Origin of the sequence: Enterobacter cloacae complex sp. 2015409 (genome assembly GCF_041365315.1) — a bacterium.
Lineage (GTDB): Bacteria > Pseudomonadota > Gammaproteobacteria > Enterobacterales > Enterobacteriaceae > Enterobacter > Enterobacter pseudoroggenkampii.
Genome location: NZ_JBFTVM010000005.1, coordinates 113,079 through 170,749 on the forward strand (window position 1 = coordinate 113,079; position 57,671 = coordinate 170,749).

The 57,671-nt window shown below is 56.8% G+C and carries 48 protein-coding genes (3 of these 48 running past the window's edge); 21 read left to right on the forward strand and 27 right to left on the reverse strand.

What is annotated here, in order from left to right; genetic code table 11:
• Positions 1-12, forward strand: partial view of a 4'-phosphopantetheinyl transferase AcpT gene (gene acpT / locus ACDO57_RS19930; RefSeq protein WP_148769386.1) — the 3' portion only. The gene continues 606 nt to the left of window position 1, outside the view; the window shows 12 of its 618 coding nt (coding positions 607-618); the start codon falls outside the window, past its left edge; its stop codon occupies positions 10-12.
• On the opposite strand, the gene arnF is transcribed toward acpT, so the two are convergent.
• The 8 genes from arnF to ACDO57_RS19970 form a co-directional block, all read right to left on the reverse strand.
• Positions 1-349, reverse strand: the 5' portion of a protein-coding gene (arnF, locus tag ACDO57_RS19935) for a 4-amino-4-deoxy-L-arabinose-phosphoundecaprenol flippase subunit ArnF (protein ID WP_061716350.1). The gene continues 41 nt to the left of window position 1, outside the view; only the first 349 of its 390 coding nucleotides appear in the window; its start codon is at positions 347-349; its stop codon lies off the left edge, out of view. The two genes, acpT and arnF, sit on opposite strands and share 53 nt — an antisense overlap.
• Positions 346-681, reverse strand: a complete 336-nt coding sequence (gene arnE, locus ACDO57_RS19940; protein ID WP_032645411.1) for a 4-amino-4-deoxy-L-arabinose-phosphoundecaprenol flippase subunit ArnE — start codon at positions 679-681, stop codon at positions 346-348. Before arnE ends, arnF begins: the two co-directional genes overlap by 4 nt.
• On the reverse strand, positions 681-2,336 hold the full coding sequence (gene arnT, locus ACDO57_RS19945) for a lipid IV(A) 4-amino-4-deoxy-L-arabinosyltransferase (RefSeq protein ID WP_090420550.1): 1,656 nt from the start codon (positions 2,334-2,336) through the stop codon (positions 681-683). Before arnT ends, arnE begins: the two co-directional genes overlap by 1 nt.
• A complete protein-coding gene (arnD, locus tag ACDO57_RS19950; protein ID WP_024908858.1) occupies positions 2,333-3,235 on the reverse strand; it encodes a 4-deoxy-4-formamido-L-arabinose-phosphoundecaprenol deformylase in 903 nt (300 codons plus the stop codon). Before arnD ends, arnT begins: the two co-directional genes overlap by 4 nt.
• Positions 3,232-5,214: a bifunctional UDP-4-amino-4-deoxy-L-arabinose formyltransferase/UDP-glucuronic acid oxidase ArnA gene (gene arnA / locus ACDO57_RS19955; RefSeq protein ID WP_090420547.1), complete on the reverse strand. Its 1,983-nt coding sequence runs from the start codon at positions 5,212-5,214 to the stop codon at positions 3,232-3,234. Before arnA ends, arnD begins: the two co-directional genes overlap by 4 nt.
• Positions 5,211-6,194 carry an undecaprenyl-phosphate 4-deoxy-4-formamido-L-arabinose transferase gene (arnC, locus tag ACDO57_RS19960; RefSeq protein ID WP_023333737.1) on the reverse strand — a complete coding sequence of 328 codons (984 nt, stop codon included), beginning with the start codon at positions 6,192-6,194 and terminating at the stop codon, positions 5,211-5,213. Before arnC ends, arnA begins: the two co-directional genes overlap by 4 nt.
• Before the next feature lies 1 nt (position 6,195).
• Complete coding sequence (gene arnB, locus ACDO57_RS19965; RefSeq protein ID WP_061716347.1) at positions 6,196-7,335, reverse strand: UDP-4-amino-4-deoxy-L-arabinose aminotransferase; 1,140 nt, start codon at positions 7,333-7,335, stop codon at positions 6,196-6,198.
• 452 nt (positions 7,336-7,787) lie between these two features.
• A complete protein-coding gene (locus tag ACDO57_RS19970; protein ID WP_024908855.1) occupies positions 7,788-8,294 on the reverse strand; it encodes a phenolic acid decarboxylase in 507 nt (168 codons plus the stop codon).
• A 99-nt stretch (positions 8,295-8,393) separates the two neighbouring features.
• On the opposite strand from ACDO57_RS19970, the gene ACDO57_RS19975 reads away from it, so the two are divergent.
• The 3 genes from ACDO57_RS19975 (at position 8,394) to ACDO57_RS19985 (ending at position 11,289) form a co-directional block, all read left to right on the forward strand.
• Complete coding sequence (locus tag ACDO57_RS19975) at positions 8,394-9,275, forward strand: LysR family transcriptional regulator (protein WP_208763323.1); 882 nt, start codon at positions 8,394-8,396, stop codon at positions 9,273-9,275.
• Between the two features lie 32 nt (positions 9,276-9,307).
• Complete coding sequence (locus tag ACDO57_RS19980; protein ID WP_024908853.1) at positions 9,308-10,102, forward strand: SDR family NAD(P)-dependent oxidoreductase; 795 nt, start codon at positions 9,308-9,310, stop codon at positions 10,100-10,102.
• A 524-nt stretch (positions 10,103-10,626) separates the two neighbouring features.
• Positions 10,627-11,289 carry an HAD family hydrolase gene (locus ACDO57_RS19985; protein ID WP_024908852.1) on the forward strand — a complete coding sequence of 221 codons (663 nt, stop codon included), beginning with the start codon at positions 10,627-10,629 and terminating at the stop codon, positions 11,287-11,289.
• Between the two features lie 60 nt (positions 11,290-11,349).
• On the opposite strand, the gene ACDO57_RS19990 is transcribed toward ACDO57_RS19985, so the two are convergent.
• Entirely contained in the window at positions 11,350-12,375 is a 1,026-nt protein-coding gene (locus ACDO57_RS19990) for a TerC/Alx family metal homeostasis membrane protein (RefSeq protein ID WP_024908851.1), read from the reverse strand.
• A 166-nt stretch (positions 12,376-12,541) separates the two neighbouring features.
• Positions 12,542-12,940 carry a potassium channel family protein gene (locus tag ACDO57_RS19995; protein ID WP_024908850.1) on the reverse strand — a complete coding sequence of 133 codons (399 nt, stop codon included), beginning with the start codon at positions 12,938-12,940 and terminating at the stop codon, positions 12,542-12,544.
• A gap of 314 nt (positions 12,941-13,254) precedes the next feature.
• Between ACDO57_RS19995 and ACDO57_RS20000 the strand changes: the two genes are divergently transcribed.
• Positions 13,255-14,589, forward strand: a complete 1,335-nt coding sequence (locus ACDO57_RS20000) for an MFS transporter (protein WP_370884486.1) — start codon at positions 13,255-13,257, stop codon at positions 14,587-14,589.
• Between the two features lie 37 nt (positions 14,590-14,626).
• On the opposite strand, the gene ACDO57_RS20005 is transcribed toward ACDO57_RS20000, so the two are convergent.
• The gene (locus tag ACDO57_RS20005; RefSeq protein WP_133295478.1) at positions 14,627-15,364 is read right to left on the reverse strand and encodes an IclR family transcriptional regulator; all 738 of its coding nucleotides are present in this window, start codon (positions 15,362-15,364) and stop codon (positions 14,627-14,629) included.
• Between the two features lie 169 nt (positions 15,365-15,533).
• Here ACDO57_RS20005 and ACDO57_RS20010 point away from each other — a divergent pair, with 169 nt between their 5' ends.
• Together ACDO57_RS20010 and ACDO57_RS20015 are read left to right on the forward strand one after the other, a co-directional pair.
• Entirely contained in the window at positions 15,534-16,226 is a 693-nt protein-coding gene (locus ACDO57_RS20010; RefSeq protein WP_370884487.1) for an RraA family protein, read from the forward strand.
• Positions 16,226-17,164, forward strand: a complete 939-nt coding sequence (locus ACDO57_RS20015; protein ID WP_370884504.1) for an NAD(P)-dependent oxidoreductase — start codon at positions 16,226-16,228, stop codon at positions 17,162-17,164. The genes ACDO57_RS20010 and ACDO57_RS20015 overlap by 1 nt, the downstream gene beginning before the upstream one ends.
• A 32-nt stretch (positions 17,165-17,196) precedes the next feature.
• On the opposite strand, the gene ACDO57_RS20020 is transcribed toward ACDO57_RS20015, so the two are convergent.
• Positions 17,197-18,393, reverse strand: coding sequence for an NAD(P)/FAD-dependent oxidoreductase (locus ACDO57_RS20020; protein WP_370884488.1), 1,197 nt, complete (start codon positions 18,391-18,393; stop codon positions 17,197-17,199).
• Between the two features lie 228 nt (positions 18,394-18,621).
• On the opposite strand from ACDO57_RS20020, the gene pitA reads away from it, so the two are divergent.
• From pitA to ACDO57_RS20035, 3 genes are all read left to right on the forward strand, one after another.
• Positions 18,622-20,121, forward strand: a complete 1,500-nt coding sequence (pitA, locus tag ACDO57_RS20025) for an inorganic phosphate transporter PitA (protein ID WP_048991535.1) — start codon at positions 18,622-18,624, stop codon at positions 20,119-20,121.
• Positions 20,122-20,295: 174 nt separating this feature from the next.
• Entirely contained in the window at positions 20,296-20,685 is a 390-nt protein-coding gene (locus tag ACDO57_RS20030) for a polymorphic toxin type 44 domain-containing protein (RefSeq protein WP_201268158.1), read from the forward strand.
• Positions 20,663-21,070 carry a hypothetical protein gene (locus ACDO57_RS20035; RefSeq protein WP_370884489.1) on the forward strand — a complete coding sequence of 136 codons (408 nt, stop codon included), beginning with the start codon at positions 20,663-20,665 and terminating at the stop codon, positions 21,068-21,070. Before ACDO57_RS20030 ends, ACDO57_RS20035 begins: the two co-directional genes overlap by 23 nt.
• A 43-nt stretch (positions 21,071-21,113) precedes the next feature.
• Here the strand turns inward: ACDO57_RS20035 and uspB are convergent, their stop codons facing one another.
• Positions 21,114-21,449 (reverse strand): universal stress protein UspB, encoded by a 336-nt coding sequence (uspB, locus tag ACDO57_RS20040; protein ID WP_003861224.1) that lies wholly within the window; start codon positions 21,447-21,449, stop codon positions 21,114-21,116.
• A gap of 283 nt (positions 21,450-21,732) precedes the next feature.
• Between uspB and uspA the strand changes: the two genes are divergently transcribed.
• The gene (uspA, locus tag ACDO57_RS20045; RefSeq protein ID WP_003861223.1) at positions 21,733-22,170 is read left to right on the forward strand and encodes a universal stress protein UspA; all 438 of its coding nucleotides are present in this window, start codon (positions 21,733-21,735) and stop codon (positions 22,168-22,170) included.
• A gap of 97 nt (positions 22,171-22,267) precedes the next feature.
• Here the strand turns inward: uspA and rsmJ are convergent, their stop codons facing one another.
• Positions 22,268-23,020: a 16S rRNA (guanine(1516)-N(2))-methyltransferase RsmJ gene (rsmJ, locus tag ACDO57_RS20050; protein ID WP_024908847.1), complete on the reverse strand. Its 753-nt coding sequence runs from the start codon at positions 23,018-23,020 to the stop codon at positions 22,268-22,270.
• A 7-nt stretch (positions 23,021-23,027) separates the two neighbouring features.
• On the reverse strand, positions 23,028-25,070 hold the full coding sequence (gene prlC, locus ACDO57_RS20055; protein WP_157189835.1) for an oligopeptidase A: 2,043 nt from the start codon (positions 25,068-25,070) through the stop codon (positions 23,028-23,030).
• A gap of 207 nt (positions 25,071-25,277) precedes the next feature.
• Between prlC and ACDO57_RS20060 the strand changes: the two genes are divergently transcribed.
• The 4 genes from ACDO57_RS20060 (at position 25,278) to ACDO57_RS20075 (ending at position 30,710) form a co-directional block, all read left to right on the forward strand.
• Entirely contained in the window at positions 25,278-26,120 is an 843-nt protein-coding gene (locus ACDO57_RS20060) for a 23S rRNA (adenine(2030)-N(6))-methyltransferase RlmJ (protein ID WP_023333753.1), read from the forward strand.
• 71 nt (positions 26,121-26,191) lie between these two features.
• Positions 26,192-27,544 (forward strand): glutathione-disulfide reductase, encoded by a 1,353-nt coding sequence (gene gorA, locus ACDO57_RS20065; RefSeq protein ID WP_024908845.1) that lies wholly within the window; start codon positions 26,192-26,194, stop codon positions 27,542-27,544.
• Between the two features lie 135 nt (positions 27,545-27,679).
• Entirely contained in the window at positions 27,680-28,861 is a 1,182-nt protein-coding gene (locus ACDO57_RS20070) for a glycoside hydrolase family 5 protein (protein WP_370884490.1), read from the forward strand.
• A gap of 199 nt (positions 28,862-29,060) precedes the next feature.
• The gene (locus ACDO57_RS20075; RefSeq protein WP_048991530.1) at positions 29,061-30,710 is read left to right on the forward strand and encodes an alpha,alpha-trehalase; all 1,650 of its coding nucleotides are present in this window, start codon (positions 29,061-29,063) and stop codon (positions 30,708-30,710) included.
• A 66-nt stretch (positions 30,711-30,776) separates the two neighbouring features.
• On the opposite strand, the gene ACDO57_RS20080 is transcribed toward ACDO57_RS20075, so the two are convergent.
• A complete protein-coding gene (locus ACDO57_RS20080) occupies positions 30,777-32,366 on the reverse strand; it encodes an STY4199 family HEPN domain-containing protein (RefSeq protein WP_061716337.1) in 1,590 nt (529 codons plus the stop codon).
• Positions 32,367-32,515: 149 nt separating this feature from the next.
• Here ACDO57_RS20080 and ACDO57_RS20085 point away from each other — a divergent pair, with 149 nt between their 5' ends.
• Both ACDO57_RS20085 and ACDO57_RS20090 read left to right on the forward strand, forming a co-directional pair.
• The gene (locus ACDO57_RS20085) at positions 32,516-33,055 is read left to right on the forward strand and encodes a GNAT family N-acetyltransferase (protein ID WP_370884491.1); all 540 of its coding nucleotides are present in this window, start codon (positions 32,516-32,518) and stop codon (positions 33,053-33,055) included.
• A 71-nt stretch (positions 33,056-33,126) separates the two neighbouring features.
• A complete protein-coding gene (locus ACDO57_RS20090) occupies positions 33,127-33,465 on the forward strand; it encodes a lysozyme (protein WP_370884492.1) in 339 nt (112 codons plus the stop codon).
• Here ACDO57_RS20090 and ACDO57_RS20095 read toward each other — a convergent pair.
• Positions 33,444-34,043 carry a DNA-binding response regulator gene (locus ACDO57_RS20095; protein ID WP_370884493.1) on the reverse strand — a complete coding sequence of 200 codons (600 nt, stop codon included), beginning with the start codon at positions 34,041-34,043 and terminating at the stop codon, positions 33,444-33,446. The genes ACDO57_RS20090 and ACDO57_RS20095 overlap by 22 nt on opposite strands.
• A 156-nt stretch (positions 34,044-34,199) precedes the next feature.
• On the reverse strand, positions 34,200-34,958 hold the full coding sequence (locus tag ACDO57_RS20100; protein WP_370884505.1) for an SDR family NAD(P)-dependent oxidoreductase: 759 nt from the start codon (positions 34,956-34,958) through the stop codon (positions 34,200-34,202).
• 119 nt (positions 34,959-35,077) lie between these two features.
• Between ACDO57_RS20100 and ACDO57_RS20105 the strand changes: the two genes are divergently transcribed.
• The 3 genes from ACDO57_RS20105 to ACDO57_RS20115 all read left to right on the forward strand — a co-directional run bounded on the left by ACDO57_RS20105 (position 35,078) and on the right by ACDO57_RS20115 (position 38,636).
• A complete protein-coding gene (locus tag ACDO57_RS20105) occupies positions 35,078-35,977 on the forward strand; it encodes a LysR family transcriptional regulator (protein ID WP_048991720.1) in 900 nt (299 codons plus the stop codon).
• A 50-nt stretch (positions 35,978-36,027) separates the two neighbouring features.
• Entirely contained in the window at positions 36,028-37,053 is a 1,026-nt protein-coding gene (yhjD, locus tag ACDO57_RS20110; RefSeq protein ID WP_024908836.1) for an inner membrane protein YhjD, read from the forward strand.
• Positions 37,054-37,313: 260 nt separating this feature from the next.
• Positions 37,314-38,636, forward strand: a complete 1,323-nt coding sequence (locus ACDO57_RS20115) for an MFS transporter (protein WP_024908835.1) — start codon at positions 37,314-37,316, stop codon at positions 38,634-38,636.
• Between the two features lie 63 nt (positions 38,637-38,699).
• Here ACDO57_RS20115 and ACDO57_RS20120 read toward each other — a convergent pair whose 3' ends face one another.
• Both ACDO57_RS20120 and pdeH read right to left on the reverse strand, forming a co-directional pair.
• Positions 38,700-40,742: an AsmA family protein gene (locus ACDO57_RS20120; protein ID WP_370884494.1), complete on the reverse strand. Its 2,043-nt coding sequence runs from the start codon at positions 40,740-40,742 to the stop codon at positions 38,700-38,702.
• A gap of 65 nt (positions 40,743-40,807) precedes the next feature.
• Positions 40,808-41,581: a cyclic-guanylate-specific phosphodiesterase gene (gene pdeH / locus ACDO57_RS20125; RefSeq protein ID WP_024908833.1), complete on the reverse strand. Its 774-nt coding sequence runs from the start codon at positions 41,579-41,581 to the stop codon at positions 40,808-40,810.
• A 229-nt stretch (positions 41,582-41,810) separates the two neighbouring features.
• On the opposite strand from pdeH, the gene ACDO57_RS20130 reads away from it, so the two are divergent.
• Positions 41,811-42,740, forward strand: coding sequence for a sugar kinase (locus ACDO57_RS20130; RefSeq protein WP_048992962.1), 930 nt, complete (start codon positions 41,811-41,813; stop codon positions 42,738-42,740).
• Positions 42,741-42,801: 61 nt separating this feature from the next.
• On the opposite strand, the gene ACDO57_RS20135 is transcribed toward ACDO57_RS20130, so the two are convergent.
• The 7 genes from ACDO57_RS20135 to bcsA form a co-directional block, all read right to left on the reverse strand.
• Positions 42,802-44,295 (reverse strand): pitrilysin family protein, encoded by a 1,494-nt coding sequence (locus ACDO57_RS20135; protein ID WP_024908831.1) that lies wholly within the window; start codon positions 44,293-44,295, stop codon positions 42,802-42,804.
• Positions 44,296-44,521: 226 nt separating this feature from the next.
• Entirely contained in the window at positions 44,522-45,808 is a 1,287-nt protein-coding gene (locus ACDO57_RS20140; RefSeq protein WP_032662127.1) for a dicarboxylate/amino acid:cation symporter, read from the reverse strand.
• A gap of 159 nt (positions 45,809-45,967) precedes the next feature.
• Positions 45,968-47,974 (reverse strand): biofilm formation regulator HmsP, encoded by a 2,007-nt coding sequence (gene hmsP, locus ACDO57_RS20145; protein ID WP_370884495.1) that lies wholly within the window; start codon positions 47,972-47,974, stop codon positions 45,968-45,970.
• A 119-nt stretch (positions 47,975-48,093) separates the two neighbouring features.
• Entirely contained in the window at positions 48,094-51,576 is a 3,483-nt protein-coding gene (bcsC, locus tag ACDO57_RS20150; protein WP_370884496.1) for a cellulose synthase complex outer membrane protein BcsC, read from the reverse strand.
• A complete protein-coding gene (gene bcsZ / locus ACDO57_RS20155) occupies positions 51,558-52,664 on the reverse strand; it encodes a cellulose synthase complex periplasmic endoglucanase BcsZ (RefSeq protein ID WP_370884497.1) in 1,107 nt (368 codons plus the stop codon). The genes bcsC and bcsZ overlap by 19 nt, the downstream gene beginning before the upstream one ends.
• A gap of 6 nt (positions 52,665-52,670) precedes the next feature.
• Positions 52,671-55,091: a cellulose biosynthesis cyclic di-GMP-binding regulatory protein BcsB gene (gene bcsB / locus ACDO57_RS20160; RefSeq protein ID WP_370884498.1), complete on the reverse strand. Its 2,421-nt coding sequence runs from the start codon at positions 55,089-55,091 to the stop codon at positions 52,671-52,673.
• Positions 55,092-55,101: 10 nt separating this feature from the next.
• Positions 55,102-57,671 carry the 3' portion of a UDP-forming cellulose synthase catalytic subunit gene (gene bcsA / locus ACDO57_RS20165; RefSeq protein ID WP_032648216.1) on the reverse strand. The gene runs 46 nt beyond the window's last position, so 2,570 of the gene's 2,616 nt are visible here — the last part of the coding sequence; the start codon falls outside the window, past its right edge; it ends in the stop codon at positions 55,102-55,104.

Here is a 57,671-nt window from a genome sequence, read left to right on the forward strand (position 1 = left end):
CACCCAGAATAATAAACCCGACCCCCGCCAGCCCGTGCCAGGAGAAATGCTCCCCCCAACCCGGCAGCAGGATCGCGATGCCCCACACCAGAATATAACTGAGGCTCAGCAAGGCATAGGCTTTGCTGAGCGCCATACGATGCAGCGCCAGATACCAGCAGCCCATAGAGGCCACATACCCCATCAACCCCAGCAGCAGCGCGCCCGTGCCGGATGAGAAGTGCCACAGCGCGGAAATCAGCGCCAGAACATCGCTGACCGGTGGCAGTGCCAGCATGGCGTCTCGCAGCAACAGCTGCGCGGCGCTGACTAACAGCACGCTGCATAAGGCCCAAAACGCTCCTTTCACAGGCTCCCTCCCAGGATAACAATCCCAACGATGATCAACCCCACCCCCAGCCAGTGATGCAACGCGACGGTTTCACGCCAGAATACCTTCGCCGCCAGCGTCACCCAGACAAAATTGAGGCTCAGCATAGGGTAGGCAATGCCGACAGGCAGGCGTTGCAGCACCACCAGCCAGACCAGCATCCCGCTGCCCAGCGCCAGCAGGGCCAGGCCAAGCCACAGCGCAATATGCGCCCCACGCCGCCCGGCTTTCGCCGGACGGGTGGCTTGTTTCTGACACAGTTGTCCCGCGCAGCTGAGCAGGCTTGCCAGTATCAGCCAGATCCAGGTCATCACTTCGGCAGATACTGCAGGTAGGCCAGACGGCCCTGGATATACAGGCTATCCGGTTCTGGCAGATTAGCCCGCGAAAGGTCATCGCGTTTTGACAGCAGGATAACCAGCGATACGCGTCCCTGCTGACGGTGCTCTGCCAGCCACTGCGCGAAGTCATCTCTACCGACAAAACGATCTTTCACATCAGGATAATCCAGCCCGTAACGCAGCTCGCCGCTCTGACCAAACAGCGTGATGTCATTGCGCTTCAGCTCCCACGCCAGGCCAGCGGCCACGCCCACGTTATTGGCCAGAACAAATCGGCTGTCCTGAAGCGGCTCGCGCACGGTGTCGACCAGCGACTGCGGCTGTTTGGAATCCACCACCAGGTTAGGAATGGCAAAACCAATCAGCAGCGCCAGCCCCGCAGGGCACAGTGCCGCCAGCCACCAGCGCTGCTGACTCTGCCTGAACGTAAACCAGCCTACCGCGGCCCAGATAAGGAACGCGACCACCGCGCAGAAGACTTTATACAGTTCGACCGAGGTCCAGACCGGATGCTTAGACAGTCCCCACGGCGAGACCACTAGTGCCGCTATCACGCCGATAACGCCAAACGCCAGGTTAATCCCGCCGTTAATGCGCAACGCTCTGGCACCTTTCTCCGCCGCGAGGCAGGCATAGCGCGCCATCAGGATCGCCAGCGGGGCAAAGCACGGCAGGATGTAAGTCGGCAGCTTGCCTTTGGCAATGCTGAAGAACAGCAGCGGCATCACCACCCATCCCAGCAGATAGAACCCGCCACCCGCGTTTTGTCGGTCATTCCAGCCGAGACGAAACGCGCCGGGCAGCAGCGCCAGCCACGGCAGGCTACCCGCAATCAGGAACGGTATGTAGTACCAGAACGGGGCTTTGTGCTGCGCGTCGCTCTGGGCGAAACGCTGAATATGCTCAACCCAGAAGAAGTAACGCCAGAAGTCAGGCTCACGTTGCGCAATGGCCAGCCCCCATGGCAGAACAATCAGCACGCAGCTCAGGATCGCGAGCCAGCCAAAAATCAGCACCTCTTTCCAGCGCTTCTGGGCGATCACCCACGGCAGCACGCCAATCACCGGTACCGCCAGCGCCAGGAAGCCTTTGGTCATCACCCCCATCCCGCAGGCCAGCCCGAGCAGCACATAGCCACCCGCTTTTCCGGCAACGGTTTGCGCCTGTGAGGCCAGCCAGAAGCTGCACATCGCCGCCACCAGCCACAGGGTGATGACAGGATCCAGCACCGCATACGTGCCGATGCCATACACCAGGAACAGGGTCAGGAAGATCAGGCCAGAGAAAATGGCAGTCCGCTTATCTCGCCAGAGACGCCAGGCCATCCAGATGACCAGCAGCGCCGCTACCCCTGTAGAGAATATGGAACCGGCGCGCACGGCGAGGTTGGTGTGCCCGAACAGCATCTGCCCGATACTGTTGATCCAGTAGCCAGCGATCGGCTTTTCAAAGTAACGCAGCCCCAGAAAATGCGGGACAACCCAGTCTCCGGAGGCCAGCATTTCGCGGCTGATTTCCGCATAGCGCGTTTCATCAGGCTGCCACAGCAGGCGGACATCGACAGGAATGAGGTAGTAAACGATAAACAGTGCGAGAAGCGCTAAGCCATAACGGGCTGTTTTCATGGGACCGGACTCACGGTTTGTTGATAGCCAAGCCAGCCTTCCCGGCCAGCCAGTTCATTACGTACGACTTTGCCCACGGGCAGGGTGCTGAGGTCGTCTGGCAGCAGCTCGCTCAACGGGCAGAATTCGATGCCCTCCTGAGCGGCCATGGTCAGCAGTTCGTCGAAATCATGTTGATACGCAATCCCTTCCACTTCGGCATGGATGGTATACACCGGCGTACCGGCGTCACGATGAATGCGGTCCAGAATGTAGCGATTGAACTCATCCGCCTTTACCTCGCGTCCGACCACTTCATCCCAGGTGGGAAGTGTGACCGGAATTTGCACCGTACCGTAGCGATTTTCGCCTAACAGCGGCAAAAAGGGTCCGGTTCCGCGGCAATCGCTGTTGTAGCGAAACGCGAAGGCTTCTTTGGCTTTCACGACGCGCTGATCCGCACGCCATCCCGCCACGGCAGAGCAGCGCACGGGCTGACCGGTAATGGCCTCCAGCTCCAGCATCCCCCGCTCGACCTCACGGGACAGGCGCGGGATGTCCCAGACGCCAGCCCAGGCTTGCCAGGCATGGTGATCCCAGGCATGCAGGCCAATCTCATGATGCTGAGCCGCCTCGCGGATAATCGCTTCATTACCCGCGCCGATGCGTCTGCCGGGCCAGGCGGTGCCGGCCAGCAAAATATCCCAGCCGTAGAGGGATGCTGCGCGCGAGCGCAGCATTTTGAACAGAAATGCCGGTTTAACCAGACGCCATAAATGGCGTCCCATGTTGTCAGGCCCCACGCTGAAGAAAATGCTGGAACGCACACCGTGCTTGCTCAGCAGTTCCAGCAGTTTGGGTACGCCGTCACGCGTTCCCCTGAAGGTGTCGACATCAATGCGTAAACCGACTTTTTTCATGAGTCCTGTTCCGACAGCTCCACGGTGCGCAGGAAGAAATCGAGCGTCTCATCAATGGTCAGCTCCATCTTCACCGTCGGCGTCCAGTTCAGGCAGCGCTTCGCGTTGCGGATGCTTGGCTTACGGTGCTCAACGTCCTGATACCCTTTACCGTAGTAGCTGCTGCTTTCCACTTCGCGGAAACCGGCAAACGGCGGGAACTTATCGCGCAGCGGATGACGCTCGAAGCTGGCCAGCAGCATCTCGGCCAGCTCGCGAATGCTCGCTTCGTTGTCCGGGTTACCGATGTTAATGATCTCGCCGTTGCAGCGGTTATCTTTGTTCTCGATAATGCGGAACAGCGCTTCGATACCGTCGCTGATATCGGTAAAGCAGCGTTTCTGTTTCCCGCCTTCGATAAGCTTAATTGGCGAGCCTTCCACCAGGTTCAGGATCAGCTGGGTGATCGCACGGGAGCTGCCGATACGCGCCGCGTTCAGGTTATCCAGACGTGGCCCCATCCAGTTGAACGGACGGAACAGGGTAAAGCGCAGACCTTCTTTCTCACCGTAGGCCCAAATCACGCGGTCCAGCAGCTGTTTGGAGACGGAGTAGATCCAGCGCTGTTTGTTGATCGGCCCGACCACCAGGTTGGAGGTGTCTTCGTCGAAGTTCTTATCGGTACACATGCCGTACACTTCAGAGGTGGACGGGAAGATGATGCGCTTGTCGTATTTCACGCAGTCGCGGATGATCTTCAGGTTCTCTTCGAAGTCCAGCTCGAACACGCGAAGCGGGTTACGGGTGTACTCGATTGGCGTGGCAATGGCGACCAGCGGCAGCACCACGTCGCATTTTTTAATGTGATATTCGATCCACTCGGAATGGATGCTGATATCCCCTTCCACGAAGTGGAAACGCGGGTTGTCGAGGAAACGACTGATCGCATCAGAGCCGATATCCAGACCGTAGATTTCGTAGTTATCGTCTTTGAGCAGACGCTCGGTCAGGTGGTTACCGATAAAGCCGTTTACGCCGAGGATAAGCACGCGGGTACGGCGTTTGATGGCTACAACCGGTGCGCTGGTGATCAGCGCTCCGGTCACCAGGCCCAGAGACTGAGCCAGCTGTGTGCCCTGAACGTACAGGCCGTTGTCGGTTTGTCCGGTGACGATCTCCAGCGCCTGCTCGCCGCAGCTCACAATCAGCGGGGAGACAGAGACGACGGTGCCCGGTTTAGCGGCAGGAATATCGTCACGCACGCGGGATTTCCAGACGATAAATTTGCTAACGCCAGCAAAGCTGTACGCGCCCGGCCACGGGTCGGTCACGGCGCGCACCAGGTTGTGCAGCTGGCGGGCCGGTTTGTTCCAGTCCAGACGACCATCTTCCGGCGTACGGCGACCAAAGCTGGTTGCCTTGCTCTCATCCTGCGCGGTTTCGCTGAAGGTGCCGCTGAGGATGGCGGGAAGTGCATCACGCAGCAGCGTCTGTGCCGTCGCGTTCAGCTTGTGATGCAGCTGCAGCGCAGTTTCGTCCGCATCAATAGCGACCTTCTGCTGTGCCACGATAGCGCCCGCATCCGCACGGTGCACCATGCGGTGCAGCGTCACGCCCGTTTCCGTTTCACCGTTCACCAGCACCCAGTTCAGCGGGGCGCGGCCACGGTAGGCCGGCAGCAGAGAGCCGTGAAGATTAAAGGCACCTTTTGCAGCCAGGCCTAAGATCTCGTCGGAGAGCAGGTTGCGATAGTAGAACGAGAAGATCACGTCAGGCGCGAGCGCGCGGATGCGATCCACCCACAGCGGGTGATTTACGTCGTCCGGCGCATAAACCGGGATCCCACGCTCGGCGGCGATACGCGCCACGGAGCCGAAAAAGTTATTCTCTCCGGCGGTGTCCGGATGGGTAAAGATTGCCGCAATGTCATAGCCCGCTTCCAGCAGGGCCAGCGTGCCCGTGCACCCCATATCGTGATAGGCAAATACAACAGCTTTCATGGGTGAATTTCCTCTTGAGATGCTTTGTGTTCCTGACGGACAACACGTTGAATAAAGTAGCGCGGACGCGCGCGAACATCGTTATAGATACGGCCAATGTATTCACCGAGAAGGCCCATCCCGACAAACTGGGCGCCGATGAACATAAACAGCACGGCAAAGAGCATGAAGACCCCTTCCGCCGCCCACTGCGGGCCAAAGACCAGTCGCAGTACCACCAGCAGAACGGACAGCGCAAAACCGGCCACGGCGATGATGCTGCCGAACACGCTCAGCAGACGCAGCGGCGTGGTGGTCAGGCAGGTGATGAGGTCATACATCAGGTTGATGAGACGCATAAAGCTGTACTTCGATTCCCCGTGCTCGCGCTCGGCGTGCAGAACCGGGATTTCCGTTGCCTTGCGGGCAAAGGTGTTCGCCAGAATAGGAATGAAGGTGCTGCGCTCATGGCAATGCAGCATGGCGTCGACAATATGGCGGCGGTAGGCGCGCAGCATGCAGCCGTAGTCACCCATCGCTTTACCGGTGGTGCGCTGGATCAGGCGGTTAATGGTGCGTGACGCCAGCTTACGGAACAGGCTGTCCTGGCGGTTCTGACGTACCGTGCCAACCACGTCATAGCCTTCATCGGCTTTGGCAACCAGGCGCGGGATCTCTTCCGGCGGGTTTTGCAGGTCAGCGTCCAGGGTGATGATCAGATCGCCCGTGACGTGGCTAAACCCCGCCATAATCGCCGAATGCTGGCCGTAGTTGCGGTTGAGCAGCACGGCCACAATGTGGCTGCCTTCAGCCTGCGCGGCTTCGGTCAGCATCAGTGCGGAATTATCGCTACTGCCGTCATCCACCAGCAGAATTTCGTAAGCCTTGCCCATCGTGTCACAGGCGGCCGTTGTACGGCGGATCAGTTCGGGCAGGCTCTCCTGCTCGTTATAAACCGGGATGACCACGGAAACTTTTTGTACAGGCGGTGCACTGAACATATCAATGTCCTGCAAGCTGATGGAGTGCGGTAATGACACGGGTTGTGTCGTCATGAGTCATATCCGGGAAAAGAGGGAGGGAACAAATACGCGCGCTATTCCATTCAGAATTCGGGAGCGATACTTCAGGAAAACGCTCGCGGTAGTATTTTTGGGTGTGGGCCGCGCGGAAGTGGAGGCCGGTACCGATGCCTTTCTCTTTCAGCGCCGCCATCAGGTTGTCGCGTGAGATCCCACAGCGCGCTTCATCAACGCGAATAATAAACAGGTGCCAGGCGTGCACGTGCGGCCATGACGGAATGGTGAGCGGCTGGAACGGCGTATCGGCCAGCTCCCGCAGGTAGCGTTCAGCGATTTCCTGGCGGCGCCTGTTGGCCTCTTTCAGTTTACCTAACTGCACCAGCGCCAGCGCGGCATTAATGTCCGCCAGGTTGTATTTATAGCCCGGCGCGATCACTTCCGCCTGCGGCGCACGACCGTGCGTCTGGCGGTCATAGGCGTCTACGCCAAGGCCGTGGAATTTCAGACTGCGGATCCGCTGTGCCAGCTGGGCATTATCCGTGACGACTAAGCCGCCTTCCGCGCAGGTCATATTTTTAATGGCGTGGAAGGAAAAAATCGCCGTCCCTTTCCAGCCCACGTGACGGTTCTTGTAGTACGTTCCGGCGGCATGGGCCGCATCTTCAATAACCGGAATACCGTGACGTTCACCGATGGCATGGATAGCGTCGATTTCACACGGCGCGCCGGCATAATGAACGGGAATAATGGCTTTGGTACGCGGGGTAATGGCGGCTTCAACGGCTTCTGGCGTCACCATTAATGTATCTTTGTCCACATCAATCATGACCGGTGTGGCACCCAGCAACACGATCATATTCAGCGTGGAGACCCAGGTCTGGGAAGGGGTAATGACTTCATCGCCCGGGCCAATATCCAGCGCCATCAGCGTGACGTGCATACCCGCGGTGGCTGAACAGACGGCAATCGCATGCTGATTCCCGGTAAGTTGACAGAATGCCTCTTCAAGTTCCTGATTCTTAGGCCCCGTGGTGATCCAGCCCGACATCAAAACGTCCTGAAGCGCCGCAATTTCCTCAGCGCCCATCGACGGTCGCGAAAAAGGCAGAAAATCACTCATTATTAATTTCCTTGCTGTATTAAAGGCGTCATCTTTTACTGCGCTGTCGTAATGGGCAGCTCAATGGGATCATGCAAGATGGTTATTAAATAAAGACCAAATAAAATTAAGTCGCTATAACAGTTATGTCAACAAACCATCAACTGAAGCAAAAGTAGCGTCGTTTTCTTAGGAAAAAATTAAGACAGGCGAAGAGCGGAAGGGAAACAGCACATAAAATAGGATAGAAAATCGTTTTACAACAGCAGGATAGTGATTCTAACTATTTTTTTGTTTTTTTGCGGGTGGACTCACAGCGATTACTCTACTATTTCATTTCGTTTACATTAAAATTATAAGAAAAGTAAATGAATACTCAACCAAAATAAAAATCCCGGAGGTTTGGGTGGGAATTCCGTCATCCTCCGGGAACTTTCTATTAATATCAATTGTCGCGCATTCAACTGTCGCGCTTAGTTAAGATTAGCAGGAAAATCATTCGGCAATTCGCTGGCGGCGCAGGCGATAACGCTTTCATTATTTGCGCCGCAGTCGCGCACAAAGGTGATCGTGGCAAATTCATCAATCACTTCCGTTGGATACGCCGGGCCCGCATCGCGATAGCTGTTCATCAGCGGAATATGATCGTTCTGGAAGCAGACGGTTTTTTCCGGGTTGTTCATGACCCAGCGCGGGAAGAAGATGGTGCCGTGGAACAGTTTGTCGCCCAGGTTCACAATCAGGCTGACGTCGGTGCCGGTTGGCTCGGTCCAGGAAATTTTATAGATGCTCTCCCCTACCCGCACGATGTAAGCCTGCTGATCTTTCACCCAACGGTTTGCCACAAGACCGCTGTGAATACGGTAATCCAGGGTCGTCTCATTTTTGACGTAAATCTCGTAGTTCCAGCCGTTATCGTAGGTATAAACAAGGTGTTTGCCAACGAAGCCGCTTAAGTCGTGTTTGTCGAAGGTGTTCATAAGATGTCTCCTTTGTTTTGATGAGACGATCGTACCCCTTCAAAAAATGGATGAATAACGCTATGTTTTAATCAAATTCATCCAAATTTTAGATAAATTATGCATAAGACGACGCTGGAACAATGGTCCTTACTGGAACGAGTGGTGGAAGCGGGCAGCTTTGCCAAAGCCGCAGAAGAAACCCACCGCAGCCAGTCTTCGGTGAGCTATAACCTGTCGCTGCTGCAGGAGCGGCTCGGCGTGGCGCTGCTGGTCCCGGAGGGGCGACGGGCGGTGTTAACCCCGGCCGGTGAGCTTCTGCTCAACCAGGTTAAACCGCTGCTGAAAGCCTTTTCGTATGTTGAGACGCGCGCAGCGACCCTTCGCAACGGGATGCGCACGCGGTTGGATCTGGTGGTGGACTCCATTTTCCCGCGCCGCCGCCTGTTCGCTATCCTGCGTCAGTTCCAGCAGCAGTATCCGCAGACCCAGGTACGACTTACCGAAGTGCTGGAAAACACCCGCGCCGACGCCATTAACGACGAAGCCGATGTGATGATCTTAACCCGCCGCCAGGACATTACCGGGCTCGGCGAATGGCTGATGAATATCGACTTTGTTGCCGTGGCCCATCACCAGCATCCCCTCTTTCACCTCGACGCGCCGCTAAATGATGAGATGCTGCGCCCGTGGCCGCTTATCCAGATTGCGGACAGCCAGCCCGCCGCACGTGCTGCCAGTGAGTCGTGGACCTTCTCCACCATCGATGCCGCCATAGAGGCCGTCCTCTCTCAGGTCGGCTACGGCTGGCTGCCAGAGGAACGCATCCAGACCCAGCTGGATCAAGGCGTCCTGAAACGCCTGCCGCTGAGCCACGGTGCGCGCAGAGCAACGCCGCTTCACCTGATTGTAAAGCGCTCCCTCGCCCCGCTTGACGAGCAGGTGGAGACGCTGCTGCGCCTTTTTAGCCAGGAGCCGTCATCCTCACCTGCTACGCTTTAAGGTCCGAACGTTAAAACGATAAGGAGCTGATGATGAAAATCGACTTTACGGGGAAAGTGGCGCTGGTGACCGCCTCAACCGGCGGGATCGGGTTCGCCATTGCCAGAGGGCTGGCAGAAAGCGGGGCGGAAGTGATCGTCAATGGCCGCAGCACGGAATCGGTGAACAGAGGTATTCAACAGCTACAGCAGGTGGTGCCGGGCGTACAGGTGCGCGCCGCGATTGCCGATCTCAGCACGGCGGAAGGGGTCGAGTCGCTGCTGAAGGTGGCGAATAACGTCGATATCCTGGTCAACAACGCCGGGATTTACGGTCCTGAGGATTTCTATTCCACCGACGATGAAACCTGGGAGCGTTACTGGCAGACCAACGTGATGTCTGGCGTGCGTCTGTCCCGCGCCCTGCTGCCGGGCATGGTGCAGAAAGGCTGGGGACGCGTGGTGTTTATCTCCTCCGAGTCGGCCTGCAATATCCCGGCGGATATGATCCACTACGGCGTGACCAAAACGGCACAGCTCTCGCTGGCGCGCGGGCTGGCGAAGTTCGTGGCAGGGAGCGGCGTGACGGTCAACAGCGTACTGCCAGGCCCGACGATGTCTGACGGTTTCGCAGAGATGATGAAAGATGAAATCGAAAAAACCGGCAAATCGCTGGAGCAGCTGGCGAAAGAGTTTGTGATGGCCAACCGCCCCAGCTCGGTGATCCAGCGCGCGGCCACGGTTGAAGAGGTGGCCAATATGGTGATTTATGTCTGTTCGCCACAGGCCTCCGCCACCTCCGGCGCGGCGTTACGCGTCGATGGCGGCGTCGTGGATGACATTATTTAATGTTGTCAGGCATCACTTGCCGCAACACGTCGGGCGGAATGGAGCAATCTGCGCGCCGCAATGCGTGATTCCGCCCCGCGGTTACCGGGTGATTTCCCCTTTCTGGTATGGATCGAGAATACGCTAGCGCAGCGGATCCGTTGCCTGATGCTTCAGGGCAGATTTCGCTGGCGATACTGCCAGTTCATGGTTCATCGATAACATCGACGCGGGAAGTTGAAAACTGAATGCAGAAAACGATGCAAAACTTAAAGTAAGGATTGAAATAAACGATCTAAGAGTCATATCAAGAAAGACGTAGTGAGTGAGTTTTTCCTTACCTGTGGGACCCAATGGTTCCCCGAAATATCGTGCGATGTGGCGATAATATAGGCAGCTCTTTTTTTCACCAATCCTTATCGAGACCAAAAATGGACTCACTTTGAGATCGCAAGATGGAGAAAAAAATGGTGGTGGTATAAGGACTGTCCAGCTAAAGCAGGTAAACTGATCCGCAGAATGTGTATTTCAGCTAAGACGTATTTATGACCAATATGATTGCCGACGAGACGGTGGCGAAATCCAGCGTGCTCTCTGTCTTTGACTTTGATGGGACATTAACGCACCACGACAGCTTTATTCCTTTCCTGCGCTTTGCCTTCGGGAAACGTTACTTCGCGGGTCGTCTGGTGCGTATGGCGCTGCCCACGCTCCACTGCGTTCGTCGTAAGCTGACGCGCGATGAGCTAAAGGAAGTGCTGATCAAAACGTTCCTGACGGGCGTGGATGAACACTGGTTGCGCCAGCAGGCGGAAGCCTTTTGCGAAAAATACTGGAACAAGCTGATGCGTCCCGAAGGGGTTCTGGCGGTGGCGGCTGAGGTGAATTCCGGTGCGGAGGTGACCATCTGTTCCGCCTCTCCGGCGCTGGTGCTTCAGCCGTGGGCTGATAAACTGGGCATTAAGCTGATTGGCACGCAGCTGGAAGTGAAAGATGGCAAGCTGACAGGGCGCATCACGGGCCACAACTGCCGCTGCGCCCAGAAGGTGGCAAGGCTGGAAAAAGTGTATGGCGATCTGAACGCCTATCACCTGCGCGCCTGGGGAGACACCCGCGGCGACCACGAGCTGCTGGCGGCGGCGCAGGATCCGCACTGGCGGCACTTCCACCCGCCGCGCAAGCGCCGGAATTCACCGATTAAGGGTTAGGTGCGGTCTGGTGCCCTCACCCCGGCCCTCTCCCACGGGGAGAGGGAGAAAAGCGGTACATCAGGCCTCACGTTTTCCCGGGAACATCACGCTCGCAATAATCCCCAGCGCCAGCACGCCTAATACAACAAACAGGCTGGCCGTCGCGCCAATGCTGTAACCGTGATGCCAGAAGTGGTCGGTGGCATTTAACCCCAGCTTGAACGCCACGAAGAACAGCAGCAGCACCACGGCTTTCTCGAGGTGTACCAGGTACTGCTTCAGCGCTTCCAGCACGAAGTAGAGCGTACGCAGGCCAAGAATGGCGAACATCATGGCGCTGTAGATAATCAGCGGTTCGCGGCTCACGGCAATAATGGCCGGCACGGAGTCAAACGCGAACATCACGTCAGAGAGCTCAACGACGGCCACGCAAAGCAACAGCGGGGTCGCATAGCGCTTCGCCTTCTTCACGCGGCCGACCATCACGTCCTGGTTTTCCGGCTTCTCCAGCTCCGCATCCACCTCTTTCTGCGTCAGAATAAAGGCATTGCTGCTGATTTTCGGCCAGACCGGATAGAAGCGCTTCACCAGGCGATAGGCGAGATGACCCGAGTAATCTTCCACTTCGTCGCTCTCTTCATTACGTCTGAGCATCATCACCGCCGTCCAGCCAACGACCAGCGCGAAAATCACCTCAACGTACGGCCCCAGGCTTAACAGGCTGGTGCCGATAGCCACGAAAATACCGCGGAAGACAATCGCCCCCAGCACGCCCCAGTAGAGCACGCGGTGACGGTACTTATCCGGCACGCCGAACCAGGCGAAGATCGCCATCATCACAAACAGGTTATCGACGGAGAGCACCTCTTCCAGCGCATAGCCGGTGAGGAACAGGCTCGCCATCTCGGCGCCGTGGTGAACGTACAGGAATCCGGCGAAGGCCATCGCCATCATGACCCAGAAGATGGACCACATCGCCGCGCTTTTCAGCGAAACAGGTTTATCGTGACGGTGCATAAAGAGGTCGATAAACATCGCCCCAACGGCCATCACCACAAAGACAACAACGGTTTCCGTCGGGAAACCGAGATGAGCAGCAGACATACAAAACCCTTTTGGCAGACAAAACACAACACCATGCAAACTGGCGTAAACCAGGAACAGAAAAGGGCGGGCCGTTAATCAGCCTCTTCGCCCTCAAAATCGCAGCCATCTGGCCGCGCAAGGAGGGGTACTTTACCTTACCAGACGGGGATCGTGCATCTGCCGTTTAAGCGCTCATGCCGCGCAAACGCTGCAGCACCGCCACCAGAACCGCCACAGACCAGCCTACCATCAACGCGCCCACCAGCCCTTCCACCCCGCCGATGAGCCGCCAGTGCTGGGGCAACGTGACGTCGCCGTACCCTACCGTCGCATAGCTCACCAGCGAAAAGTAGAAGCTGGTATTCCAGTCATTAAACGCGTCGATGACAAAATAAAACGCAGCAAACAGCCCGGCTTCCAGGAGATGGGCGAAAATCATAGAGATCACGATACCGACATTGCGTAAAACAATGCGTACCGCAGAATCGACTTCTAACGTAATGAATTTTAAAACGCCAAACATCCACAGCGAATGAATCACCACGGTTAGGGTAAGCAAAATAATAATACTGAGTAGCTGCATGATGCGTGCTCGACCAAAAGGAATATGGCCCCACTAACGCGGCGGGGCATCTGGTCGAAGCTTAGTTGAACGGAGCAGAAAAGTTGGTGCAATAATTGCGTTGCGTGATTATTTCCCTACCAGCCCGTCCCGTTTGCGGTTGGTCAGCAGCTGTAAGCGATATCCAGAGCGCACTATCTGTGAGTCACCTCTTATTTACACCATTTAAACCTTCCATTAACTGGATAAAAAGAACGCGCCGTCGCTATAGTGGTTTTGTTTAATAAAACTAAGTTGTACCTAATAAAACAAAGAACACACCCTGCGAGGATACAATGACAGAACATTTACGTAACGGCGCGACCGCCACCGAGGATATAGAAAGAGAGACAATGCGGAAGGTGATCTGGCGTATTCTCCCGTTTCTGATTGTCAGTTACCTGGTCTCGATTATCGATCGCGGGAATATCGGCATGGCTTCGCTGCAGATGAATGAGGACCTTGGCCTCAGCAAAGCGGCGTTTGGCTTCGCCAGCAGCCTTTACTTCGTGGCCTATTTTTTGTTTGAGGTACCCAGCAACCTGGCCATGCAGAAAGTCGGCGCCCGGCTGTGGATCCCGCGCATTATGATCAGCTGGGGCATTGTCTCCATGGGCATGGCGCTGGTTCAAAATACCACCTCGCTCTATATCGTCCGCTTTCTCCTCGGGGCAGCGGAAGCAGGCTTCTTCCCCGGCGTTGTGCTGTATCTGACCTGGTGGATCCCTTCCCGCTACCGCGCGCGCATTATTGCGTCCTTTATGGTCGCCATCCCGCTCGCTAACTTCATCGGCTCCCCGCTTTCCGGGTTGATACTGTCGCTCGATGGCTGGCTGGGTCTTCGCGGCTGGCATCTGCTGTTCATTATTGAAGGCTTACCTGCGGTACTGCTGGGTATTGCGGCCTGGTTTATTCTCCGGGATCGCCCTCATCAGGCGAAATGGCTCAGTGATGAACAGAAAAAATGGCTGGGAACCACGCTTGAGACCGAGCGGAGCCAGCAAAAGAACATCGGACACCAGACGACGTGGCAGCTGCTGAAGCATCGCCAAATCTGGCTGATGGCGCTGATTTACGCGGGCGCATCCTCCGCGGGAACTACCATCAGCGTCTGGTCCCCTCAGCTGCTGAAATCCTTCCATCTCGATAATCTTGAGACAGGTCTGTTTAACGCCATCCCTTACGGTCTGGCATCGGTTCTGATGATTGTCTGGGGACGACACTCCGATCGCACCAACGAACGCCGCTGGCATACCGCGCTGACGCTGTTCATGATTGCCGCCGGCGTGTTTGCTGCCTTTGTAAACGTCTCGCTCTTTGCCACTATCGTGATCCTGAGCATTATCCTGACAGGCGCGTATTCTGCGAAAGGGCCTTTCTGGGCGCTGGCATCCGGCTGGATGAGCAGCTCCTCGGCGGCGGCAGGGCTGGCCGCGATTGGCGCCATCGCGAATCTGATTGGCGGGGTGGTCATGGTAAATGCCTACGGCATAATCAGCGAGCAGACGGGCAGCTACACGCTGGCGATGCTTCCGCTGGCCGTGCTTTGCCTGGCCGGGGGTATCGCGGTGCTCATTATGGGACGGCAGGCCCGCAACGCTCAGCTACACGAAAAACAGGTCACGCATTAGTGATGACAGAAGCGGGACACATGTCCCGCTTCTGCGTTTAAAGATTTTCTTCCGCCGCGTCGCTCGTTTCACCAAAGAACTGCTGACAGAAGGGCTTACTGGCTCCCATTTTCTGCGACAGACGGCTGGCCGCCGCCTTCATCAACGGGCCTATCTCCTTCTCACGGCGGTCTTCCGTCAGCCTTGAGATGGGGCCGGTCAGGGCTAACGCCGCAACCAGCTTGTCATGAACGCCGAAGACGGGCATCGCAAACGCCGCGGTGTGGGGATCGCGTGCGCCTGACGTGTAGAAAGGGAGGTCAGCGTCTCCCTCCGGCAGACTCTCATTGAGCCCCCAATGTCGCAAGACCTTACTGATGGCCGAATTATCGAGCGGGAACTGGCTGCCGGGAAGATTGCTGTGTCGCAGGCCGTGCGACGCTTCAGCGCGAAACAGGCAAAGGCGCTGCCCGCCCTCCAGCACATACCAGCTGGCACTCTCCTGAGACGCCAGGGAGAGCGCCTGAAGCTCTGGCTGAACCACCCGCGAAAGATGGAAAGATTGTTCATACAGCTTGCCGAGGTAAAGCAGACGTGGGCCAAGCGCATAATTGCCGTCTTCATGCCTGACGACGTAATTCATCCGTTCAAGAGAATTCATCAAGCGATAAACCGTGGTTTTGTGATAACCCGACAGCTGTGCCAGCGCGGTCAGCGTCAGGCTCTCATCTCCAGGACGGAAGCAATCCAGTAAAGCCAGCGCTTTTTCAACCGCTACAACGCCTTCATTCCCCATCATTATCTCCTTGTTAGCCCGGCAGTGAGTGTACCTCAAATTTTGTGAGTCACTTCGTGTTTACATCACAAACGCCACCTCGGGTCTGGCTAAAAGGAAAGCAACACCGCTATAGTTGTTTTGTACTGTACACCTGCATTGTACTGAGTAAAACAATATGGAGGCATTCATGTCCGTTTCTGAAAAAAATCCGATTAATCGCCAGTTCGAACGCGTTTCTGCCGAGGACGTTCACCGGGCTGCCGAGTATCAGGCAGCCATTCTGGCCGACGTGGCCGGTCGCCGCGGTACGCTTCATGGCCGCATCAAACCGCTGGCCCCACACATGTCCGTTGCGGGTCCGGCCATCACCGTGGAAGTCCGTCCGGGTGATAATCTGGCGATTCATGCCGCGATGGCGGTGGCGCAACCCGGCGATGTCCTGGTCGTCGATGGCAAAGGCGACCTGAGCTGCGCGCTGCTGGGCGAAATCATGGCCACTCAGGCTCAGGCGAGCGGCATTGCGGGCATCATTATTGACGGCGCTGTACGTGACGCCGATTCCCTGAGCAAAGGCCACTACCCTGTCTTTTCTGCCGGTCTGAATCCATGCGGTCCGACAAAGTTAATTTCTGGCCGGGTTAATCATCCCATTTCAGTCGCCGGGGCGACGGTTCAGGCCGGGGATCTGGTTGTCGCGGATATCGACGGCGTGGTCGTCATCCCGCGCGATGAGGTTCAGCAGGTCATCGCGCTGGCAAAAGAAAAGCTGGAGATGGAGACCCGGCGTCTTGCCGCCATCCGTGAAGGCGATTTGCGTCCACACTGGCTTGATGACGCACTTCGTAAGGCAGGTATGTTAGCTGACGGGGAGACGCTGTGATGGGGGGCAAAGACGTAATTCTGGTTACCGGAAGCGACCTGGCGGAGCAGGCCATGGTGATGTTGCAGGGCTTTGAAGTGGTGTTTGCAGGCCGCCAGCCCACAGAAGATGACCTGATCGCGCTGTGTGAACGACACAATCCCGTGGCGATTCTGGTTCGTTACGGCAGGATCACCGCGAAGGTCATGGATGCCGCCCCGGCTCTGCAGGTTATTTCCAAGCACGGAAGCGGGATCGATGTGATAGACCAGACGGCAGCGGCCGAGCGCAATATCGCCGTCCGCGCTGCGCCAGGCGCAAACGCAGCGGCAGTGGCTGAACATACCTGGGCGCTGATCCTCGCCTGCGCAAAGTCCGTGGTGCCTCTGGACAAGCGGCTACGGGACGGGCACTGGGATAAGGCAACGCATAAATCCATTGAGCTGGAGGGATTAACGCTGGGGCTAATCGGATTAGGCGCTATCGGCTCGCGCGTGGCAAATATTGGTCACGCCTTCGGCATGAAGGTGCTGGCTTACGATCCCTATGCGAAGTCCATGCCTGCCCTGTGCGAACGCGCAGAAACGCTGACCGGGCTTCTTTCCCGTTCCGATGTTATCTCTTTGCACTGTCCGCTAACCGATGAGAATCGGGGAATGATCAATAGCGAGACGCTCGCACACTGCAAGCGGAACGCCATTCTGGTCAATACGGCACGCGGTGGACTGATCCACAGTGAATCATTACTGGCGGCGCTCCGGGATGGCACGCTGCACAGCGCAGCGCTGGACAGCTTTCCCCACGAGCCGCTGACGGCGCCGCACCTCTGGCAATCCGTAGAAAACGTGGTCATTTCACCGCATATTGGCGGCGTTACCGCAGCGTCATATATCAGGATGGGGACCGTGGCCGCGAGCAATATTCTGGCCGTGACGGACGTCACCACCGTCAGCCCGTAAAGCCAACCGCGACGAGTGGCAGCGCGCTTATGTCACTTGTCTTCTGCCAGCGCCTGAGCACACGCCCAGGCACTTGCCCATGCCCACTGGAAGTTGTACCCGCCGAGCCAGCCGGTCACATCCATCACTTCGCCAATAAAATAGAGCCCCGGCACATTGCGCGCTTCCATGGTGCGGGAAGAGAGCTCATTCGTGTCGACCCCGCCCAGCGTCACTTCCGCCGTACGGTAGCCTTCCGTGCCGTTTGGCTGCACGCGCCAGTTTGTCAGGGTCTCTACCAGCATCTCCTGCTCGCGGCTGTTAAGCTGCTTGAGCGACACATCCGGGATCTGCCCCAGCACCTGCAAACACTCCACCAGACGCTTCGGCAGCTGCATTGCCAGCGTGTTTTTCAGGCTTTGATTCGGGTGCACGGTACGCTGCTCGTTAAGGAACGCGTCGAGATCGCAGTCCGGGAGCAGGTTAACCGTGACGAATTCCCCCGGCTGCCAGTAGCTGGAGATTTGCAGTACCGCCGGGCCGGAGAGGCCGCGATGGGTAAAGAGCAGATTTTCACGGAACACCGTCCCGTCTTCGGCGGTAATGACGGAGGGAACAGACACGCCAGACAGCGTCTGAAGCTGTTCGAGAAGCGGTTTATGCAGCGTGAACGGCACCAGCCCGGCGCGCGTAGGCAAGACTTTCAGGCCAAACTGTTCGGCAATCTTATAGCCAAACGGGGAAGCGCCCAGACCCGGCATGGACAGGCCGCCGCTGGCGATCACCAGGCTATCTGCGCTGACGGTTTCACCGTTCAGCTGCAGCGTGTAGCCCTGGTCGTCGCGGGTGACTTCCAGCACCTCGGTACGCAGGCGCATGACGACGCCGCCCTTCTCGCACTCGGCCACAAGCATATCGACAATCTGCTGCGCGGAGTCGTCGCAGAACAACTGGCCCAGCGTCTTCTCATGCCATGCGATACCGTGCTTACCGACCAGGTCGATAAAATCCCACTGGGTATAACGCGCCAGCGCAGATTTACAAAAATGACGGTTTTGGCTCAAATAGGCCGCGGGTTCAACATACAGGTTAGTAAAGTTGCAGCGCCCGCCGCCGGACATCAGGATCTTACGGCCTGGCTTTTTACCGTTATCCAGCAGCAGCACGCGACGACCCGCCTGTCCGGCCATCGCCGCACAAAACATACCCGCCGCACCGGCGCCAATTACCACGGCATCAAACCTTTCCACGTCAAAACCCTCATTGTTAACTGCCGCGGATTGTAAAGTTTCCTCTGTGGTCACACCAGCGTAAAAAGATATTACAAAGCCATTCCATTGAAATTTAAAGAATATCCTTTCAGGCACTTTTCTCAAATCAGGTGGTATGTCAAAAAAAGTCTATATTTCACTTTGCCCGTTGCGCATTTGTCCTGGATAATGCGCCGCGTTCATGTCCTCAAAATGGCGTAACGTCCTATGCTACATTTGTTTGCCGGCCTGGATTTACATACCGGGCTTTTACTATTGCTTGCTCTGGTTTTTGTACTGTTTTACGAAGCGATCAACGGCTTCCACGACACTGCAAACGCAGTAGCGACGGTTATCTACACTCGCGCAATGCGATCGCAGCTTGCGGTTGTTATGGCGGCGGTATTTAACTTTTTTGGTGTCCTCCTGGGCGGACTGAGCGTTGCGTATGCCATTGTGCATATGCTGCCAACGGATCTGCTGCTTAACGTTAGTTCTGGCCATGGCCTCGCCATGGTGTTCTCAATGCTGCTTGCTGCAATTATCTGGAACCTCGGTACCTGGTATTTCGGCCTGCCTGCATCCAGTTCTCACACCCTCATCGGCGCGATTATCGGTATCGGGTTAACCAACGCCCTCATGACCGGTACATCGGTTGTTGATGCGTTAAATATCCCGAAAGTACTGGGGATCTTCGCCTCACTCATCGTCTCCCCTATCGTGGGTCTGGTGGTGGCAGGCGGGCTGATCTTCATCCTGCGTCGTTACTGGAGCAATACCAAAAAACGCTCCCGTATTCACCTGACGCCAGCAGAGCGTGAAAAGAAAGACGGCAAGAAAAAGCCGCCATTCTGGACGCGTATCGCCCTGATCATTTCCGCTATCGGCGTGGCTTTCTCACACGGCGCGAACGATGGTCAGAAAGGCATTGGTCTGGTGATGCTGGTACTGATCGGCGTTGCTCCGGCAGGCTTCGTGGTTAACATGAACGCCTCCGGCTACGAAATCACCCGTACTCGCGATGCGGTCAACAACGTCGAAATCTACTTCCAGCAGCATCCTGACCTGTTGAAGAAGGCGACCGGCGTTGACCAGTTAATCCCGTCACCGGAAGCCGGTGCCGCGACTGCGCCAGGCGAATTCCACTGCCATCCGGCAAACGCGATTAACGCGCTGGAACGTGCCAAAGGCATGCTGGGCAATATCGAAAGCTATGACAAACTGTCCGTTGAACAGCGTGGCCAGCTGCGTCGCATTATGCTGTGCATCTCTGATGTGACGGATAAAGTGGCGAAGCTGCCTGACGTGAATGCTGACGACCAGCGTCTCCTGAAGAAACTGAAAGGCGATATGCTCAACACCATCGAGTACGCGCCAATCTGGATCATCATGGCGGTCGCGCTGGCGCTCGGTATCGGCACGATGATTGGCTGGCGCCGTGTGGCGACCACCATCGGCGAGAAGATCGGTAAGAAAGGCATGACCTATGCGCAGGGTATGTCCGCGCAGATGACGGCGGCGGTATCTATCGGTCTGGCGAGCTACACCGGTATGCCGGTATCCACCACCCACGTACTCTCTTCGTCCGTGGCAGGTACCATGATTGTTGACGGTGGCGGTCTGCAGCGCAAAACCGTAACCAACATTCTGATGGCCTGGGTGTTCACCCTTCCGGCCTCTATCCTGCTGTCTGGCGGTTTGTACTGGATTTCGCTGAAGCTGATTTAATCGGTTGAAGGCGACAAAAAGCGGGTCAGGAAACTGACCCGCTTTTTTTATGGCTGCAATTTGCCATGAAGTGTTTGATAAAATGAGGATTTCCTGAACATTTTTTGTTCAATTTTAAAACACAGAAAAAACTATCATGGCGGCCAGAAGAAAAATCCAGGCAAAGGAGAATGTATGGCTTCTGTCCCTATTTCAGGACCGGGTTCAATCGTTATAGCGAACAATATGCGCGAGGCACGCCTTAACGGAATGTCACGCAATATGGCTACGCCCTCAACGTATTATTGGTTCTACCAAAAAGTCCGAAATGGTGGACCCTGGGATTACAAAAAATTCGACCCTTATTTTGCTGCATTTGGTAATTTCAACTTCGGAGCTGCCGGAACTGCAGCAGGCATTCCTGCAAACATCCTTCTTATGGGGGCAGGTTGGGCTCAAAGCCGTGCTGGCACGTCAAAACCTGAATGGGGAAAATGGTACGAAAAGCCGCCTTACGGGGACGATCCAACGGACCAACGCAATATCAGAGAAGGAATAGAGTATGCCATTCAAAACGGCTACTAAATGGATTCATCGCCTTGTTACGGTTTCGCTTCTGGCTCTGGTCATTGGATTTGTGTGGCTAAACCACCAGCCCAATCAGCGAAATAACGATGCACTTCAACACGTTTATAAATTATCTGACAGCGTCTGGCTCTATATGACCGTGAACAATCAGGGTGGCGCCACCGTACCCACAATCTACCGTTACTATCTCTCGGAAAAGATAACAGGGAAAGACACCGACATTATCCATCAGTTGGCAATGAAGCATCCTGTCATTGAAGGTACGGGTACAATTACTGCGGCCAGCATTGATACAAACGGAGACGTTAATATCGCCTATAGCGGGAAGGTTATTTCGATTGAGAGCGATATCTCCGATCTTCGGTTCACGGTTAAGCCCTGAGCCAGAGGAAAGAAGGCGGGGCTGACCCCGCCTGCTGTGATGCTCAGTGCCAAATCATCAATGCAATCATGCTGACGACGACCAGCCCGCACAGGGCGCTGGTTAAAATGAACTGACGACGCAGGCGCTCGCAGCGACGGATAAACTCTTCATCGTGATGATCGCGGTAGCGCTGATAGTAGATATATCCCACCAGACGCATCTGTTTGCTGGGCTGTCCATGCGAGGTGAAGAACCCTCCACCGTCCACATACTGATAAAGCAACGGATCGCAACCACGAAGTACCACTAACAGCGCACGTAACGATGAGAAGTAGCGCGCCATATTCACTATGCAAACTACGCATAACGCCCAAAACAATGCGACGGTGCTAATCATACATCCTCCCCGGCGTCCGCCCACGAAGCAAGGCTTCTGAGCTACCGCACCCCAATGCCCTGACAGACAGTTCAGTGAAAGAATGACCAAAAGTCGATCCGGTTCGCGTTTTAATATCCGAACGGCTCATTTAATAGTGTAGGAGATCCGTTAATTTTTTTGCCACAAGGTTAATCGTTATCAACACCAAAGCTTGAAAAATATGTTTAACTGGGCCGTAATGAAAGCATCAGACGACGGCTTTCCCATTTAGTCATCGATAACTTAAGGAAGGAGTAACACTATGGCTTACAAACACATTCTCATCGCGGTAGACCTCTCCCCGGAGAGCAAAGTGCTGGTTGATAAAGCGGTATCCATGGCACGTCCCTACAACGCGAAAGTTTCGCTGATTCACGTTGATGTGAATTACTCCGACCTCTACACCGGTCTGATCGACGTCAATCTGGGCGATATGCAAAAGCGTATCTCCGAAGAGACGCACCACGCCCTGAGCGAACTGTCCACTAACGCAGGCTACCCGATTACCGAAACCCTGAGCGGCAGCGGCGACCTGGGCCAGGTACTGGTTGATGCGATCAAGAAATATGACATGGACCTGGTGGTGTGCGGTCACCATCAGGACTTCTGGAGCAAGCTGATGTCTTCCGCGCGCCAGCTGATTAACACCGTTCACGTGGATATGCTGATTGTTCCACTGCGTGACGAAGAAGACGAGTAAGTGCGTTAAATTCCCCTCACCCTAACCCTCTCCCACAGGGAGAGGGGATAGATCGAGGACGTAGGCCGGGTAAGGCGAAGCCGCCACCCGGCTTTTTTTATTCCGGCGTACCTGAGTAGATATCAAACCGGTGCCCTTTGGTGGTCACCGCGTTGGTCGTGGCAACGTCCGCCAGCGGCGGCGCATAGTCAGGGCGCTTCACCACCACCCGCTTCGTCGCCAGCTGACGAGCCGGCTCCAGCAGACCATCCGCATCCAAATCAGGCCCCACCAGAGACTGAAACACCCGCATCTCTTTCTTCACCAGCGCGCTTTTCTGCTTGTGCGGGAACATCGGGTCGAGATAGACCACCTGCGGGCGCGGGGTGATATCGGTCAGTGCCGTCAGGCTCGAGGCATGAATCAGCTGCAAACGCTCCTGCAACCACGGACCGATTTCCGGGTCCGCGTAGCCACGGCTCAGACCGTCGTCGAGCAGGGCCGCCACCACCGGGTTACGTTCCAGCATCCGCACCCGACAGCCGACAGACGCCAGCACAAAGGCATCACGCCCCAGCCCCGCCGTGGCATCGACCACGTCCGGGAGGTAGCTTCCTTTAATCCCAACCGCTTTAGCCACCGCTTCGCCGCGACCGCCGCCGAACTTGCGCCGGTGAGCCATCGCCCCGCCGACAAAATCGACAAAAATCCCGCCGAGCTTCGGTTCGTCGCGCTTGCGTAATTCAAGATGTGCTGTGGTCATCACCAGCGCCATCGGGTTTTCATCATCGTGCTCCAGCCCCCAGCGGGCGGCCAGAACAGATAAGGCGCCGTCTCCGGCGCCTGTTTCATCCACTAAGCAGATCTTCACGTAACAATCAGCCTTTGATCCCGTAATGCTCAAGCATCGCATCCAGCTGCGGCTCGCGGCCGCGGAAGCGTTTGAACAGCACCATTGGCTCTTCGGAACCGCCGCGGGTCAGGATGTTGTCGAGGAACGACTGGCCGGTTTCGCGGTTGAAGATCCCCTCTTCTTCGAAGCGAGAGAAGGCATCCGCCGCCAGCACGTCGGCCCACAGGTAGCTGTAGTAACCCGCCGCGTAGCCGCCTGCAAAGATATGGCTGAACGCATGCGGGAAGCGGCCCCAGGTTGGCCCTGGGATCACGGCGACCTGCTTTTTAATCTCGGCCAGGGTTTCAAGGATTTTCGCGCCCTGCTCCGGACTGAACTCGGCGTGCAGGCGGAAGTCGAACAGGCCGAACTCCAGCTGACGCAGGATGAACATCGCCGCCTGGTAGTTCTTCGCCGCCAGCATTTTATCCAGCAGCTCCTTCGGCAGCGGTTCGCCGGTCTCATAGTGGCCGGAGATAAACGCCAGCGCGTCCGGCTCCCAGCACCAGTTTTCCATAAACTGGCTTGGCAGCTCGACTGCATCCCACGGCACCCCGCTGATCCCGGCCACGCCTGCGGTTTCGATGCGGGTCAGCATATGGTGCAGACCGTGACCGAACTCGTGGAACAGGGTGATCACTTCGTCGTGGGTGAACAGCGCTGGCTTGCCGTTTACCGGGCGGTTGAAGTTACAGGTCAGGTAGGCGACCGGCTTCTGCAGAGAACCGTCTGCTTTACGCATCTGGCCCACGCAGTCGTCCATCCACGCCCCGCCGCGCTTGTTCTCACGCGCGTAGAGATCGAGGTAGAAGCTGCCGCGCAGTTCGTTTTTCTCGTCATACAGCTCGAAGAAGCGCACGTCCGGATGCCAGACGTCGATATCGGTACGCTCTTTGGCGGTGATGCCATAGATGCGTTTTACCACTTCGAACAGGCCGTTAACGGCTTTGTTTTCCGGGAAGTACGGGCGCAGCTGCTCGTCGCTGATGCTGTAGAGATGCTGCTTCTGTTTTTCGCTGTAGTAAGCGATGTCCCACGGCTGCAGCTCGTCCACGCCGAACTCCGCTTTCGCGAAGGCGCGCAGCTGGGCCAGCTCTTTTTCACCCTGCGGACGGGCGCGTTTCGCCAGATCGGTCAGGAAGTCGAGCACCTGCTGCGGATTTTCCGCCATTTTGGTGGCGAGGGATTTATCGGCATAGTTTTCAAAGCCCAGCAGCTGGGCCAGCTCGTGGCGCAGGGCGAGGATTTCCGCCATCACCGGGCTGTTGTCCCACTTACCGGCATTCGGCCCCTGATCGGAGGCGCGGGTGCTGTAGGCGCGGTACATCTCTTCGCGAAGCGCCTGGTTGTCGCAGTAGGTCATCACCGGCAGATAGCTCGGGATATCCAGCGTCAACAGGAAGCCATCCTGCTCTTTCGCCTCGGCCTGCGCTTTTGCCGCCGCCAGGGCGCTTTCCGGCATACCGGTCAGTTCCGCTTCGTCGGTAATCAGCTTCGTCCAGCCCATGGTGGCGTCGAGCACGTTGTTGCTGTACTGGTTGCCCAGCTCGGACAGGCGCGCGGCGATCTCACCGTAGCGGGTCTGCTTCTCTTTTGGCAGGCCAATCCCGGACAGCTCAAAATCACGCAGGGCGTTATCGACCGATTTTTTCTGCGCCGTGTTCAGCTCGGCATAATGGTCGCCGTCGCGCAGGTCGCGGTAGGCTTTGTAGAGCCCTTCGTGCTGGCCGACCCACGTGCTGTACTCAGAGAGCAGCGGCAGGGTCTGTTCGTAGGCTTCGCGCAGTTCCGGGCTGTTTTTTACCGAGTTCAGGTGGCTCACCGGGGAGAAGATACGCCCCAGCACGTCGTCCACTTCGGCCAGCGGCTGACACAGATTTTCCCAGGTGTACGGCGCGCCCTGCGCTACCACGCTTTCTACCGCCGCGCGGCAGTTGTCCAGCGATTGCGTAACGGCTGGAACCACATGCTCAGGGAGGATTTTAGAAAACGGCGGCAACGAAAAAGGCGTCAGTAATGGATTGGTCATAAACGCTGTCCTGTTGAAATAGGTGAATGAAGCGCGCATCCGGCGCTGTGCATATGCGATCTAGAATGGGGTTAAGTGTAGAGGATTTCAATGCCAGACGTGGCGGAAAAGAGCCCGGTGGCGCTGAGCTTACCGGGCCTACGGGTAATCTGCGCCGTTCTGCTGTAAACTGTGGCAAATCGTCAATTCAGCGGAATATCATTACCCATGCTCAGTTATCGCCACAGCTTCCACGCTGGCAACCACGCCGACGTCCTTAAACACACCGTTCAGAGCCTGATCATCGAATCGCTCAAAGAGAAAGAGAAGCCGTTTCTCTATCTGGACACCCACGCGGGCGCGGGCCGTTATCAGTTGAGCGGCGAGCATGCCGAGCGTACCGGTGAATATCTGGAAGGGATCGCCCGCATCTGGCAGCAGGACGATCTGCCTGCCGAGCTGGAGCCGTACATCGGCGTGGTGAATCACTTCAACCGCAACGGCCAGTTGCGCTACTACCCGGGCTCGCCGCTGATTGCCCGCCAGCTGCTGCGCGAGCAGGATAGCCTCCAGCTGACCGAGCTGCATCCGAGCGACTTCCCGCTGCTGCGTTCTGAATTCCAGAAAGACAGCCGCGCCCGCGTGGAAAAATCCGACGGCTACCAGCAGCTGAAGGCCAAGCTGCCGCCGGTTTCCCGTCGCGGCCTGGTGCTTATCGACCCGCCGTACGAAATCAAAACCGACTATCAGGCGGTGGTGACAGGCATCCATGAAGGCTACAAACGCTTCGCTACCGGGACATACGCCCTGTGGTACCCGGTGGTGCTGCGCGCGCAAATCAAACGCATGATCAAGGATCTGGAAGCGACCGGCATCCGCAAAATCCTGCAGATTGAGCTGGCGGTACGTCCGGACAGCGACCAGCGCGGCATGACCGCCTCGGGCATGATCGTCATTAACCCGCCGTGGAAGCTCGAAGCGCAGATGAACAACGTGCTGCCGTGGCTGCATAAAACGCTGGTGCCAGCGGGTACAGGCCACGCCACCGTCAGTTGGATCGTGCCGGAGTAATCGCAGCCATCGGTGGAAACTATTGATTTCAGGTATACAATCGCGGCAATTCACGATTAAGGACAAAAGCTATGACTAAGCATTATGACTACATCGCAATCGGCGGCGGCAGCGGCGGCATCGCCTCCATCAACCGTGCGGCCATGTACGGCCAGAAGTGCGCGCTGATTGAAGCCAAAGCGCTGGGCGGCACCTGCGTGAACGTGGGTTGTGTACCGAAGAAAGTGATGTGGCATGCGGCGCAAATCCGTGAAGCTATCCATATGTATGGCCCGGACTACGGCTTTGACACCACCATTAATAACTTTGACTGGGACAAGCTGATTGCCAGCCGTACCGCCTACATCGACCGTATTCACACCTCGTACGACAACGTGCTGGGCAAAAATAACGTCGACGTTATCCACGGCTTCGCCCGCTTTGTGGACGCGAAAACGATCGAAGTGAACGGTGAGACGATCACCGCCGATCACATCCTGATCGCCACCGGCGGCCGTCCTAGCCACCCGAACATTCCGGGCGTGGAATACGGCATCGACTCCGACGGTTTCTTCGAACTGCCTGCGCTGCCTAAGCGCGTTGCCGTGGTGGGCGCGGGATACATCGCGGTGGAACTGGCCGGGGTGATTAACGGCCTGGGCGCAGAGGCGCACCTGTTCGTGCGTAAACACGCGCCGCTGCGCAGCTTCGATCCGCTGATCGTTGATACGCTGGTTGAAGTGATGAACACCGAAGGTCCAACCCTGCATACCAACGCCGTGCCAAAAGCGGTCGTGAAAAATGCAGACGGCAGCCTGACCCTGGAGCTGGAAGATGGCCGCAGCCAGACCGTCGATTGCCTGATCTGGGCGATTGGCCGTGAACCGGCTAACGATAACTTCAACCTGGGCGTGACCGGCGTGAAAACCGACGAAAAAGGCTATATCGTCGTCGATAAATTCCAGAACACCAGCGTACCGGGCATTTATGCGGTCGGCGATAATACCGGTGCAGTTGAGCTGACCCCGGTGGCCGTTGCGGCGGGTCGTCGTCTTTCCGAGCGCCTGTTTAACAACAAGCCGGACGAGCATCTGGACTACAGCAACATCCCGACCGTGGTCTTTAGTCACCCGCCAATCGGCACCGTCGGCTTAACCGAGCCGCAGGCGCGCGAGCAGTATGGCGACGACCAGGTGAAAGTGTATAAATCGGCGTTTACCGCGATGTATACCGCCGTCACCTCTCACCGTCAGCCGTGCCGCATGAAGCTGGTCTGCGTCGGTCCGGACGAGAAGATTGTCGGTATCCACGGCATCGGCTTCGGCATGGATGAGATCCTGCAGGGCTTCGCCGTGGCGCTGAAGATGGGCGCAACGAAGAAAGACTTTGATAATACCGTGGCAATCCACCCAACGGCGGCGGAAGAATTTGTGACCATGCGTTAAGGGCTTTTCGCAGGAAAGCACGCTATAAAAACTGGCCTTCGCGGGCCAGTTTTTTTATATGGCTCGATAATTTAAAGATAAAGCTTCATCATCCCAGCGAATATAAAATCATCATCACGCTAAAAAGGAATTGAGATGAAAGCGCTTATTGGGTTGACCCTACTTCTTTTTTGCTTTGCCGCCGCCTCCTCTGACAAAATCACCTTCTGGGATACCCCTCAGCACGGTGGAAACAGCTTTAACCGCCTGCCGCCCACGCAGGAATACTATGACGCGCTGCGAGGCTATGGCGCGACGTGGGTTCGCCTCTCTTACGACAAATGGAAACCTGCCGGGAGAGATTTTCTTCTCGGCAACGCCGACGGCTATCGTGGGCTCGAGGCCACAGACCTCGCGACGCTCAAAGCCTCCATCAGGAAAGCACACGCGGCCGGGCTACAGGTCGTCATTGCCCCACTCTCTTTGCCCGGCATGCGCTGGGCGCAAAATAACAATAACCAGTTTGATGACCGCATCTGGCAGGATAAAAAATACTGGCAGGAAGCCGCTCAGTTCTGGCGTGATTTGGCCCAGGCCCTGAAGGACGAACCGGGCATTGCGGCCTGGAACCTGGTCAATGAACCCGCGCCTGAAAAAAGAGGCAACATTAGCGAGCAGGCGTCGCCAGAGGCGTTAAAAACCTGGTATCAGCAGCAGCAAAGTACGGCGCGTAACCTTCCCGCTCTCTACAATCAGATTATTGCCGCTATCCGCGAGGTCGATGCCACCACACCGATTATGGTCGATGGAGGCTGGTACGCCTCCGCGCGTGGTTTTTCTGGCTGGCCGTCCGCGCTTGAGGATAAGCGGGTGCTCTACAGCTTCCATATGTACGAGCCCTATGATTTCACCAGCGCGCCAAATGCACGCCGCAAGGTGCCGTTCGACTATCCCGGCATGGTCACGTTCGGGGGTAAAAAGGTGAAATGGGGCGCTACGGCCATAGAGAAATGGATGAACGCGCCCTTTGACTGGGCGAAACAGCACGGTATTCCGGCCAACCGGGTTGTCGCGGGAGAGTTTGGCTGCGTTCGCACGCTGCAGGGCTGCAGGCAGTGGCTTAATGATGTCCTGACCGTCCTCGACAAACATCATGCACACTGGGCATTTTATGCGTTTCGTGAAGATGCCTGGGACGCCATGGACTATGAGCTGGGGAAAAAACCGGTGCCGTGGGCCTACTGGAAAGCCATTGAGGATAACGCACCTGATACGATCAAGCGCCATTCTACCGAGGAATTTGAACCGATTGCTAAGCGGCTAAAACAAGGCCTTTGATCCGGGATACTCGCCTCTTGTTCAGTAGCCTCTTTTGAAGAGGCTACTGTTAACAGACATAAATCGTTGCAAAACGAATGCTCCGAAAATAGTGATCTACCGCACATATTCCTCCCCCTCTACCGAAGCGAATGTCTACGCTTATAAGACGCCCGGATAAACCTGTCTTTTGAACACACAACCGGAGGTCCCTATCACCATGTTCAACCAGAAACTACAGGCTACCGAGAACATCGAATTCGAGATTGCAGAAGAGCTGCGCTACGAGACCGATCCCTGCGAGTTGAAACTGGATGAAATGATTGAGGCGGAGCCGGAACCCGAAATGATCGAGGGGCTACCCGCCTCCGATGCGTTGACGCCCGCAGACCGCTATCTTGAACTGTTCGAGCATGTGCAGTCGACGCGGCTGTTTGCGGACAGTAAAACCTTCCCCGACTGCGCGCCGAAGATGGATCCGCTGGATATCCTGATCCGCTACCGCAAGGTCAGACGCCACCGGGACTTCGACCTGCGCCAGTTTGTGGAGAACCACTTCTGGATGCCGGAAACGTTCGGCACAGAATATGTCTCCGACCCGGGTCTCTCCCTGAAGGAGCACATTGATAACCTGTGGCCGGTGCTGACGCGCGAGCCGCAGGATCATATTCCCTGGTCTTCACTGCTGGCGCTGCCGCAGGCCTATATCGTCCCCGGCGGGCGATTCAGCGAGACCTACTACTGGGATTCCTATTTCTCCATGCTGGGGCTGGCGGAGAGCGGTCGTAACGACCTGCTGAAGTGCATGGCGGACAACTTCGCCTGGCTGATTGAACGCTACGGGCATATCCCCAACGGCAACCGTACCTATTATCTCAGCCGCTCCCAGCCGCCGGTCTTTGCGCTGATGGTAGAGCTGTTTGAGGAGGACGGCGTGCGCGGTGCAAAACGCTATCTGGATCACCTCAAAATGGAGTACGCCTTCTGGATGGACGGCGCGGAGTCGCTGCTGCTTAACCAGGCCTACCGCAGCGCCGTGCGCATGCCGGACGGTTCATTGCTCAACCGCTACTGGGATGACCGTGATACCCCGCGCGACGAATCGTGGATTGAGGACGTGGAAACCGCGCGCCACTCAGGGCGACCGCCAAACGAGGTCTATCGCGACCTGCGGGCGGGGGCGGCTTCCGGCTGGGATTATTCGTCCCGCTGGCTGCGCGATCCGTCGCGGCTCGCCAGCATCCGCACGACGCAGTTTATCCCCATCGACCTGAACGCCTTCCTGTTCAAGCTGGAAAGCGCGATTGCCAACATCTCGGCGTCGAAAGGGGACAAAGAGACGGCCGACCTGTTCCGCCAGAAAGCCAGCGATCGCCGCGCGGCGGTGAACCGCTATCTGTGGGACGAGGAGAGCGGCTGTTACCGCGATTATGACTGGCGACGCGAAGAGCTGGCGCTGTTTTCTGCCGCCAGCATCGTGCCGCTGTATGTCGGCATGGCAACCCACGAGCAGGCCGAGCGCCTGTCGGATGCGGTCAAGGCACGACTGCTCACGCCGGGCGGGATTCTGGCGACCGAGTACGAAACCGGCGAGCAGTGGGATAAACCCAACGGCTGGGCGCCGCTGCAGTGGATGGCGATTCAGGGGTTCAAGCAGTACGGCAACGACTCGCTGGGAGATGAAATCGCCTGGAGCTGGCTGCATACGGTGAACCATTTTTATCAGACGCACCATAAGCTGATTGAGAAGTACCACATCGCCAGCAGCACGCCGCGCGAAGGGGGCGGTGGTGAGTATCCGCTGCAGGATGGTTTCGGCTGGACGAACGGCGTGGTACGGCGGCTGATTGGGTTGTATGGGGAGCCTTGAGCAGGGTGCGGGGTGCGGTCTGGTGCCCTCACCCCGGCCCTCTCCCACAGGGAGAGGGAGAACAACTTAGCGGATCACCTCATAAATGGCGCTCTGAATAGACTGCCATTTTTTGGTGGTGGCATCCGGCTGTGACTGCGCACGGCGTGTGGCCATGTCGAGATCGTGCTGCTGGCGTTTTACCACCGCAGGCACGGTGCAGAAAGCTTTGAGGTACTCTTTACGTACCGAGGTCAGAGACTCGCCGTTCGACATTGCGTGGCTGAGCGTGTTGATGAAGCGCCGACACGGCTTCTCCTCCACCATGTTTTGCCGGTAGCGTAACATCAGCTCCAGCACGTCGTCATAGCCTGCCGACATCGCCTCTTCGGTCCAGGACAGCTTCCAGTCCATACCGCCCTGCAAAAAGAGCTGGGTCACGCGGGTGTCGTTGCGGTTAATGGCCGAGCGGAAATTATTCTCATCCCAGGTCACCCCCATGCGCGTAAGCGTTTCGCGTGAGGAAGGCGTCTCGCGCATTTCCTGTGGTGGCGCCGCTTCAGCCGCGCTGGCGGTCGCAGGCTGCGGTTTGCTGCTGGTCACCAGCCAGAATCCCCCCGCCACGATGGCAATCACCATGACGCCAACTGCCCCCCATAGCGCACCGGAAATAAGCTGTTCGCGCTGTTCGGGGGTGCGCGGCGCGCGCTGGGTCGGCTTTTCAATGGTGTCGCGGACTTCAAACAGATCCCCACCGGTGACCCGATCCATTTTCTGCGCCTTTTCCCAGAAGGTATGCAGTTCGCTGGCATCTACCGCCATGAATCCCGCCGGATTGACGCGCGTTCTCCCCTCTTCAAACGCGCGTTGAACGGGCCGCGCGATCTGCGCGTAGTAGTTATCCAGCAGCTGAATTTGCGCCGAGCTCAACGTTTTCTGAACGGTGATGCTGTTGCGAATTTGCCGGATGTCGTCGAGGAAGGTTTGCAGCGTTTTACGCGGTTCAACCAGCAGCGTCAGCATGGACGGATCGCTGAACAGCGAAGCGTAATAGCGGCTGAACTCTTTTTTATCCACCAGCATTTGCGCCAGCTCGCTGAACATCATGCCGCTCAGGACATCGTTGATCTCGCCAAGCTTCAGCCAGCGCCGAACGCGATCGGCGTTAAACAAGGTCTTCAGATGATTGTTCAGCCGTACCTGATCGGGCCAGGCCTGCTGGATGAGCCCTTTAATCATCAGCTCAATCGCCCGCACCTGCTTGTGCGCCTGCTGCTGCTGAAGTTCGCTTCCCGGTGCCAGGTCCGTGCTGTAGGTCAGCAGCGGCTGCTGCAGGCGCAGGTGTTCCAGCGCGGTGACAAACCGCATCGCCGCAATAAGCTGGTTTTCACTCACATCCTGTCCGCTTTCATACTGCGGAACGCGCTGCTGCAGCAGGCGCAGCTGGAGCGTAAATTCCGACATCTCGGCGTCATTCAGGTTGAGTTTTTTCGCAACGGCTCCCCAGCCGCCCAGCGCTAATCGCGCGCTGTCGAGCTGTTCCAGAAACCAGCGTGGATCTTTACCCTCAGAAGCATGTACATTCAGAAGTAGCAAAATTTCCACCGACGCATGGCGAATGACCGCCAGACAGTGTTCGAACTGTTCGCGAATATGATGTGATGTGCTGAGACTCATTGTTTTCCTTAAGCGACAACGAAGACATCCGGAATGGGCACGAGACGGTCTTTTTTTCTTTTTATTTATACGCGATTAACCATACCTGACTTTCTGTTGAAATAAAGTGACAACCCTAAAATCATTTAAAATGTTTCAGGAGAATCTGAATGCCGGTTTTAATTACCCCTCGCCTTACCTGTTCACCTCTGCTGGAACAAGACTGGCCCTTTTTTCTGGCATTACAGCAGCATCCCGACGTCATGCGCTTTGTGGCGGAAAACCGCCCCGTTGCGGCGATCCGCGAGGCGTTTGATTCACGCCTGACGCCCTGGTCACCGGGCAGCGCGCACTGGCTTTGTCTCGTCGTACGTGACACCGCCTCCCGGGCCCCGCTGGGCGTTACCGGGTATATTCATCGGGAAGAGGACTGTGCCGAAGTGGGCTTCCTTTTCGCACCCGAGGCGCAGGGGAAAGGCTACGGCTTTGAATCCCTGAAAGCGCTTTGTGATTATGCTTTTCATCAGGGCGGTATACGTCGACTCACCGCCACCGTCACCGTGGGAAATGTCGCTTCAAGGCGCCTGCTGGAAAAAGCCCGCTTTCGCCTGGAAGGCGAATTACGCGAGAGCTATTACCTTGCGGGGCGCTGGCAAAATGACTGGTTATTTGGTTTATTGCAGCAGGAATACCTGAATAATAATGCCTGATCAACAGCCATTTGGCGGATATTTCTCGGACGTCGTTTCCTCTACAGTATCGTTCTTAAGAGGAAATGAATATGAAAGGTCATGCGCTGAAAATATCTTCTGCCGCCATTGCGTTAATAAAAAAACATCAGGGTCTTTCTCTGGAGAAATATCGTGACGAAAACGGATTATGGGTTATTGGCTATGGCCACGTTATCCGCGATCGGGCACATTTTCACGGTCCCATCACGCCTGCCGAGGCAGAAGATTTGCTGCATGACGATATTCAGCTGCGTGAGGCGCTGCTGCGGGAAAGTGTGACATATCCATTAACCCAACAGCAGCATGATGCGCTGGTCATGATGATATTCAGCTTCGGAGAGATGCCCTCGCTCCCAAACGCGATTTTTCAGGCCTTCGCACGGGTATAGTACATGGCAGCCTGCGTTCTGTTTTTCACGTCCAGCCGCCGGAAAAGCGCCTCGAGATGCGCTTTTACCGTGGCCGCACTGATGTTGAGATTGCGGCCAATCTCTTTATTTGACTCCCCCGCCGCCAGCAATTCCAACACGTCGCGCTGACGCTCGCTCAGGGATGATAACGCCTGAGACGACGGCTGCCTGACCCACTCCCCGGGAAAACAGACCATCCCTCTGGACACCGAATCCAGCACGGCGGAAAACCGCTCGGGACTGGCATTTCGGGGAATAATGGCCATGATGTTTCGCTGCCGCAATTGCTCAACCCATCTGGCCTCATTTTTCGCCAAAACCAGAATCACGCGTATCGCCGGAAAGCGTTGCAGCATCTCTTCCAGCAAAGCGCTCCCCTCGTCCTGCATTAAATTCCCGTCAATCATGACGATAGCTGACGGTGAAGCGGAAATCTGGGTCCATAAATCGTCTGCCTGACAGGTCCCTGTCATATCTATTTCCGGAATGAGCGTCTGAAGACTGTGTATCGCTCCGTGAATAAAGAGTGACTGCCTGTCAAACATGATTACTCGCATCGTTTTTTATCCCTCTGAGAATAGCGAAGGGGGATTCTACAGAGGGGTTATTTAAGAAAAAACTCAACGAATGGAGACGTTACAAATCCCCCCGAGTTCTTTATATCTGTCCGTATTTAGACACACTGACCTTAAGGATTTCCTTAAGCGCGTACATCACAGGAACATGCCGCCTGAGACTTCAATACGTTGCGCATTCATCCAGCCCAGTTTGTCGCTGAGCAGTGCCGCAATGGCATCGCCAATATCGTCCGGCAGCCCCACCCGTCCCAGCGCCGTTTGCGAGGCCAGCAGCTGATTCAGCTCCGCGTTGTCGCGCACGCGTCCGCCGCCAAAGTCAGTTTCAATCGCGCCCGGCGCGATGATATTGACGGCGATCCCGCGCGCGCCCAGCTCTTTCGCCTGATAACGCGTCAGCACTTCCATCGCCCCCTTCATGGCCGCGTAGGTCCCTGAGCCCGGCTGGGTAAAGCGGGCCAGCCCGCTGGAGACGTTGAGGATCCGTCCCCCGTCGTTCAGCAACGGCAGCAGGCGCTGGGTCAGGAAGAAAGGTCCTTTGAAATGAACGTTCAGCGCCTCATCAAACTGGGCTTCCGTCGTGTCGGTATAGGGCGCATATAAACCCGTTCCGGCATTGTTCAATAAATAGTCAAAAGTTTCACACTGCCAGACACGCCTAAGGGTTTCCTGAAGCTGCTGGGCAAAATGATCAAAACCCGTGATATCCCCGACGTTGAGCTGTAATGCCGCTGCGTTAACGCCTTTTTCCTGAATTTCATGCACAACATCCAGCGCTTCCTGCTGGCTACGGTTGTATGTCAGGACGATTCCCGTGCCGTCTGCCGCCAGCTTTAACGCAGCGTTTTTACCCAGACCACGGCTACCACCCGTCACTAATGCGATACGTTCACTCATCATAAACCTCGTTTTGGCTGTTAAGGAGATTGAGAAAGAGCTTATTAGGTGATAGAAAATCAATAAAGATGGGTTAAAACGCTTCACTGTTTCAGCTGTAACAACAATGAGCTTCCGCTATGGATAAAATTCACGCAATGCAGTTATTCGTCCGCGTCGCGGAACTGGAGAGTTTTTCCCGCGCGGCCGAAACATTAACCCTGCCGAAAGGCAGCGTTTCACGACAAATTCAGGCCCTGGAAAACCGGCTTGGCACCCAGCTATTGCACCGCACCACGCGCCGCGTCAGCCTGACGCAGGACGGCATGGTCTATTACGAGCGGGCAAAAGATCTGCTGGCAAACCTTGATGAACTCGACGGTATGTTTCAGCACGATCCCTCCAGCATAAGCGGACGGCTCCGCGTGGATATGCCCGTCGGCGTTGCTCGAAATTTAGTCATCCCCAAACTGCCTGCTTTCCTGCAGCACTATCCGGGCATTGAACTGGAACTCAGCAGCAGCGATCGCCTGGTGGATGTGATCCGTGAGGGGTTTGATTGCGTCGTCCGCGTCGGCACGCTGAAGGATTCAGGGCTGATTGCCCGTCCGCTGGGCAAGCTGTCGGTGATTAACTGCGCCAGTCCGGATTATCTGGCGCGTTTTGGCTACCCGGAAACGCTGGACGATTTAGGCTCACACGCCGTGATCCACTACGCCGCGATGCTGGGAACTCGCCCGCAGGGCTTTGAGTTTTATAACGGCAGTGCGACGCAGTGGGTAAAAACGGGCGGGGTTTTAACCGTCAACAGCACGGAAACTTACCAGGCTGCCTGTCTCGCCGGACTGGGCATTATTCAGGTTCCGCGGGTTGGGGTGCGCGATTTACTCCGCGCGAAGAAACTGGTTGAGATCCTGCCGCAATACCGGGCCGAACCGATGCCTGTCTCCCTGATTTATCCCCACCGCCGCAACCTCTCCCGCCGGGTCCATCTGTTCATGGAGTGGCTAACCGAACTCACAAAAGCTTACGTGGACTAGTCGCAAGCTATAATTCAGTAACATCCAGCCAAACGAAAAGGAAAAGACGCGTGACGCCGGAAAACAACCCGCAACGACCCACCCAACATTTAGAGTATGAGCCCGTCAAAAAGATGGAAACCGGGCCTGAAGAGGCCAGGTCCCCTGGTACCGCCAGCAAAGCGCTGGGGACCGTCACCGGCATTGTCGCCAGAATTCAGCAGTTTCCCATGATTGCGCATCTGATACGCGCGACCGAACGCTTTAATGACCGCATGGGAAACCAGTTTGGTGCCGCCATCACCTATTTTTCCTTCCTGTCGATGATCCCAATCCTGATGGTGTCGTTTGCGGCGGCAGGTTTTGTGCTCGCGTCGCACCCGACGCTGCTGCAGGATATCTTCAATAAGATCCTGAATAACGTCAGTGACCCAACCCTTGCCAGCACGCTCAAAAGCACCATCAATACCGCCGTTCAGCAGCGTACTACCGTCGGTATCGTCGGTTTGCTGATTGCCCTTTACTCCGGCGTTAACTGGATGGGCAACCTGCGCGAGGCCATTCGCGCCCAGTCGCGCGATGTCTGGGAGCGTAAGCCGCAGGACCAGGAGAAAATTTGGGTTAAGTACCTCCGCGATTTTGTTTCGCTGATTGGCCTGCTTGTCGCGCTCATCGTAACGCTTTCCATTACCTCCGTGGCAGGCTCGGCGCAGCAGATGATCATCTCCGCGCTTTACCTTGATTACATCGAATGGCTGAAGCCCGCCTGGCGCGGCATTGGTCTGGCCATTTCCATCTTCGCCAATTACCTGCTGTTCTTCTGGATCTTCTGGCGTCTGCCCCGCCATCGTCCGCGCAAGAAGGCGCTGATCCGCGGCACGTTGATTGCGGCGATCGGCTTTGAGGCGATCAAAATCGTGATGACCTACACCTTACCTTCACTGGTTAAATCCCCTTCCGGCGCGGCGTTTGGCTCGGTGCTGGGGCTGATGGCGTTCTTCTACTTCTTCGCGCGTTTGACCCTGTTCTGCGCGGCGTGGATTGCCACTGCCGAGTACAAAGACGACCCGCGAATGCCGGGCAAAACGCACCGGTAACCCCACTCTCGGGCTGAAATTTCAGCCCGATTCATCATTTCAGCATATAAATCCAGCCTGTAACTTTTATTTAACCGAAAACCAGTTTTATTGACTGATATTTAAAATCTGTGAAGCATTTCATAGACCTGTTTTGGCTGGCCTGAAAATTATCCGCTTTTTGTTGCTTTTATCACCATCGCGCGGCTTTGTTACAGATTGAAATGTCGCTTTTGCTGTGCGTAATATGGCCTTTCGTTCGACAAAAATAAGAAAATATTATGCAAGCAACCGCCACCACACTCGACTCAGGAACGGAAAACGTTCCGGTAAACTCGCGCAATAAAGTTGTCGTCGCATCGCTGATTGGCACCGCCATTGAGTTCTTCGACTTTTATATTTATGCCACCGCCGCGGTCATCGTCTTCCCGCATATTTTCTTCCCGCAGGGCGATCCGACGGCGGCCACGCTGCAGTCTCTGGCGACCTTTGCTATCGCGTTTGTTGCGCGTCCGATTGGCTCTGCGCTGTTTGGACACTTTGGCGATCGCATTGGCCGCAAAGTCACCCTGGTGGCCTCGCTGCTGACGATGGGCATCTCCACCGTGGCCATCGGCCTGCTGCCGACCTATGAAACCATCGGCATTCTGGCGCCTGTCCTGCTGGCGCTGGCCCGTTTTGGTCAGGGTCTGGGCCTTGGCGGCGAATGGGGCGGGGCGGCGCTGCTGGCCACCGAGAACGCCCCGGCACGCAAGCGCGCGCTGTATGGCTCATTCCCGCAGTTGGGCGCACCGATTGGCTTCTTCTTTGCCAACGGGACGTTCCTGCTGCTCTCCTGGCTGCTGACGGATGAACAGTTCATGAGCTGGGGCTGGCGTATTCCGTTTATCTTCTCAGCCGTGCTGGTGCTGATTGGCCTGTACGTGCGCGTTTCTCTGCATGAGACCCCAGTTTTCGCAAAAGTGGCCGCGGCGAACAAGCAGGTGAAAGTGCCGCTGGGTACGCTGCTGACCAAACACGTCCGCGTGACCGTGCTGGGCACGTTCATCATGCTGGCAACCTATACGCTGTTCTACATCATGACCGTTTACTCCATGACCTTCAGTACCGCCGCCGCGCCGGTTGGGCTGGGTCTGCCGCGTAACGAAGTGCTGTGGATGCTGATGATGGCGGTGATCGGGTTTGGCGTGATGGTTCCGATTGCGGGCCTGCTGGCGGATAAGTTCGGTCGCCGCGCGAGCATGATTACCATCACCACGCTGATCATTCTGTTTGCCCTGTTCGTCTTCCCGCCGCTGCTGGGTTCAGGTAGCCCGGCGCTGGTGATGGCCTATCTGCTGATTGGCCTGAGCCTGATGGGGCTGACCTTCGGCCCGATGGGTGCGCTGTTGCCTGAGCTGTTCCCAACGGAAGTGCGCTATACCGGCGCGTCGTTCTCCTACAACGTCTCGTCTATTCTGGGCGCGTCCGTTGCGCCGTATATCGCCACCTGGCTGCAGGCAAACTATGGTCTGTTCTATGTGGGGGTTTATCTGGCGGCAATGGCGGGGCTGACGCTGATTGCGCTGCTGCTGACGCACGAGACGAAGCACCAGGCTCTGTAATTCACTGCGTGCGGCCTGATGCCCTCACCCCGGCCCTCTCCCACAGGGAGAGGGAGAAAGGCGTTACTTCTTCATCTGCGACAAAATGGTCCGACACTGATTCGCCTCGCCTTCTGACGGCGAAATCAAGGCCAGCAGCGCTGCGGCTGGAGTGACCAGCGTCGCAAGTGCCGCAGCCACTGCGCCACGCGCAATCAGCGGTCCGGGCTTCACGCCCGCCTGCGGATTTTTGAAGGTCCCGCGCACGTAAAGCGGCGAGCGCAGGGTGATGATACGAATCCCCTTACTTTCCGGGTCAATCGTCAAATCAAGCTGCTCCGAGGCCATGCTCGCGGTACCGGTCACGTTAATCACCGCGTTTTCCGTGTCAAAGGCAAAAATCTGCGGACGCGCCACGCCGTTAACCAGATCCAGATTGGCCGCCGCGCAGTTCACCCGCACCTCGTCATCACCAAAGATTTGCCCGATGACGTAGTTACCGACGTTCAGCCCCAGGATCTCCATCAGGTTGCGGCTCACCAGCCCGTCGTTCATCAGCAGCTTCAGGTTACCATTGCCGCTGCCCAGCAGCGCCGCAACCGAGTTCCCCACGCCGCGAATATCGGCATCACCGTTCATTTCACCGAGGGTTTTCTGCATCAACTCGACGTTCGGCATCAGCTCTTTCAGCTTCAATCGACGCGCCTGAATCTCCGCCCGTCCCTGCATCGGCTTCTTATCGCCTTCCAGGTGAATGTTCGAGGAGATCGTCCCGCCCGCCATGCCAAACTTCAGCGGCTGCAGACGCAGGTCGGCGCTTTTAAGGAGGATATGGGTCGTAAGATTGCTTATCGGCAGCGTACTGCCATGTTCAATTTTTCCGCCTTTGAAGCGCACATCCGCATCCATCACGTTCCATTTATCCGTCTCAAAACGTTCATAAGGCAGCACTTTGCCGGCAGGCTGAGGATCTTTCTTCACCTCTTTTGACTTCGTACCTTTACCGGAGTCGATACCTATCAACGGGCCTAAGTCGGCCAGACGCAGCTGTCGGGACTCAACGTCCCCTTCCAGCTTCGGCCTCGGTTTTCCAGTGGTGTAGGTCAGCGAGCCGTGGATATCGCTGTCGCCGATGCGGCCGTTAAAATCACGGTAGTCAAAAACGGACGCTTTTTCGGTATCGATTTTGGCGACCAGATGCCCGTCCGTTTCGAACGGTGGGGTATCCGGCAGCAGTACGCCGGTCAGTTCATACAGCTCGCCCAGCGAATCACCGGCAAATTTAAGCTGAAGATCCACGCCCCCCATATTCATCGGGTCGTTGACCGTGCCCACGAACGCCACGCGGGTGTTACCGGAACGGAAGTCCGCCTGCACCGGGAATGGCGTGCCTTCGCTCCGTAGCGCCAGCATGCCGCCTATTTTCCCTTTACCGCTGAGCGGCTGGTCGTTATAGCGTCCTTTTGCCGTCAGGCCGAAGACATAGTCGCCCACGCTTGCCGCATCACCTTTCACTTTCGTCCCCGTGACCTCGCTGAACGGCAGCGGCTTGCCCAGCGGATCGACCAGGATCTCCACATCCGCCTTGCTGACCTTATCGTCGATGGCGATCCGCCCGCGATCGAAGAGAATATTGTCGAGACGGAATGACCAGGAAGAAGGCTGGGCATTCGGATCTTTTTCGCTGTCGCTGGCCAGGCTAAACGTCCAGTTGTTGTTTTTTTCGGAGAGGCGGATCAGGCGCGCATCGGGCTGCTGAAGTTTAATCCACGGCAGATAGACCGTTTTGGTGAAGAGTGCCAGCGGAGCCAGCGTGGCTTCAACCCGCGGCAGGTGGATCATAGTGACGTCCGGGATATCCGGCGGGTTGCCGAGAATGATGTCGTCAGCATGGATATGTGGCCAGGGGATCCAGCTTCGCCAGCCGGGCTCCTCTTTCTGGCGTTCCCATACCACCCCTAAATCACCCCGTATGGCGAAGGGGCGGTTCAGCTCGGTTGAGACTTTCTGGTTGATGGTCGGCTTGAGACGGTTCCAGTCAAACGTCGCAATAATGATGGCGACAACCACGATCAACAACAAGAAAATCCCTGCTGTCCAGGAGATTACCCTGGTTGTTCTTGTCATTTTTATCCCCTTTCCTGATGACCTGTCCTGTAAAACTATAGTCCAGACAAAGGGAAGCGGGTTTATCAGAGGGTCGTTATGACGTTATCGAGGCGATCCATGGGTACCGGGCGAGAGAGATAGTAGCCTTGTGCCGCCGCTGCGGGAGAGTTTTGCACATCGCGCCACTCTTCCAGCGTTTCCACACCTTCAACAATCACGCCCTGGCAATAGCGGTTCATCAGCTGTAATAACAGCGTAAACAGATTCCGCCCTTCCGGGGTCTGACGCAGCATAATGAACAGATCGCGGGCCACTTTAATGTAGTCGTAGCGCACTTCACTCAGGGCGGAGAAGTTCGCCATGCCGGTGCCAAAGTCATCCAGCCACAGCGGGCCGTATTCGCATATCGAAGCAAACGAGGAGTCCTGCGGCAAACGGACATGCTCCACCAGCTCAAAGCGCATCCACGGCAGGGTGGCGATCAGCTCCTGCAATTTCGCGTTCTGGCGCAGCGCCAGCAGGGTTGGGCCATCGACGTTCACCGAGGCGAGGATATCGTGCTGTTCGAAAAAGGCGTGCTTCGTTGCCAGCATGCGAAGCTGCTCTTCCAGCACGTCCAGACGCTGGCGAACGGCAACTTCGGCAAAATAGCGATCCGGCGCGATGCGCTGAGTAGGGTTTGAGGGGTGCGTAACGACGGTCAAAATTTCGATGGCCATCAGTCGACCATCTGTTCGGTAGATCGGCTGATAGGTGTACGCACGCTCACATTGCAGCCAGTAGCGATGCTCCTGCAAGTTCTCAATACTTGCCTCAGGCGTAGTGCTCAGCCGCTGGATAACCTGCTCTGACTTCATTTCAGATGTCCTGTTGTTGGGATAGCCTTTCTGGACTCGTCACAGGATTATCGGCGCGACAATTGAGAACTTTATGTTCAATTCACCCGGAAAATGAAATTAAGATGACAGAAATGCGCGGGAACACGCGCTGGCTCAAAAAAAATAATGGAACGTTGTTTTAATATAGTTGACCGGTTAATTCACTCAGCGCACACTGCTGATAATTCTTCTGTTCAGGTTCACGACTATGTCCAAAAAAATTGCCGTGATTGGCGAATGCATGATTGAGCTGTCACAAAAAGGCGCGGAAGTCAGCCGCGGATTTGGTGGCGATACGTTAAACACGTCCGTTTATATTGCCCGTCAGGTCGCGCCTGAGGCGCTCACCGTGAACTACGTTACCGCCCTGGGTACGGACAGCTTCAGCCAGCAAATGCTGGAGGCCTGGCAGAGTGAACATGTTGAAACGTCGCTGATTCAGCGTATGGAAAACCGCCTCCCGGGGCTTTATTACATCGAAACCGACAGTACAGGCGAACGCACGTTTTATTACTGGCGCAACGAAGCCGCAGCCAAATTCTGGCTGGAGAGCGACGCGGCCGCGGCCATCTGCGAAGAGCTGGCGACATTTGACTATCTCTATCTGAGCGGCATTAGCCTGGCGATTTTAAGCCCCGCCAGCCGAGACAAGCTGCTCTCGCTGCTGCGCGAATGCCGTGCCAACGGCGGTAAGGTTATTTTCGATAACAACTACCGCCCGCGCCTGTGGGCCAGCCGCGAAGAGACGCAGCAGGTTTATCAGCAGATGCTGCAGTGCACCGACATTGCCTTCCTGACGCTCGACGATGAAGACGCCCTGTGGGGTGAAAAGCCGGTAGAGGACGTAATTGCGCGCACGCAGGCGGCAGGCGTGAGCGAAGTGGTGATTAAGCGCGGTGCGGATTCGTGCCTGGTCGCGGTGGCGGGTGAAGCGCTGGTTGACGTTCCGGCAGTGAAGCTTGCCAAAGAGAAAGTGATTGATACCACGGCGGCGGGTGATTCATTCAGCGCGGGCTATCTGGCGGTACGCCTGACGGGTGGAACGCCGGAAGCGGCGGCACAGCGCGGGCACCTGACGGCCAGCACGGTGATTCAGTATCGCGGGGCGATTATTCCGCGCGAGGCGATGCCTGTTTAAGTAGGGTGCGGGCTGATGCCCTCACCCTAACCCTCTCCCACAGGGAGAGGGAATGTTTGCATTACTGCCCTTGCGGGATATCCGTCGCGTCCGGATGTAAATCATCCGCCGTGGCGGCCTGCGCTGGCTGCGGCGCGGTAGCCATAATGGCATCCCAGGTCGTCTGAAGTTCCTTCATGTCATATTCCGGCTCGCCCTTCGGTTGCAGAAGGATCAACGCCATCTCCTGCGACAGCTGCTGACGGAGGTCCTGATTGAGCATATCGACGGTCAGACCGTTCAGGAAGTCCTGACGAAGCTTCTGATACTGTTCCGGCGCAATGTCCACCACCTGATTCTGCAGGGAACGAATACGCTGGCTGATCAGAATGTCGGTATCGGCACGAGCGTAGGTCGCAAACAGCTTCTGCAGCTCGAGTTTTTTCTGCGCCACGAGAGCATTGAATTCCTCTTCGGAAAGCCCCTCTTTACGCACTTTTGCCAGCTCTTTCGCGACCACACCCAGATTGGCATTTAGCTTATCGCCCGGTGATTCAACGTTGATGGCACATTGTGCACGCTGGAACAGCACGCGGCAGTCAAAGCCAAGACCAATATTCTTCACGTTGTTCTTACTCAGCGTCTGCTGGACGTGCCAGAACAGCGCTTCACGTGCCAGATCGGCACGCCAGTAGCGTAACATCGCCGCAGATTCACGGATGGGCTGCCAGGCGTTATCCCACATGACGGAGAGGCGATCCTGACGCACGGTGTCCGTCATAATGCTGACAGGCTCTGCACGCAGCGGAGAGAGCGTCGGGACAGGGGCTGGCGTTTCACGCTTGCCTTTCAGATCGCCAAACGCTTTGTTGATCTGCTCCACCACCGCGCGGCTGTCCACGTTACCCACCACGATCAGCGTCATCGCGTCCGGGGTGTACCACTTCTGGTAGAACGATTTCACCTGTTCGGCGTCCACCGGCTGTTTCAGCGGTTCGGCCGGATCATGTCCCAGTAACGTTGAGCCCTTCAGGCGGTAACGCCACCAGCCCTCTTTGGTATCCCCAGGCCAGGTTGCCACCATGTCGCTGTTACTCAACGCATAGTTGACGGTGTCCGGCGTAATCGCCAGATTGCCAGAGGCATCGGAGAGATACGTCAGCGCTTCTTTAAGCAGGTCGTTACGGTTGTTTGGCAGGCTCAGGTTAAACATGGTGTAGTCATACGAGACAACAGCCGGGGGGAGTGGGCGTTTCGGATCGATGGCCTGCTGCCAGAGTGAACGCACCTGAACCGCTTGCAGGCTGCCGCTCTGCGTGAGCGCCAGCCGGGGAATAAAGTGGCTGAAACCGGTTTGCTGGGTGCTTTCCGTGAGGGAACCGGTATTAACAGACAGACGGATTTCAATACGATCGCTGGGACGTTGCGGCGTGGCTAAGACCTGCCATTGAAAACCGTTCGCTAATGTCCCTTGTTGCCAGGCCGGGTCTGGCTGGAGCGCATCTGCCTGCACATAACTGGCTGCTGCCATCATCAGCAAACCGCCGGTTAAGAGTCGAATTTTTGTGCCCTGCATGTGAACCCCTGATCAACATTCCTGGTTAAAAAAGAGTGCTCGCGACGCGCTTCACTCTTAAAGATGACGATGAAAACACGTCGATTAGACCGCGCGTTCGGCAAAACGTCACGGTCCGAAGTGAAATATACCCAAAAAAAATCTTGTCGAATTATGACAGGTATGAACAGTTATTATGCGCAGGAGCCCGCATCCCCACAAGGGAATACGGGCATTTGTGACAAGTTTAAGAGGATAAGCCAGGATTTTTGCTGTCAGTTGAACGATTATTCAGAGTATCGTCGAGCTTTTTGTGATCCAGCTCTTTCACCCATTTCGCCACCACCACCGTTGCCACGCCGTTACCCACCAGGTTGGTTAACGCACGCGCCTCAGACATGAAGCGGTCAATACCCAGAATCAACGCCAGACCCGCCACCGGCAGGTGACCCACGGCAGAAATGGTGGCTGCCAGCACGATAAAGCCGCTGCCCGTTACGCCTGCCGCGCCTTTAGAGGAGAGCAGGAGCACCACCAGCAGGGTAATCTGATGGAAAATATCCATATGGCTGTTGGTCGCCTGAGCGATAAATACGGCCGCCATCGTCAGGTATATCGAGGTACCGTCCAGGTTGAAGGAGTAGCCCGTCGGGATCACCAGCCCGACCACCGATTTACGGCACCCGAGTTTCTCCATCTTGTCGAGCATACGCGGCAGCGCCGATTCTGAAGAGGAGGTCCCCAGAACAATCAGCAGTTCTTCGCGGATGTAACGGATAAATTTGAAGATGTTGAAACCTGTCGCGCGGGCGATGGAGCCCAGCACCACCACCACGAAAAGGATACAGGTAATATAGAAGCAGATAATCAGCTGACCCAGCTGCACCAGCGTGCCGACGCCATATTTACCGATGGTGAAGGCCATCGCACCGAAGGCACCGATTGGCGCCAGGCGCATGATCATATTGATGATGCCGAAAATGACCTGTGAGAAGCTTTCGATCACATTAAAAATAAGCTGGCCCTTGCTGCCCAGACGGTGCAGGGCAAAGCCAAACATCACGGCGAACAGCAGAACCTGGAGGATGTTTCCGCTGGCGAACGCGCCAATGACGCTGCCAGGGATGACGTCCAGCAGGAAGGCGACCACGCCCTGATCCTTCGCCTGCTCGGCATACACCGCGACCGCTTTAGCATCCAGCGTTGAGGGGTCTACGTTCATCCCCGCGCCTGGCTGCACCACGTTGACGATGATCAGACCGATAATCAGCGCAAGGGTACTGACCACTTCGAAATAAAGAAGCGCCACTGCACCGGTACGACCGACCGCCTTCATGCTTTCCATGCCAGCGATGCCCGTGACTACCGTACAGAAGATCACCGGCGCGATGACCATTTTGATGAGCTTAACGAACGCGTCGCCAAGCGGTTTCATTTGCGCGCCCAGCTCAGGGTAATAGTGACCCAGCAGAATACCGATGGCGATGGCTGTCAGGACCTGGAAATAAAGACTTTTGAAGAGTGAGGTTTTCATAAGGTGTCCTTGGGAAGAAAAACCACAGGTTTTGTAAGGTTATGGTTAACCTGCGGCTTTAAAATAACACCCACATAACAGGACAGAAATAAACTCAGTTCAAATTTGAAACACAAATGTTAAGAACTTTGAGCTGGCTCGCACAAGCCAGCAACAAAGTTACACTTTTGCGGGGTCGTCAGCACCAGAAAGGTATCGTTGTTCAAAGACATCCGAAGGAACAGCGGGGGCAAAAAGGAAGCCTTGCCCGCTCTCCACACCCGCCTCTGCCAGCCAGGCGCGTTGCGCGTCGGTTTCAATCCCCTCGGCAATAAGGTGCAGGTTGAGACTGCGCGCCATCTGGATAATCGCCTGCACCATGCTGCTGTCGTCCGGCAGACCGTCGACAAACGCTTTGTCAATTTTGAGCACATCTACCGGAAGGGTTTTCATGTGCTGAAGCTGGCGCAGCCCGGCGTACCCCATGCCAAAATCGTCCAGCGCAATGCGAATGCCAGCATTACGCAGCGGCTTCAGGATCGCGACCGCCTCATTGGGGTCGTCAATGCGTCTGCTCTCCGTCACTTCCAGGGTTAACGTATCTGGCTTGATGCGGTAACGATGGATCAGCTCCAGCATCTCTGAAACCATGGTCGGGTGCATAAGCTGCAGGGCAGACAGGTTAACCGACAGCGGCAGCATCACGCCGCGCTCCTGCCAGGCCGCAAGCTGACGGCAGGACTCCTCCAGCACCCAGTAGCCGACGGTAACCATCAGGCCGCAGGACTCAATGCGCTCAATCAGCCCTTCCGGCAGCTCCCATGAACCATCCGGCTGCTGCAGACGCAGCAGAGCCTCGGCGCTTTTCACTTCTCCCGTCAGCAAATTCACCTGCGGCTGTAGCCAGAGGGCAAACTGGCGGTTATCCAGCGCGGTCAGGATGTCGCTCTCTTCCGTCAGGCGCTGCTGCGCCTTTTCCATCTGCTCCGGGTCGAAGAACTGGATCTGATTTTTCCCTTTGCGCCGGGCGGTAAACGCCGCCGAGAAGGCGCGACGATAAAGCTGTTCCGCCGTTAAATCACCGTAGTACATGGCGATACCGATACTGGCGCTCGGGCGAAGCTGGATACCCTGAATGGGCAACCGCTCATTAATGACAGTGAGTACTTGCTGACCTAATGTGATCGCATGCCAGGGCTCTTTTACGCCATTGGCAATCACCACCAGGTCGTAACCGCTGACCTGAGTCAGCACCATGCGCGGGGCAAGGACAGATTTGATCTTTTCCACCAGGGTAAGCAGCAGCATTTCGCGCTGGCTCTCCTTGAGCACGCCAGCCGTGTCCTGCAGCGTTTCACAGGCGATAACCATCAGCGCCGTGGTTTGCTGGCGCTCAACGTTTTGCTCCAGCATTGCCATCAGGAAGGCTTTATTGGGAAGCTCCGACACCGGGAAGCGCGTGGCGCTGCTGTTTAACTCATCCTGCTGACGCTGGATGCGCTGCTGGTTGAGGTTGTAGCTGCGCACCAGCATGCCTATCTCATCGTCATGATGCAGACGCGGTAGCCCAAGCTGATGTCCCATCTGATCCTGCGGCGCAAGCGTATTCAGCTCGCGGGCGATGCGGCGCAGCGGATGAACAATCAGCCGGTTAATGCACCAGGTGAGCGCCACGCTGAGAATAAGCGTCATAAGTAAGCAAGTGGTCACTAACGTAACCACCCAGCTCATGACGAATTTATACATGCGGTAGGAGTCCGCCTGTAATACCAGGTAGGCCAGCGGCTGCGGATTGGCAGGGCGTTCGAGTGAATAAACGGGCAGCGAAATTTGCACCGGCAGTTCAAACAGGCGCATCACCATCATCGGGACGGGACGCTCCGGGATAAAGCTCATCCGCAGCGCCTGAAACTGGTTAGGCAAGACGACGTCGGCGCGGCTAACGACGCCGGCAGGCTGAATGCGTTTTAAAATGGTTTCCGCTTCGGGAATATCCCCTTTCAGAATCGAGGCGGAGAGCGGGCCGCGCACCGAGCGGGCAATACTTTCTAACTGCGAGGCCGTGTTATAGCGATTCTGCTGTACGGAATGAAACAGCAGAATTACGCAGAAAAGCAGGACAAACAGCATGGTGACGGCAGAAACCATCGCCATCTGTTTGATTGTTAAGGAACGGCTGACACGCAAAATGACTCTCCACAAAACTCGAAGCGCAGGGCGCGCCAGGGTGTAAACCTGGCGCGCCTGAGTATACCCGATTGCCGCGCTATTAAGAGAGACTTACAAATGGATTAAGGAAAATCCGATTACCAGTCCGCGTAAGGGATAAGCGGCTGCGGCGGTAAGTCCATATCGCCCTGCCAGCCTGCAGCAGAGTAGCGCACATAGATCAGCGCGTGGCTTGGGGTATAGTCTTTCGCTTCCTGAATATCCACGCCCATGCCCACAAACCAGTTGGACGTTACGCGGCGTTCGATAATGGCCCGTGCGGTATAACCCGTACCGGAAGAACTGCTGCCGGTTTCCATCGCGCCCCGGTCGGTATAGCGGTCTGGCTCATCGGTCGGGATCAGATTCTGAATCGGGTAGCGCAGCTCGTCTTTGGTTTTGGAGTGGGACCAGGACACCGAGCCACCCAGCTCCCAGGACCAGTTCTCCGTGCGTTTACGCCATGTCACCGGCAAGGCGAAGGAGACATACTCCTGCGGACTGTAGTAGCCGCCCTGACCCAGGGTATAACCACTCAGGTCTTTGTCGTAGTGCCAGAGCATATTGGAGACGCCGACCGTCAGACGCTCATTGTTTTTATTAATGAGCTTGTAGTAGTAACCCGTCATCCAGCGGACGCGCCAGTTATCCTCCACATTTTTACCCGTCAGCGTTTCCGCGTTCAGGCTTGACCAGACGCCGTTCGCTTCCCCTTTGTCATAGCTCATACTTACGCCGCCACCGGTGGCGCGTACGCCGCCCCAGGTGGTGCCGGTATTGGTATCTTTTTGCCCGCCGAAGGCCAGCAGAGAGCTGGAGATTGGGCGGCGATGGGCGTTAACGGTATAGCCGATGGGCCCCAGATCGCTGCTGTAGCTGATGCCGCCCACCACGTCGACGACGTCAAAGCCCATTGGCGTGGTGCCAATATCCATCGCCCAGGTTTTATTCTGCCAGCCGACGGCAACGCTTGCGCCATTGTCGGACTGATGGGTGTTGCCGCTACACGGCGTTTCGTAGCAGGTTCCCCATTTAGGGTCGTAAGTCCCGTTCTTGCTATCAAATGAACCGGCGTCCATGTTGACCAGATCGCTTCTGAAGAACATGCGCCCATCAGAGAGCGGGGCATCCACCTGTAGCATGGTGGTATGCGCTTTCAGGTCGGAATAACCGCCCGTGCCGCTGGAGCCCCAGTAGTCGTGCTGCAGCGTGACGTTAACATCCTGCTGACGATACAGGTCACCGGCATCGCTGCGCACGCCGCGCTTCAGCCAGTCATCCTTTTCATCGTTACGCGTCAGACGGGTGAAACTGTCGTTGTCAGCCGGACGCGTCGTCGTGATACCCGTCGATACCATCGCATCTTTATAGGTTTCCAGCGCCTGCTGAGGCTGGCCGTTCTGCGCCTGGAAACGTGCGGCATCACGCAGCACCAGCGCGTTTTCCATGGAGCCGGGCTGCGATTTAGCCTGCGGAATGATTTTGTTGAAGGTCTGTTCTGCGGCTGCGGAATCGCCCAGACCCGCCTGCGCCATCGCGATCCGGCGCTGCATGTTGAGCGACAGCGGCCGGCCGTTTTGCGCGGCGGGCAGTTTCGCCAGCTCTGCGCGCGCGGCATCTTTGTTACCCTGCGCGCTGTAAATCTCGGTCAGGCCGAGGATCGCGTCTTCGTTCTGCGGTTCACGCTGCAGGACGGTGTTGTACGTCGTTTTCGCCGAGTCCAGATCGCCACGCTGCTGTGCCCAGTCCGCCAGCGTGAGGTCGATACGGGTGGAGGTCGGCTGCTGGCGAAGAAGATTCTCTGCGTCCTGCTCTTTGCCGCTGTCGCGCAGACGGTTGGCGGTTTCCAGCACCTGGTTGCTTTGCAGGCGGTCGGCAAGTTCCTGAATATTGCCGTTCCACTGGCTGCGCGGCAGCGTGTCCAGATGCGCCAGCGCGGCGCGGTCCTGATCGTTTCCGGAAAGATAGAGCCCGTTGGCGTACACCTGATCCGGATCGGACGGTTTCTGGCTGGCAAGCTGACGCATCAGGGTATCCGCCTGGCTGCGCTGACCCGCGCTGTAGAGATCGCGCGAGAGACGATAGGTTATCCACACGTCGCCGGGAGAGAGCGCCAGACGACGACGCTGGATCTCTGCCGCCTGAGCGTATTTACCCTGATTTTCCAGCTGTTCGGCCTGAGTGGAGAGCTGTTCGTTGGTCAGGCTACGTTCAATATCGTCTATGCTTCGGCGCTGGCTGGCGGAGAGAGACTGGATAAACTGCGAGGCCTTCTCCGGCGACTGCGCGCGGTAAATATTGGCCAGGCCGCGAACCGCATTGCTGTTGCCGCTGTCCATACGCAGCGCCTGGCGATAATAACGTTCCGCCGCGTCGTTATCTTTACGCGCCGCGGCGGCGTCGCCCAGCCCCAGCACGGCATAGCTGTCGGTATTGTCGATACCGCGTGCCTGCTGATAGTAACGCTCCGCCTGCGCCGGGTTATTCGCCTTCAGCGCCGCATCGCCCTGCTGGATCAGCAACCAGTAGCGGTTAACCTTCAGAAGACTGTCCCATTTACCCCGGTTATCGCTCTGGGGATCGAGGGCAATCGCCTTTTCAAACTGTGCCACCGCGCGGGCGCGGTCGCCCTTCTGAGAATAGGCCTGGCCGAGGGCACCCACCGCCTCACTGTCGGCATGGTTGGCGCTGACGGCTTTTTGCAGCTCCGCCACCGCCTTACTCCCCTGCCCGGCATCCACCGCCGCCAGCCCTTCCGCTTTCGCGCGGAACGCCGGATCGGCGAGCTGTTTTTGCTGCGCTTCAAGCTGGGCACGCGCCGCCGCGACGCTATCCCCGTCGCTGAATACGCTCAGGTATTTTTGCAGCGCGCTGACGCTGGCGCTGCTGGCAGGCTGACCTTTGATTTGGTCATACCACATATCAGACGCCTGGTTACGGCCATTGGTGGATTTGGCCATCTCTTGCAATACCGCAAAGCCTTCATCACGGCGTCCGCTCTGGAACAAAAGCTGGGACAGCGTTGCCTGAAGCTGCGTATTTCCGGGGCTGCTGCTGTTTATTTTCTTGAGCTGGTTAATGGCTGCATTTCGGCGAGCAGGGTCTTTCGCCACGACGTTCCAGTATTCCGTGGCCACGTCGCCGCCCGGCGGGTTGCCGTCAAACAGCTTGTCATAGGCGGCAATCGCCTCCTGCGTGTGTCCCGTGGTGGCGAGCAGTCGCGCCTGCTGGAGCTGCTGGCGGCCATCCGGGGTAGAAAGCAGCATCGTGTTGCGTGATGACTGGTACGCACTCGAGCCCGGCGCGATCCCTTTCAGACGATCCAGCTCTTTTTGCGCACCGGCGTTATCGCCCTGGCGCAGCAGGTAGCGAAAGCGTGCGGCAATGACGTCAGGGTTGTTCGGGTCAATCAGCTCCAGACGATAAAGCGACTGACGAACCAAATCCTCACGCTGTGTCGATTCGCCCAGCCGAACCTGTTCCAGCAGCTGTTTCTGCTGCGGAGAGTTGGCGGCTTCAGCCAGCGGCATCAGTGCCAGGCCAAGCGATAAAGTGAGTAGATTTACTGTGAACTTGCGCATTCCTGGCCCCAATCCGGTATTAATTCACCTTTTGCGGTGAAGCGAAAACGATGCTGATCCCATCCTTGCCCAAAGAGAGTCAGCACGTAGCTGTAATAGGCATTGTTATCGGGAAAATGGTCCGCAACGCGCTGGCGCTGAACCGCCTGGGCATCACGCTGTTGTAAAAACGGCAGCATGGCGGCAGAGAACCCGACCGGGCCATTCCCGGTGCGTTTCCCCGTCGCCACATCCACTTTCTCCGGCGGCACACCCCGTTTCATAGTCTTTGCCGCCATCGGCTGGAAGCGCGTCAGCAGCCGGGCTTTCTGAGGATCGTTGTCACTCATCATGCCCACCCAGAGATACACGCGGATGGCGTCGTAGCCGCCCACCAGCGCCTTATCCTGCTGTAACCGCCAGCCTTTGTTTTTCTGATACTGCACCCAGTCCGGCGAAAAGCCTTTCGGCGCACTCTCCAGCAGCAGACGCAGATTGGTTTCACGAAGCTGGGTCCACGGGGAACCAAAGCGCGTGAAATAACTCGCTAACTGCGGAGGAAGATAACTGGGGTTAAAGCGCCAGACCTGTTCATCGGCAAAACCGACTTTACCGGGAAGCAGCATTGCGCCGAGCCCCGGCACTTTCACCACTTCCTCGCTGACAATGCGTTTTAGCAACGCTTTACCCGTGCGGGTATAGTCCGGATGTTTCCACAGCCGACCCGCTTCGAGCAGTGACCAGGCGATCCAGACATCGGCGTCAGAGGCGGAGTTGGTATCAATCACCGCCCACGTTTCTTTATCCTTCTGACCCCATAGCCAGGCAGGCAGATGGTCGTTGAGATCGCCGCTGGCAAGATTATCGCGCGTCCACGTCAGCAGCTGGTCAAACGCGTTGCGATCGTTCGCCGCCAGGGCAAAGAACAGGGCGTAGCTTTGCCCTTCCGAGGTCGTAATTTTGCGCGTGTCACTGGGATCAATGACACGCCCGCCCTCACTGATGTAGTCCTTTTTAAACTGCTCCCAGGCAGGCCAGGTACAGGCGGCGCGAAGAGGAAGCGCCGCCAGCATCACCGCTGCTAATGCACACCAGCGAAAGGCTTTCATTACATCTTACTCATCCGGGTTCAGACGACGACGGCTGATGATACGCAGCAGACGCCACAGCACCCATGCCAGCAAGACCACGCTGACCGCAGCCAGGATGGCGAGCAGCACCGGATGGTTAGCCAGCGCATACCACAGGCGTTCAAACCACGGCAGATGGCCCACGTAGTACACATCGCCCACGCGCAGGCTATTGACGCCGGACTCACGGATCACCGACACGGAACCAAACATCGCGGCACGTTTACCGCTGTCGTTCATGGCCGTATTGAGGAGTTCATACCCGCGCGGGCTGTCCGCAAGGAGGGCCACCACGCTACGCTGTTCGTTGTATGGGGACTGGAAGCCCACCACTGCGGCCATCGCCCCCTGAGACGTTACCGTCGTCTGCGCGCTGGCCTGACGGTCGTTCACATCCGGCATAATGCTCGGGAACTCGGTCTGGCGCAGCGGCGTGTTAACCCAGGACTGGGCCGCTTTCACCAGCAGATCGATACGCTTGTCATCCTTTAGCTTATCCGGAATGGTACCGATCACCATGATGTCAGCGTCTTTGTTCTGAATCTGGCTGCCATCGTCCGTCAACGTGACGTTAATCGCCGGTAAGCCAGTTTGTCCCCCGACGGTCGCCATGGTGTCCAGCAGAGTCGTGACCTGCCCTTCGTTTGGCGCTTTTGGCATCACCACAATGGACTCAGAGAGATCGGCCATGCGGCTGAACGGGAAGCCCGCGTTAGCAAACGCGCGCAGGTCCGGCATCGCCAGGAAGTGATAGTACTTCGAGAAGTCGATGGTCGATTCATCGCCAATCACCACGTGGTTCTGAACCGGCTGGAAGGTGATGCAGTTTTCCGCCGAGCCGCCAGGCATCGGGTTCATGTACTGGAAGTCAAAGCGCAGCTGGTTTATCGCACCCAGCTTCAGTGCCGGAATGGAAACATCCGTTTTACCGTCCAGCAGCCCTTGCAGCACCGGCAGGCGAAGCATCAGGCGGTTCGTATCCTGCGTGCTTTGCAGGCTGAAGGATTGCAGGAACTGATTATTCAGGCTGATATCCATGCGCGAGCTGTCTTTGGTGGCTGGCGCGGTATAGCGGTAGTTCAGATTGATATCAATGCCGTTGGTACGCAGCAGGTACAGATCCGGCGGCAGATTCAGCGACAGGCTAATCGGCGCTGGCTCAAGCCCCGTCGCCTGCAGCTGTTCTTCATAGGTTTTCAGCTCGCCAAAGGTTACCGCACGGTCGGTACGCACCCAGTTTGGCGCATCATACGGTTTACGCGCCAGCAGCGGTTTGACGTCATCAACCACCACGCTGTTGCCGCGGAACAGGACGTTGCCCTGGGCAATCGCTTTTGCTGCCTGCACCAGATCTTTATCATCACGACCAAAGACCACCAGCAGCTTCACGTACGGGTTTTCCGGATGGCTTATCATCTCAACGGTCGGCGCTTTGACGTCCGGATGATCGCGCAGGAAGGCCGGGCGTTTCGCGTTGGTCGCAAACACAATGGCATTTCTGTCCGGCAGCTTGTCATACATTGCCGGGAAGCTCTGGCCGCGCCAGCCCGCGCGTGAACCAAACCAGGACGCCACGATGGTGGCCGCCAGCTGCTCGGTCACGTCCGGGGAAGAGGCAAACACCATCGGCAACGTGAGCGGACGGTTATCACGCGGATCAAAGAACGGAACCGGGAAGGCCGAAAGATCGTTTTTCAACGCCAGCGACTGGTAGGTCAGCTGCAGCGAGGAGTTACGTCCGACGTCCATCCACAGCGTGTTGCTGGCCGGGTTTTCGCAGACATCGCGGTAGTGACCGACAAATTCCAGACGGATACGGTTAAAGTCGGTGATGAACAGCGGGTTAATCGGCACCTGAGCCTGGGTTTTCTTGCCCAGCTGCTCTTTCGTGACCGGCAGGACGTCCATCAGCTCATCATTCAGATAGACCTTCAGCTGAGACTGGGTCGGCAGCAGCGACGGTGACGGGGTGTACTCAAGGTTCAGCACCGCATTAGAGACGACCTCATCGCTGCGCATGCCAAATTCAATGCCGCCGTTAGGGTTGATACCGCGCAGCACCATGCTGCCCGGAGGCGGCGCAATTTGCGCGAAGGTCAGCTTCACGTCCCGTGACGGCGCATTGTCCGCGACGACGGGCGCATTCGCCCCCCGGACGCCCGGCATCACCTGTCCGATGACCTGACCGTCTGCCGGCAGGGTGTTCCCCTCCGTTGGTTGGTTCGGCAGGATGTTTTCTGTTTGACCCGGTGCCGCGGTGACAACCGGATCGGTTGCTTGCGCGACGACAGGTACCGTTGGCGCAGGCGTTGCCGCTGCATTACCAGGAGCGGCGTTAGCCATTGTTGCGGGGAGGACATTCATCCCCATTGCCACTGCACATAACCAGGAAAGTTTTGTTTTCATCGCGTTATCATCATTGTTGAGCCATAACCGGGTCCGCCTGCTTCGCCTCATCCCGCTCAGGACGACGAGGAATGAACGACACGACCCAGGAAACCAGCGAAGTAAGTGACCGGAAAATTAATTTCACCGACGACGGGGCAAATTCTGCAAGGTGACGATAGCCACGGAACCCCAGCTTCAGAATATCCAGCAGGCTTTCCAGAGGTTTATCTTCCGGGAAGCTGTCCTGCCAGAGAGCCCACGTATCCGCGCGGGCAAACGTACACTGCACAAAATCGATATGCTGCTTTTTGGTCAACGGCATCAGCTGCAGACCGACTTCATTGCCCGCCACGCGAACAACCTGCGTCGGGAAGACATACTCCTGCTGACCGCGCTTAAGCAGCAGGTTAACTTTCTGCCCTTCCAGCACCTTCGCCTGGCCGTTGATTTTGATCCCCAGACCGCCGTCAGAGAAGTCGTGCACGGTACAGGAGAAGAGATGGCCATCTTCACGGGCGATCGCCGCAGGCATGCAGATTTCAACGCGATGCGCACGACGAACCTGTTTGCTTTCCACCGACACCGCCACCGCGCCGCCGAGGATAATCAGGTTGTAGAAGACCCAGGCCATACTCACGAAGACGGTCAGGATTTCGTTTTCCGGGCCGTAGAAATAACGCCAGATACCGGCGATGACGCCAACGATATTCAGCAGTACCAGGAAGATATACGGACGGGAGATCACCCAGTCGACGTACTCTTCTTCCACCAGGCCGCCCTTCGCGGTGACGTTGAATTTCCCTTTATGCGGGTTAATCAGCGCCACCATCGTCGGCGGTGCGATGTACCAGGCCAGCACCGTTTCGTAGATTTCACTCCAGAAGGAGTGGCGGTATTTACCCTGTATCTTCGAGTTCGTCAGGCTCGCGTGGATCATGTGCGGCAGAACAAACAGCGCAATCATCAGCGCCGGGGCGTAGATGATATAAGCGTGAAGGAGCAGGAACGCCAGCGGCGCGGTCAGGAAGATCAGCCGCGGAATACCGGATAAGAAGTGGAACATGGCGTTGACGTAGCAGAGACGCTGCGCCAGCTTGAGCCCTTTCCCGATCAGTGGGTTATCGAGACGGAAAATCTGCACCATCCCGCGCGCCCAGCGAATACGCTGACCAATGTGCGCCGACAGTGACTCCGTTGCCAGACCGGCAGCCTGCGGAATGCGCATATAGGCTGAGGTATAGCCACGACGGTGCAGGCGCAGCGAGGTATGCGCATCTTCGGTGACCGTTTCGACGGCGATACCACCAATTTCATCCAGCGGTTTACGGCGGATAACCGCACAGGAGCCGCAGAAGAAGGTGGCATCCCACATGTCGTTTCCGTCCTGCACCAGGCCATAGAACAGCGTGCCTTCGTTCGGGGTTTTACGGAAACGGCCAAGGTTACGTTCAAACGGGTCCGGCGAGAAGAAGTGGTGCGGCGTCTGCATCATCGCCAGCTCTTTCTCCTTCAGGAACCAGCCCATGGTCATCTGCAGGAACGAGCGCGTCGGCACGTGGTCGCAGTCAAAGATCGAGACAAACTCCCCGGTGGCATACTTCAACGCGTTGTTGATGTTCCCGGCTTTAGCATGTTCGTGCGTCGGACGGGCGATGTACTCGACGCCAACCTCCTCTGCGAACTGGCGGAATGCCGGACGGTTGCCGTCATCCAGGATCCAGACCTTGAGCTTATCTTTCGGCCAGTCGATGCCCAGCGCGGCATAGATGGTGTTCTTCACCACGCTCAGGTCTTCGTTGTAGGTCGGCACGAAGAGATCGACGGTTGGCCACTGGGTGGTGTCCTTTGGCAGCGGAACCGGCTGGCGGTTGAGCGGCCAAATCACCTGGAAATAGCCCAGCACCAGCACAATCCAGGCGTAGGTTTCAGCAAACAGCAGCACCAGGCCGCACACCAGACTCACCGGGTCGTCCCAGTTCAGCGTCGAGGTATAACGCCACCAGATGTAGCGACAGGAGACGGTCAACGACAACACAATCAGCATCAGCGCCGAGAAACGGCCCGGAATACGGCGGACCAGCAGCGCCACGCCCCACAGCAGGATCAGGAAGGTGAACTGCGCCAGAGGGTTGAAAGGTTGCGTAATACAGACCAGCGCCAGAATGAGCGAGAACACAACGATCACACCGAGGATAAAACGCCGCAAGCCCGGGTGGAGATGCCCGAGCTCTTTATGGTTATCCAGATGGCTGGTCTTATCGCTGACGCTGTTGGGCAGTTTATCCAGCCACTGGTGGTAGCGTTCACGTAGCTGCTGCACGCGGGAGAAACTGCGCCAGTGCGGCGTTTTTGTCTCCGCGCGGGATGAGGTCGCCACCAGCCAGATGGCCTGAATGAGATAACGCGCCGGATCCAGTGGACGCGGACGGTCAGGATTAATGTGCGGATACAATTCACTGTGCCGGGCACGTATGCGCTGCCAGCGCGGGTGTTCGAGTGGAATAAACATCCAGGCCAGAATCATCCAGAAACAGCCGAGCGCGGCGCTGAATGCCGACGCGCCGTGACGGCGAAAATGCCGGTAATGTTCGCTCAAAC

Coding starts and splice junctions, on each gene's coding strand:
- arnE (WP_032645411.1), bottom strand. CDS start 681: ATGACCTGGATCTGGCTGATACTGGCAAGCCTGCTCAGCTGCGCGGGA.
- arnT (WP_090420550.1), bottom strand. CDS start 2,336: ATGAAAACAGCCCGTTATGGCTTAGCGCTTCTCGCACTGTTTATCGTT.
- arnD (WP_024908858.1), bottom strand. CDS start 3,235: ATGAAAAAAGTCGGTTTACGCATTGATGTCGACACCTTCAGGGGAACG.
- arnA (WP_090420547.1), bottom strand. CDS start 5,214: ATGAAAGCTGTTGTATTTGCCTATCACGATATGGGGTGCACGGGCACG.
- arnC (WP_023333737.1), bottom strand. CDS start 6,194: ATGTTCAGTGCACCGCCTGTACAAAAAGTTTCCGTGGTCATCCCGGTT.
- arnB (WP_061716347.1), bottom strand. CDS start 7,335: ATGAGTGATTTTCTGCCTTTTTCGCGACCGTCGATGGGCGCTGAGGAA.
- ACDO57_RS19970 (WP_024908855.1), bottom strand. CDS start 8,294: ATGAACACCTTCGACAAACACGACTTAAGCGGCTTCGTTGGCAAACAC.
- ACDO57_RS19975 (WP_208763323.1), top strand. CDS start 8,394: ATGCATAAGACGACGCTGGAACAATGGTCCTTACTGGAACGAGTGGTG.
- ACDO57_RS19980 (WP_024908853.1), top strand. CDS start 9,308: ATGAAAATCGACTTTACGGGGAAAGTGGCGCTGGTGACCGCCTCAACC.
- ACDO57_RS19985 (WP_024908852.1), top strand. CDS start 10,627: ATGACCAATATGATTGCCGACGAGACGGTGGCGAAATCCAGCGTGCTC.
- ACDO57_RS19990 (WP_024908851.1), bottom strand. CDS start 12,375: ATGTCTGCTGCTCATCTCGGTTTCCCGACGGAAACCGTTGTTGTCTTT.
- ACDO57_RS19995 (WP_024908850.1), bottom strand. CDS start 12,940: ATGCAGCTACTCAGTATTATTATTTTGCTTACCCTAACCGTGGTGATT.
- ACDO57_RS20000 (WP_370884486.1), top strand. CDS start 13,255: ATGACAGAACATTTACGTAACGGCGCGACCGCCACCGAGGATATAGAA.
- ACDO57_RS20005 (WP_133295478.1), bottom strand. CDS start 15,364: ATGGGGAATGAAGGCGTTGTAGCGGTTGAAAAAGCGCTGGCTTTACTG.
- ACDO57_RS20010 (WP_370884487.1), top strand. CDS start 15,534: ATGTCCGTTTCTGAAAAAAATCCGATTAATCGCCAGTTCGAACGCGTT.
- ACDO57_RS20015 (WP_370884504.1), top strand. CDS start 16,226: ATGGGGGGCAAAGACGTAATTCTGGTTACCGGAAGCGACCTGGCGGAG.
- pitA (WP_048991535.1), top strand. CDS start 18,622: ATGCTACATTTGTTTGCCGGCCTGGATTTACATACCGGGCTTTTACTA.
- ACDO57_RS20030 (WP_201268158.1), top strand. CDS start 20,296: ATGGCTTCTGTCCCTATTTCAGGACCGGGTTCAATCGTTATAGCGAAC.
- ACDO57_RS20035 (WP_370884489.1), top strand. CDS start 20,663: ATGCCATTCAAAACGGCTACTAAATGGATTCATCGCCTTGTTACGGTT.
- uspB (WP_003861224.1), bottom strand. CDS start 21,449: ATGATTAGCACCGTCGCATTGTTTTGGGCGTTATGCGTAGTTTGCATA.
- uspA (WP_003861223.1), top strand. CDS start 21,733: ATGGCTTACAAACACATTCTCATCGCGGTAGACCTCTCCCCGGAGAGC.
- prlC (WP_157189835.1), bottom strand. CDS start 25,070: ATGACCAATCCATTACTGACGCCTTTTTCGTTGCCGCCGTTTTCTAAA.
- ACDO57_RS20060 (WP_023333753.1), top strand. CDS start 25,278: ATGCTCAGTTATCGCCACAGCTTCCACGCTGGCAACCACGCCGACGTC.
- gorA (WP_024908845.1), top strand. CDS start 26,192: ATGACTAAGCATTATGACTACATCGCAATCGGCGGCGGCAGCGGCGGC.
- ACDO57_RS20070 (WP_370884490.1), top strand. CDS start 27,680: ATGAAAGCGCTTATTGGGTTGACCCTACTTCTTTTTTGCTTTGCCGCC.
- ACDO57_RS20075 (WP_048991530.1), top strand. CDS start 29,061: ATGTTCAACCAGAAACTACAGGCTACCGAGAACATCGAATTCGAGATT.
- ACDO57_RS20080 (WP_061716337.1), bottom strand. CDS start 32,366: ATGAGTCTCAGCACATCACATCATATTCGCGAACAGTTCGAACACTGT.
- ACDO57_RS20085 (WP_370884491.1), top strand. CDS start 32,516: ATGCCGGTTTTAATTACCCCTCGCCTTACCTGTTCACCTCTGCTGGAA.
- ACDO57_RS20090 (WP_370884492.1), top strand. CDS start 33,127: ATGAAAGGTCATGCGCTGAAAATATCTTCTGCCGCCATTGCGTTAATA.
- ACDO57_RS20095 (WP_370884493.1), bottom strand. CDS start 34,043: ATGCGAGTAATCATGTTTGACAGGCAGTCACTCTTTATTCACGGAGCG.
- ACDO57_RS20100 (WP_370884505.1), bottom strand. CDS start 34,958: ATGAGTGAACGTATCGCATTAGTGACGGGTGGTAGCCGTGGTCTGGGT.
- ACDO57_RS20105 (WP_048991720.1), top strand. CDS start 35,078: ATGGATAAAATTCACGCAATGCAGTTATTCGTCCGCGTCGCGGAACTG.
- ACDO57_RS20115 (WP_024908835.1), top strand. CDS start 37,314: ATGCAAGCAACCGCCACCACACTCGACTCAGGAACGGAAAACGTTCCG.
- ACDO57_RS20120 (WP_370884494.1), bottom strand. CDS start 40,742: ATGACAAGAACAACCAGGGTAATCTCCTGGACAGCAGGGATTTTCTTG.
- pdeH (WP_024908833.1), bottom strand. CDS start 41,581: ATGAAGTCAGAGCAGGTTATCCAGCGGCTGAGCACTACGCCTGAGGCA.
- ACDO57_RS20130 (WP_048992962.1), top strand. CDS start 41,811: ATGTCCAAAAAAATTGCCGTGATTGGCGAATGCATGATTGAGCTGTCA.
- ACDO57_RS20135 (WP_024908831.1), bottom strand. CDS start 44,295: ATGCAGGGCACAAAAATTCGACTCTTAACCGGCGGTTTGCTGATGATG.
- ACDO57_RS20140 (WP_032662127.1), bottom strand. CDS start 45,808: ATGAAAACCTCACTCTTCAAAAGTCTTTATTTCCAGGTCCTGACAGCC.
- bcsC (WP_370884496.1), bottom strand. CDS start 51,576: ATGCGCAAGTTCACAGTAAATCTACTCACTTTATCGCTTGGCCTGGCA.
- bcsZ (WP_370884497.1), bottom strand. CDS start 52,664: ATGAAAGCCTTTCGCTGGTGTGCATTAGCAGCGGTGATGCTGGCGGCG.
- bcsB (WP_370884498.1), bottom strand. CDS start 55,091: ATGAAAACAAAACTTTCCTGGTTATGTGCAGTGGCAATGGGGATGAAT.